The following is a 56,171-nucleotide window of genomic DNA, read 5'->3' as shown; positions in this document are numbered from 1 at the left end:
GCCGGCCAGGGAAATGACCACGCCCTGGGTCTGCGGGTCGATGGGCAGGTGCAGCGGGTTGGCCATCAGCCAGGCCAGGCCGGGGAAGGCCTCCAGCGGCCAGCCGAGGCCGCGCGCCACCAGCGGCAGCACCAGGGTGTAGGCCCAGAGCGCGGAGCCGGTGGCCAGCCCGGCGAACACGCCACGGCGGTTGGCCTGCTTCCAGTACAGGGCGCCGGCCATGGCCGGGCCGAGCTGGGCGATGGCGGCGAAGGCGATCTGGCCGATGGTGGCCAGGCTCGCGGTGGAGCCCAGCAGGCGGTAGCTGACGTAGCCCAGCAGGATGATCACCACGATGCTGATGCGGCGCACCGAGAGCATCCAGTGGCGGAACACCTCGAACGGCCGCTCGGCGTTCTGCCGGCGCAGCAGCCAGGGCAGCAGCATGTCGTTGGAGACCATGGTCGAGAGGGCCACGGCTTCGACGATCACCATGCCGGTGGCCGCCGAGGCACCGCCGATGAAGGCCATCAGGGCCAGGGCCGGGTGGGCCTCGGCCAGGGGCAGGCTGATGACGAAGGAGTCCGGCATCACGCCGGCGGGCAGCAGCATCATGCCGGCCAGGGCGATGGGCACGACGAACAGCGCGGCCAGGGCCAGGTACACCGGGAACACCCAGCGGGCGGTGCGCAGGTCGCGGGCGTCGATGTTCTCCACCACCGCCACGTGGAACTGCCGGGGCAGGCAGACGAAGGCGGTCATGGCCACGGCGGTCTGCACGATGAGGGTCGGCCATTCCACCGGGTGGTTCCAGAAGTTCTCCAGCTGCGGTGCGAGCAGGGCGCGGCGGGTCAGGTCGTCGAAGCCGTCGAAGAGCACGAAGCTGACGTAGGTGCCCACCGCGAGGAACGCCAGCAGTTTGATCAGCGATTCGAAGGAAATCGCCATCACCATGCCCCGGTGGTGCTCGGTGGCGTCCAGGTTGCGGGTGCCGAAGAGGATGGTGAACAGGGCCAGCACCAGGGACACGATCAGCGCCGTGTCCTGGGCGCGGGTGCCGGTGGAGTCCGCGCCGGAGCCCACCAGCAGGTTGACGCCGAGGACGATGCCCTTGAGCTGCAGGGCGATGTAGGGCAGCACGCTGACCAGGCAGATCAGCGCGACCACCACCGCCAGCGCCTGGGACTTGCCGTAGCGGGCGGCGATGAAGTCGGCGATGGAGGTGATGTTCTCCTGCTTGCTGATCAGCACCATCTTCTGCAGCACCCAGGGGGCGAACACCATCAGCAGGATGGGCCCCAGGTAGATGGGCAGGAAGGCCCAGATCTGCCCGGCGGCCTGGCCGACGGCGCCGAAGAAGGTCCAGCTGGTGCAGTACACCGCCAGCGACAGGCTGAACATCAGGGCACGCGCCCGGGGCGGCATCGGGGCGCTGCGGCGATCGCCGTAGAAGGCGATGCTGAACAGCACCGCCATGTAGAGGAGGGCGACCGCGGCGATCAGCCCGCTGGACAACGACATGCAGACTCCGGAGGAAAAAGGGCGGGCAGGGCCCGGGCACAGGCTGCAGTTTCGCACCAAAGGTCATTTCCGTCAGGCGGCTGCTACCAAGGTCGCAGGCGGACTTGAGCGCCTCTTGCCGGGCTGTTAGCTTGGCTTGCCGCGCCGGGCCTGGAGCCCGCCGCAGCCCTGCCAGGCAACCGCGTCCGGTTGTCGCGTAGAACGGGCAGGGGTTATTCGCCTGAGGAGGGCGCAGATGTTCAATCCGCAACCGGTCACCCTGCAGCGTGGCGCATTGCGCCTGGAGCCACTGGGGGAGACCGATGTCAGCGAGCTGGCGGCCCTGGCCGAAGCCAATCGCAACGAACTGGTCTACATGAGCGGCCCGCTGCGGCCGGACTGGTACCGCCAGGGCATCGCCCAGCAGCGCGAAGGCCAGGCCGTGGTGTTCGCCATCCGCCTGGGTGACCGCCTGGTGGGCACCAGCCGATTCGCCGAATTCATGCCGGCCCTGCCCGCCGTGGAGATCGGCTGGACCTGGCTGGCCGGCAGTGAGCACGGCACCGGCCTCAACGCCTCGATCAAGTACCTGATGCTGCGCCAAGCCTTCGAGGAGTGGCAGGTGGTGCGGGTGCAGCTGAAGACCGCCGGCAGCAACCTGCGCTCGCAACGGGCCATCGAGAAGCTCGGCGCGGTGCGTGAGGGTGTGCTGCGCAACCACCGTCGCCTGGCCGACGGGCGCCTGGACGACAGCGTCATGTTCAGCATCACCGACCACGAGTGGCCGGCGGTGAAGCAGGCCCTGGAAGCTGCATTCGTCCAATGAGCGCGGGCGGTGAGCGCACGCACTTCTGGCAGGCCAGTGCGCTGAGCGGGGTCGAGCTCCTGCATGCGCGCTACATCCAGCATCGCTTCTCGCCCCACGTGCACGAAGGCTACGTCTTCACCATCCTCGAATCCGGCGCCCAGCGCTTCCGCCACCGCGGCAGCGACCACCTGGCCGCCGTCGGCAGCATGGTGCTGATCAACCCGGACGAGCTGCACACCGGCTCCAAGGCCCACGAGGAAGGCTGGCGCTACCGGGGGTTCTACCCCGACCTGCACCGGGTGACCGATGTGCTGGACGAACTGGAGATCGCCACCGGTGGCCTGCCCACCTTCGCCGACAGCGTGCTGCATGACCCCGAGGTGACCCGCCGCTTCCTCGACCTGCACTGCCTGCTGGAGCGCAATGCCTCCGCCCTGGAGCAGCAGGTTGCCTGGCGCGAGGCGATCCTGCTGCTGTTCAGCCGCCACGCGCGCATCGGTGCGCCACGGCCGGCGGGGCAGGAGCCCCAGGCCGTGGCGCTGGCCCGCGAGGTGCTGGCGGCGCGCCTGGCCTCGCCGCCATCCCTGGAGGAACTGGCGGCCCTGGTGGGGCTTTCGCCGTTCCACTTCGCCCGGGTCTTCCAGCGCGCCACCGGGATGCCGCCCCACGCGTGGCTCAAGCAGCGTCGCCTGGAGCAGGCGCGGGCCATGCTGCGCAGCGGTTGCGCGCCGTTGTCGGTGGCGATGCAGCTGGGCTTTGCCGACCAGAGCCACCTGACCCGTCAGTTCAAGCAGACCTATGGTGTAGGTCCCGGCGAATACCGGACCGCCAGCGCAAGATCGTTCAAGACCGACTGAGCGCCGGCTGGCAGAGTACGGGGACAAGGAGAATCCCATGTCCCGCTCAACAGAATTCCTCCGCGGCGTTCGCGACATCGTGCCGATGCTCATCGGCGCCATGCCCTTCGGCATCATCTACGGCACCCTGGCCGCCGGGGCCGGCCTCGATGCCTGGCAGACCCTCGGCATGTCCCTGCTGGTGTTCGCCGGCTCGGCCCAGTTCATCGCCATCACCCTGCTGGGCGGTGGTGCCGGGGTGGCGGTGGTGCTGCTCACCACCCTGGTGGTGAACCTTCGCCACGCCCTCTACAGCGCCACCCTGCAACCCTTCGTGCGGCACCTGCCGCGGCGCTGGCGCCTGCCCCTGGCCTTCTGGCTCACCGACGAGGCGTTCGCCGTGGTGCAGCACCGTTATGCGGAGGAGGACGACTCGCCGCTCAAGCACTGGTACTTCCTCGGGGCTGCGCTGGCGATGTACCTGAGCTGGGTGTCCTACACCCTGGTGGGGGTGGTGTTCGGCCAGGCGGTGCCCAATCTCGCGGCCTGGGGGCTGGACTTCGCCATGCTGGCGACCTTCATCGGCATCGTCGTGCCCATGCTGCGCAACCGTCCGCAGGTGGCGGCGGCGCTGGTGGCCGGTGCGGTGGCGGTAGCGTGCCAGGGCCTGCCCTACAAGCTCGGGCTGATGGCGGCGGCGCTGGCTGGCATCGTGGTGGGCGTGGTGCTGGAGCGTCGTGATCGCCTGGACCTGCTGGGGGAGACCCTGTGATGGAAACCTGGTTGCTGATCCTCGGCATGGCCGCGATCACCTTCGCCATTCGCTACAGCCTGTTCGCCTGGCCGGACCTGCGCTTCCCGCCGGTGGTGCGCCAGGGGCTGCACTACGTGCCCACGGCGGTGCTCACCGCCATCGTGGTGCCGGGCATGCTGATGCCTGACGGCGAGCACCTGGCCGTGGCGCTGGACAACGCCTACCTGCTGGGCGGGTTGGGCTGCATCCTCATTGCCGCGCTGACCCGGCACCTGCTGGCGACCATCCTCGGCGGGTTGCTGCTGTTCTTTGCACTGCGGGCGTACCTGGGGCAGTTGCCGATCTAGGCTATAAATCCGCGCCGTTTCAAACATCCTCGCGGCAGATGTGGCTTTCCGACCGGGTCCTGATGTCCAATCAGCGACGTGCGATTCCCTGCGGGGCGCATTCTCGCCAACCATCAGGTACCAAGGACGATGAGCCAACATTCGCAATTCGCTCTGCTGGGCACGCGGCGTTTCCTGCCGTTCTTCGTGACCCAGCTGCTCGGGGCCTTCAACGACAACATCTTCAAGCAATCGCTGATCCTGGCGATCCTCTACAAGCTGGCGATCTCCGGCGACAAGGGGATCTACGTCAACCTCTGTGCGCTGTTGTTCATCCTGCCGTTCTTCCTGTTTTCCGCCCTGGGTGGCCAGTTCGGCGAGAAGTACGCCAAGGACGCCCTGATCCGCGCCATCAAGCTGGCGGAGATCGCCATCATGGCGGTCGGTGCGCTGGGCTTCTTCTTCGACAACCTCTGGCTGCTGCTGGCGGCGCTGTTCGCCATGGGCACTCACTCGGCGCTGTTCGGCCCGGTCAAGTACTCGATCCTGCCCCAGGCCCTGCGCGAGCAGGAGCTGGTGGGGGGCAACGCGCTGGTGGAGATGGGTACCTTCCTGGCGATCCTCGCCGGCACCATCGGCGCGGGCGTCATGATGTCCGCGTCGCACTACGAGCCGATCGTGGCCGGCGCCATCCTGCTTACCGCCTGCCTGGGCTACCTGGCCAGCCGGGGCATTCCCCGGGCGGCGGCGGCCATGCCGGAGCTGAAGCTGGAGTGGAACATCTTCGTGCAGTCCTGGCGCATCCTGCGGCTGGGCCTGGAGCAGCGGCCGTCGGTGTCGCGCTCGCTGGTGGGCAACTCCTGGTTCTGGTTCCTCGGCGCCATCTACCTGACGCAGATCCCGGCCTACTCGAAGGACCTGCTGTACGGCGACGAGAGCGTGGTGACGCTGATCCTCACGGTGTTCTCGGTGGGCATCGCCATGGGGTCGATGCTTTGCGAGCGCCTCTCCGGCGGCAAGGTGGAGATCGGCCTGGTGCCCTTCGGCTCCATCGGCCTGACGGTGTTCGGCATCCTCCTGTGGTGGCACTCCGGCGGCTTCCCCCAGGGCGCCCAGCCCCATGACTGGCTGGCCGTGCTGAGCGAGCCGCAGGCGTGGATGATCCTGGCGGACATCTTCGGCATCGGCCTGTTCGGCGGCTTCTACATCGTGCCGCTGTATGCGCTGATCCAGTCGCGCACCGCGGAGAACGAGCGGGCGCGGGTGATCGCGGCCAACAACATCCTCAACGCCTTGTTCATGGTGGTTTCGGCCATCGCCTCGATCCTGTTCCTGAGCGTCGCCAAGCTGTCGATCCCGCAGCTGTTCCTGGTGGTGTCGCTGATGAACATCGCGGTGAACAGCTACATCTTCAAGATCGTCCCCGAGTTCAGCATGCGCTTTCTGGTGTGGCTGCTCGGCCACTCCATGTACCGCGTGCACCATCGCGGCCTGGAGTCGATCCCGGAGGAGGGCGCGGCGCTGCTGGTGTGCAACCACGTGTCCTTCGTCGATGCGCTGCTGATCGGTGGCGCGGTGCGCCGGCCGGTGCGCTTCGTCATGTACTACAAGATCTACAACCTGCCGGTGCTCAACTTCATCTTCCGCACGGCCGGCACCGTGCCGATCGCCGGCCGCAGCGAGGACCTGCTGGTCTACGACCGCGCCTTCAAGAAGATCGACGAGTACCTGAAGGCGGGCGAGGTGGTGTGTATCTTCCCCGAGGGCAAGCTGACCGGCGATGGCGAGATGAACGAGTTCAAGAGCGGCGTGGAGCGCATCCTCGAACAGAACCCGGTGCCGGTGATCCCGATGGCGCTGCAGGGCCTGTGGGGCAGCTTCTTCAGCCGCGACCCGAACAAAGGCCTGTTCAAGCGCTTCTGGTCCCACATCAACCTGGTGGCTGGCCCGGCGCTGGCGCCGGAGACGGTGGACCGCCTCAGCCTGCAGGCGTCGGTGGCGGCGCTGCGTGGTGAGGTGCGCTGAGCGATCCGGAACGAAAAAGCCCGCCGGAAGGCGGGCTTTTTCATGGGCGCGATTCAGGTGCTCATCTTGAGCCCGATCAGCCCGCAGATGATCAGCGCGACGCTGCCCAGGCGCATCAGCGCGACCGACTCGCCGAACAGGATGACGCCGGCGATGACGGTGCCGACGGCGCCGATGCCGGTCCAGATCGCGTAGGCGGTACCCAGGGGCAGCTGCTTCATGGCCAGACCCAGGAGGCCGAGGCTGATGGCCATGGCCAGCACGGTGAGGGCGGTGGGCAGCGGGCGGGTGAAGCCTTCGGTGTATTTCAGGCCGACGGCCCAACCCACTTCGAACAGGCCGGCGAAGAACAGGATGATCCAGGACATGGTGACCTCCAGAGGGGGACGGAATGTGGGGGCCGTCCCCGGGTGGTCACTGCAGCAACGCACTGAAGGCGTGGCTGGAAGTGGCAGGGCCGTCCCTGCGTTTGCGCAGTATTTTGCACATCCCGCCCGTGCGGACAAGTCCGTACGGGCAGGCGGTTGTCAGTCAATGGTGTGCGGAACGGTCGGAATCGGGTTCGCTCATGCGTCGGAAGATCGCAGCGAGCAGTGAGCCGGACAGGTTGTGCCAAACGCTGAACAGCGCGCTCGGCACGGCGGCCAGGGGCGAGAAATGGGCGTTGGCCAGGGCGGCGCCGAGCCCGGAGTTCTGCATGCCGACCTCGATGGAGAGGGTCTTGCGCTGGGCCAGCGGCAGGCCGAAGACGCGGCCAGCGAGGTAGCCCAACGCCAGGCCGAAGCCGTTGTGCAGCACCACCACCGCCATGATGAGCAGGCCGGATTCGGCGATCTTGGCCTGGCTGGCGGCAACGACGCCGGCCACGATGGCGACGATGCACAGCACCGACACCAGTGGCAGCACCTGTTCGGCCACCTGCACCCGCGCACCCAGCAGGCGTTGCACGATGAAGCCGAGGGCGATGGGCACCAGCACCACCTGCAGGATGGACATGAACAGGGCGCTGAACTGCACCGGCAGCCAGGCCGAGGCCAGCAGCCAGATCAGCGCGGGCGTGACCAGCGGCGCCAGCAGGGTGGTGACGGCGGTGATGGCGACGGACAGGGCCACGTCCCCGCGGGAGAACCAGGTCATCACGTTCGAGGCGGTGCCGCCGGGGCAGCAGCCGACCAGGATGACGCCGACGGCGATTTCCGGTGGCAGCTGCAGCAACCGGCAGAGCAGCCAGGCCAGGCCCGGCATGATGATGAACTGGGCGAGCACGCCGATCAGCACCCACAGCGGCCGCCGCGCGACTTCGCGGAAATCCGCTGCCTTCAGTGTCAGGCCCATGCCGAACATCACCAGCCCCAGCAACGGCACGATCCATTGGGTGATCGGCAGGAAGGGTGCCGGGACGCAGAACGCCAGCACGGCGAACAGCAGGATCCAGAGGGCGAAGGTGTTGCCGACGAAGCGGCTCAAGGCAGCGAGGGCACGCATGGTCATTCCTTGTCGTTATCGTGAAAGCGCCGGCTCTGGGCCGGCGCTTCGGGGAGGGTCAGATGCCCTGGGGTATCTCTTCGCCGCCGAGTGCGTCGAGCAGCTGGGGCAGGAACTCCACCAGCGTCAGCATCATCAGGGTGAAGCTGGCGTCCAGCTGGGCGAGGGCGTCTTCGCCGCCGTCCTGCTCGGCCTTCTCCTGCAGCAGGTCTTCGAAGCGCAGGCGCTTGATCACCAGCTTGTCGTCGAGGATGAAGGAGAGCTTGTCCTGCCAGGCCAGGGACAGCTGGGTGACCAGCTTGCCGGAGGAGAGGTGCAGCTGGATCTCGTCGCTGGTCAGGTCCTGGCGCTTGCAGCGCACCACGCCGCCGTCTTCGTCGGTGTCACGCAGCTCGCATTCGTCGAGGACGTAGAAGTCCTTGGCGGCTTCCTGGGTCTTGACCCACTCGGTGAGAGTGGCGGTGGGGGCGATCTTCACCGAGGCCGGGCGCACCGGCAGCGAGCCGATGGCTTCGCGCAGGGTGGAGAGCAGGTCTTCGGCGCGCTTCGGGCTGGAGGCGTCCACCAGGATCAGGCCCTGGGCCGGGGCGATGGCGGCGAAGGTGGCCGACTTGCGGATGAAGGCGCGCGGCAGCAGGGTCTGGACGATCTCGTCCTTGAGCTGGTCGCGCTCCTTCTTGTAGACCTTGCGCATCTGCTGGGTCTCGATCTCGTCGACCTTCTCCTTCAGTGCATCGCGTACCACGCTGCCGGGCAGGATGCGTTCCTCCTTGCGCGCTGCCACCAGCATGAAGCCTTCGCTCACGTGGACCAGCGGCGCGTCCGCACCTTTGCCGAAGGGCGCCACGAAGCCGTAGGTGGTCAGTTCCTGGCTGGCGCAGGGGCGCGCGGGCTTGGTGGCCAGGGCGGCCTCCAGAGCGTCGGCGTCGAAGGGCACATCCTGGGTGAGGCGGTAGACGAGCAGGTTGCGGAACCACATAAGAGGAACTCTCCGGAAACAAAGGCCGCATTATTCTCGTCCCGGGCCTGCAGGCCAACCCTGCGCTAAGCCTTTGGAACGGCTGAAAAAATTTTTTGAAAAAGGGCTTGCCAGAGTTCGAATGCATCCCTAGAATGCGCACCACTTCGAGAGTGAAGGGTGATTAGCTCAGCCGGGAGAGCATCTGCCTTACAAGCAGAGGGTCGGCGGTTCGATCCCGTCATCACCCACCAATCTCGGGGTAACGCGCAGCGGTAGTTCAGTCGGTTAGAATACCGGCCTGTCACGCCGGGGGTCGCGGGTTCGAGTCCCGTCCGCTGCGCCATATACAAAGCCCTCAGGTAGCGATACCTGAGGGCTTTTTCGTTCGTCCCGGTTTTTTTCGGTGCGGTTCCGGCCCAGGTGATTGGTGGTGAAAAGCCGCAAAATCCTCGCCCTGGCGCTGAACTTATTCCCCTGTTTTCGATCCTAAGTGCCCATAGCCACTGATCGCAGCGGCCTGCTAAGCTCGCCGCTTCTTCGAACATGCCCTCACGGCGTACAGATAAGGAATCAGCATGAAACAAACTCGGTTGGCGGCAGCGGTGGCCCTGGTGGGCCTGGTGCTCGCAGGCTGCGACTCCCAGACCAGCAGCGTCGAGCTGAAGACCCCGGCCCAGAAGGCGTCCTATGGCATCGGCCTGAACATGGGCAAGAGCCTCGCCCAGGAAGGCATGGACGACCTGGATTCCAAAGCCGTCGCCCTGGGTATCGAAGACGCCATCGGCAAGAAGGACCAGCGCCTGAAGGATGAAGAGCTGGTCGAAGCCTTCGCCTTCCTGCAGAAGCGTGCCGAAGAGCGCATGACCAAGCTGAACGAAGAGTCCGCCAAGGCGGGCAAGAAGTTCCTGGAAGAGAACGGCAAGCGCAAGGAAGTCACCACCACCGCTTCCGGCCTGCAGTACGAAGTGATCAAGAAGGCTGACGGCGCCCAGCCCAAGCCCACCGACGTGGTCACTGTCCACTACGAAGGCAAGCTGACCGACGGCACCGTGTTTGACAGCTCCATCCAGCGTGGCAGCCCGATCGACCTGCCGGTGAGCGGCGTGATCCCCGGTTGGGTGGAAGGCCTGCAACTGATGCACGTCGGCGAGAAGTACAAGCTGTACATCCCGTCCGAGCTGGCTTATGGCGCGCAGAGCCCGAGCCCGGCGATCCCGGCCAACTCGGTCCTGGTCTTCGACCTGGAACTGATCGGCATCAAGGATCAGGCCGCTGACCAGGGTGCTGCTCCGCAGCAGTAATGCCCGGTCGACCAGACGCCCCGCCTAGCGGGGCGTTTTCGTTTGTGCCTTTCTTTCGATAGGCGCTCCTGACCGTAACGGGACTGCGGGTTACCAAACGAACCCCGGCTCGACCGGCAGGTCTGAAAGGGGGTGGAGGCACGCCACCCTGTTACGGTTATGCACATGGTCGTGCAGTCACGGATTTGTCACTGCGACGGGCTGCCGCAGCGACTGGACAAAAAATCAACTGGTTGATTTAGCTGGCTTTTTCGGCGTGGCGAAAAAATCGCCGATCTGAGCGGAGGCCTCGTGGCGCGGGGCTTTCATGGCGTAATCAATACGCTGTCAACAAGGTTATCCACAGGATCTGTGAGTAACCGCCGAAGAGCCCGTCCCATGCGGTTCGGAGAGACGAGACGATGAAGGCACCCTGGAATTTCGAGCGTTACCTGCCCCTGGCCGGCCGATTCCTGGCCCGCGGACGTCTACCGGCCTTACTGTTGGCCGTCACCCGAAAGAGTGCCCGCCAAGGTGGTCGTCTGGGTGGTGCACGGGAGGACCTGAAGCTGCTGATGGCGCTCTGCGTGGCACGGGTTCGCGGGCAGTATCGGGATCTGAGCCCCAAGGCGCTGCTGTCGGTGGTGGCCGGGCTGGTCTACTTCCTGACGCCGGTGGATGCGATCCCCGATTGGGTGCTGGGGGCGGGCCTGATCGACGACCTCGCGGTGCTGGCCTGGGTCATGCGCACCTGGGGCCAGGAGCTGGAGGCATTCCGCCGCTGGCGCGATGCCCAGGCACCGGAGGTGGTGGCGCGTCTGGAGCAACTCCCCGCACCGCAGGAACTGTCGGAGGAATTCAGCTGATTCCGTGGGTCTGCCTACCCGGTCATGCTCCGTTCATGTAGGACCCCGTAGGCCGATTCGCCCTGTTAAGATGGCCGCCTGCAAGGAAGGTGCTGAGACGTCGGCACTGCTGTCCACGGGAGTTGCAATGAACGTGCAAGTGATCATGCGTGACGGCGAAGCGGAATACGCCGTATTGCCTTGGGCCGATTACCAGGCGCTGCTGCAGGCCGCTGGACAGGCCGCACCCGCTTCGGCCCCCGCCGATACCCATTCCCTGCGCGAGCTGCGGGCACTGCGCGAGGCGCGTGGCCAGAGCATCGAGCAATTGGCGCGTGCGGTGGGCATCAGCCCGGTCTACCTGGGGTTGATCGAGGAGGGCGAGCGCGAGCCTGATGCCGCCATCCAGCGGTCCCTGGCCGTGACCCTGGGGATCGCCGGCTGGGAGGTGCAATGAGCGTACGCATCAGTCGCCAGCACTGGCAGTCGCTGTTGAATGAGCTGGATGATGCGCGGCGCCAGCGGCATCTCCTGACCTACCGGGCCTTGGTGGAGCGCCTGCAACTGCCGAGCCCGGCAATGCAGACCCTCACCGCAGCCCTGGAACACCTGGCTGCGCTGGATGCCCGGGCCGAGCGGCCGTTGCGCAGCTCCCTGGTGATCAGCCAGGGCGCCAGTCGCCTGCCGCGTACCGGCTTCTTCGAATTCGTGGTGCGACTGGGGCGTTTCTCCGGTCCTCCGGACGGCGTGGCCGCTGCCTCCTGGCATGCTGCCGAGGTGGTTCGCGTCTTCGAATTCGACTACCCCGAGGAGCCCTGATGGCCATCTGGAAGCTGCGGGCCTGGCTGGGTTATGCGGTGGCCCGCTGGCTGCTGCGCTTCCCGTCGCTGGTGCGCAACCCGCGTGCCTGGAACTGGATGCAGGGGCAGTACGCCCGGCAGGCCAACCTCGGGAATGTCGCGGCCCAGCGCTTCTACGGCCACCTGCTGTTGCACCGCGGCCAGGGCTTCGGCGCGCGGGAGGAGGGCATTCGCTTGTTGCGCCTGGCAGGCCAGGCCGGGGACGGCAAGTCGGCTTACCAACTGGGCGTACTGGCATTGGCCGGTGATGCCCGGCAGGCACCGGATGCGGCCCAGGCCGCCCATTGGTGGAGCCTGGCGGAGCAGGCCGGTCACCCGCTTGCGGCACGCAAGCTGGCGGACCTGTACCGCGAGGGCGGGCCGGGGCTGGCGGCGGATGTCGAGGCCGCCGAACGCCTGGATCGTCGCGCCGCCCAGCTCGGGCTCTGAGTCGAACCTAGACCGCGTCGAGGATATGCAGGCTGTATCCGGGCACAGCCTTGGCGTGGCGCTTGGCTTCCGAGGCGAGGCCGGCCAGTTGCCCGGCATCCAGCTGGCTGCAGGCCTCGGGCGTCAGGTTCACCACGCCGATGGAGAGTGACAGCAGGGGGAACTCCTCACGCTGGCCGCTGCGGTTGTGGGCGATGAAGCAGCCCGCTTGCAGGTGGTCGGCCCGGTAGAAGCGCCGGCACTGCCCCTGGAAGTCCTCCAGCAGGAAGTTGAGCTTGCTGCGCCAGTCATCAGAGCCCAGCACCAGCATGAAGTCATCCCCGCCGATGTGCCCGACGAAATCCCGCGCCGGGTCGACGCGCTCGTTCAGGCATTGCGCCAGGCACAGCAGCACTTCGTCGCCCTTGGCGTAGCCGTAGAGGTCGTTGAAGGGCTTGAAGCTGTCGATGTCCACGTAGCAGACCCGTGCGGCACGCCCCTGCTGAAGCAGGCGACTCAGACACTGCTGGATGGGCACGTTGCCCGGTAGCAGGGTCAGCGGGTTGGCGTGGCGGGCCTGCTGGATCTTCATCTCGGTGATCAGCTTGAGCACGTCGATCACCCGCCCCAGGCCAAGGTAGCGCCCCTCGGAAATGATCACGAAGTCTTCCTCGATCCGCTGCCGCGCCCGGCTGGTGAGCAGGCGGCTGACCTGCTGCAGGGACTGGCCGATCTCCACGGCGAGGAAGTCATCGCTCATCAGCCGGCTGATGGGCTTGCGGGCGAACAGGTCGGTGGCGAAGGGCTTGAGCAGCGCATCGGAGAGCAGGTGGCGGTGGACGATGCCGATGGGCTGCTGCTGATCGTCCAGCACGGCCACCGAGTTCAGGTTGGCTTGCACGCGGAAGGCCTCCAGCACTTCGCTGATGGGCGTGTTGCGGTGCATCGCCGGTTGCTCGTTGAGCAGGGGCTTGAGGTCGGCGCTGTCCTCGCCCAGTTGGCTCTGGGCGCGGTCCAGCAGCGGCAGGTAGGCGCGGGCCTCTCGCGGCGGGTTCTCCTGGGGCCGGCAGAGCAGGTAACCCTGCACCAGGTCCAGGCCCATCTCGGCCAGCACGGCCAGTTCCTCGCTGAGCTCGATGCCCTCGGCGATGACCTGGGCGCGGGAGGCCTTGGCCATCTTCAGGATGGAGCCGACGAACTCGCGCTTCACCGCGTCCTGGTGGATGCCGTCGATGAAGTGGCGGTCGATCTTCACGTAATCGGGGCGCAGCTCCGACCACAGGCGCAGGCTGGAATAGCCCGCACCCAGGTCGTCCAGGGCGATGGAGAAGCCCATGGCGCGGTAGTGGTGCAGGGCGGTGTCGAGCAGGGCGAAGTCATCGGTGGGGGCATGCTCGGTGAGTTCGATGACCACCTCGCTCGGCGGGATGCCGAAAGCCTGCAGCATCTGCAGGGTGCGGCCTGGCTGGTGGGCCGGGTCCAGCAGGGATTCGGGGGAGACGTTGAGGAACAGCTTGCCGTCGAGCTTCAGCTCATGGAAGCGGGTGCAGGCGCGCTTGCGGCAGGCCATCTCCAGTTCGCTCAACCGTCCGGCGTGACGGGCCATGGCGAACAGGGTGACGGGGGAGTGTAGCGGGCTGTTGGAGGGGCCGCGGGTCAGGGCCTCGTAGCCGAGGATGCGCCGCTCGGAAAGGGAGAAGATCGGTTGGAACAGGCTGTTCAGGTCGCCGTGAGCGAGGATCTGGCCCAAGGCGCTCAACTGCTCGGTGACTGTCATGAGGGGCTCTCGTACAGGAGGCGCTAAAAGCAAGGGGCCGCATAAGCGGCCCCTGCATTTCACGACAGTTTCGTGACGATCTGATGACGCTCAGTGCTTGGCTACCGTGGTGTTCAGGCCCAGGTAATCCAGCAGGATCTGTCCGGTCTCGGTCAGGTAGGCGTCGTCTTCCGGCTTGGTCTTGTCGTCCTCCGGCAGGGCGTCCTCGTCTTCCCTTTTCAGCTCCTTGAGCAGGTCTTCGCCCTTGGCCTTGCGGCGGGCGTTTTCCATGGCCAGCTGCTTGTTCTCGATATCGGTCTGCTGGGCGCGGCGCTTGGCTTCGTTGAGGCTGACGACGGTTTCCTTCATCAGCTTCTGGGCCAGTGCCAGGCGTTCGCGGCTGTAGACGAAGTCCGGGTTGTGGGCGGTACGCGCGTCGTGGCGGGCCTTCAGCTCAGCCAGGAAGGGCCGGAAGGGGTCGACCTCCGGCTTTATCGCCGGGCGGATGCTGTCCCAGGGCATGGCCTCGGGCAGGGCGCTCTCGCCGATTTCCTTGGTGTCCACCACCGAGGGGTACTCGATGTCGGGAATCACGCCCTGGTGCTGGGTGCTCTGGCCGGAGACGCGGTAGAACTTGGCCAGGGTCAGCTTCAGTTCGCCGTGGTTCAGCGGCTGGATGGTCTGCACGGTGCCCTTGCCGAAGGTCTGGCCGCCGATGATGAGCGCACGGTGGTAGTCCTGCATGGCGCCGGCGAAGATCTCCGAGGCCGAGGCGGACAGTCGGTTCACCAGCACGGCCATCGGGCCCTTGTAGAACACGCCGCTGTTCTCGTCGGCCAGCACGTCAACGCGGCCGTCGCTGTTGCGTACCAGCACGGTGGGGCCCTGGTCGATGAACAGGCCGGTCAGTTCGGTGGCTTCCTGCAGGGAACCGCCGCCGTTGTTGCGCAGGTCGATGACCACGCCGTCGACGTTTTCCTTCTGCAGCTCACCCAGCAGCTTCTTCACGTCGCGGGTGGTGCTCTTGTACTCGGGGTCGCCGGCGCGGAAGGCCTTGAAGTCCAGGTAGAACGCCGGAACCTCGATCACGCCGAGCTTGAACGGATGGCCGTCGTGCTCGAGCTTGAGCACCGATTTCTTCGCGGCCTGCTCCTCCAGCTTCACCGACTCGCGGGTGATGGAGACGATCTTGCTGGTCTGGTCGTTCGGGGCGTTGCTGGCAGGCACCACTTCCAGGCGGACCACCGAACCCTTCGGTCCGCGGATCAGCTTGACCACTTCGTCCAGGCGCCAGCCGATCACATCGACCATCTCGCCGTTGCCCTGGGCAACACCGACGATCTTGTCGGCCGGGGCGATCTGCTTGCTCTTCTCGGCGGGGCCGGCCGGAACCAGGCGCACCACCTTCACATGCTCGCTGTCGCTCTGCAGGACGGCACCGATGCCTTCCAGCGACAGGCTCATGTTGATGTCGAAGTTCTCGGCGTTGTCCGGAGAGAGGTACTGGGTGTGGGGGTCGTAGGTCTGGGCGAAGGCGTTGATGTAGGCCTGGAAGATGTCTTCGCCACGGGTCTGCTCAAGGCGCGAAAGCTGGTTCTTGTAGCGCTTGATCAGCAGCTCCTGGATGGCCTTGGGCTCCTTGTTGGCGAGCTTCAGGCGCAGGACCTCGTCCTTCACGCGCTTGCGCCACAGGTCGTCCAGCGCGGCGCTGTCCTTGGCCCAGGTGGCTTTCTCGCGGTCTGTCTCAAGGGTCTCGTCGACGGTGAAGTCGATCTTGTCGACACCTTTGCCGAGCATCGCCAGGGCGAAGTCCAGGCGCTCCTTCAGGCGGTCGAGGTGGCGCTTGTAGATGGTGAAGCCGGGCTGCAGGTCACCCTTCTTCAGGAAGTCGTCGAACTGCGTCTTCCAGGCGTTGAATTCGGCAATGTCGCCCGCAGTGAAGTACATCTTCGCGGGGTCGAGCATCTTGAGGTAGCCCTCGTAGATCTTCACCGAGCGTTCGTCGTTGAGCGGGGGCTTGTTGTAGTGGTGGCGCTTGAGCAGCTCGACCACGTTGAGGCTGGCGATCACCTGCTCGCGGTCCGGCTGGAGGGAGTCCCAGCTGTCGCTTGCCGAGGTGGTGGAGGCATGCAGCGGGAGCGCGCTGATGCTGAAAACGAACGCAAGGGCGGAGCAGATCAGAGAACGCTTCATGCTGATTCGACGTCGGGGCAGGTGATAACGCATATTAGGCCGTATTTGAGGGCGCCGGGTTCCTTCGGCGCAAAGCAAAAGCCCGGCGGTCAGCGCCGGGCGGGTCCGGGGTCACTATGGAGGCAGCGTGAAAGCATTGCAAGGCATTGAAGGCCGCGTGGAGTGGGCAGAGCGCACGGTTCCGAGCTGTGATGTGGGCCAGGTCCGAATCCGTGTCGCGGCGGCGGGTTTGAACCGTGCCGACCTGCTCCAGGCAGCGGGTCATTACCCCCCACCGCCGGGGGCCAGTGACGTGATCGGGCTGGAGTGTTCCGGGGTGATCACCGAGGTCGGTCCCGGGTGCGCCTGGGAGGTTGGCGACCGGGTCTGTGCACTGCTCGCGGGCGGTGGTATGGCCGAGGAGGTGGTGGTGGATGCCCGCCACGCGCTGCCGGTGCCGGAGGGGCTGTCCCTGGCCGAGGCGGCCGCTGTGCCCGAGGTGTATGCCACCGCCTGGCTCAATCTGTTCCAGCTCGCCGCGCTCGGCCCGGGTGAGAAGGTGCTGCTGCACGCGGGCGCCAGCGGCGTCGGCTCGGCGGCCATCCAGTTGTGCAAGGCGTTCGGCAACCCGGTTTGGGTCAGCGTGGGTTCGGCTGAACGATTGGCTTATTGTGTGAGCCTGGGTGCCCAGGGCGGTGCGTTGCGGGGTGATGGCCTGCAGGGCCTCAAGGATTTCGGTCCGTTCGACGTGATCCTCGATCCGGTCGGCGGCAACTACGCCGCGCTGAACCTCGACCTGCTGGCCCGCGACGGCCGCTGGGTCAACATCGGCCTCATGGGCGGCCGCAAGGCCGAGCTGGACATGGCCCAGGTGCTGGGCAAGCGCATCCAGCTCATCGGCTCCACCCTGCGCAACCGCGACGACGCCTTCAAGGCCGACCTGCTGCGCGATCTGCACCAGCAGGTCTGGCCGCTGTTCACCGAGGGGCGTGTGAAGCCGCAGCTGGAAAAGGCCTTCGCGGCGGCCGACGTCCAGCTCGCATTCGACACGCTCGCCGGCAACCAGGTGGCCGGCAAGCTGGTGGTCATACTGGACGAGAGCCTGTCGTGATGGTCTGATCGTCGGCCGTTCATCGGCGAATTCTCGGCGCAGACGGCTTCGCCAACGCCTGCTGAATCGCTGCAGGCCCCGTAGTCACTGGCCTGCAGCATTGATTTAGTAAACCAATGATGGCGATGCTCTCAATCAATAAGCTCTTTACCGAGTAACCGCCTAGTATTCGTCGGGTAGATTTTTCAACCCACCCTTCACCCATGGAAAAGAGGTCTAACTGGATGTCTCTGATCAATACCTCCGTACAACCCTTCAAGGTCAACGCTTTCCACAATGGCAAGTTCATTGAGGTCACCGAAGAGTCCCTCAAGGGCAAGTGGTCGGTCCTGATCTTCATGCCGGCAGCCTTCACCTTCAACTGCCCGACCGAGATCGAAGACGCCGCCAACAACTACGCCGAGTTCCAGAAGGCCGGTGCCGAGGTCTACATCGTGACCACCGACACCCACTTCTCCCACAAGGTGTGGCACGAAACCTCCCCGGCGGTCGGCAAGGCTCAGTTCCCGCTGATCGGCGACCCGACCCACCAGCTGACCAACGCCTTCGGCGTGCACATTCCGGAAGAAGGCCTGGCCCTGCGCGGCACCTTCGTGATCAACCCGGAAGGCGTCATCAAGACCGTCGAGATCCACTCCAACGAGATCGCCCGTGACGTGTCCGAGACCCTGCGCAAGCTGAAAGCTGCCCAGTACACCGCTGCCCACCCGGGCGAAGTGTGCCCGGCCAAGTGGAAGGAAGGCGCCGCTACCCTGGCCCCGTCCCTGGACCTGGTCGGCAAGATCTAAGTCACGCAGTACCCTTCCCCCGGTGGCCGGCCGACCGGCTGGCCACCCTGCACAAAGCCCGAATCCGAGCGAGCAGGGCGGACGCGTCAGCGTCCGCCGCGGGGACCCCTTACGCCCGAAATACCCAAGGAGTCAGTCATGTTGGACGCCAATCTTAAAACCCAGTTGAAGGCCTACCTGGAAAAGGTCACCCAGCCGTTCGAGATCGTCGCGTCCCTCGATGACAGCGACAAATCCCGCGAGCTGCGTGAACTCCTGCAGGAAATCGTCGGCCTGACCGACAAGATCACCCTGCGCGAAGACGGCAACGACGCCCGCAAGCCCTCCTTCGCCCTGGAGCGCCCGGGTGCCGACATCAGCCTGCGCTTCGCCGGCATCCCCATGGGCCACGAGTTCACCTCCCTGGTCCTGGCCCTGCTCCAGGTCGGCGGCCACCCGTCCAAGCTGGACGCCGCCGTGATTGAGCAGATCAAGAACCTCGAAGGCGAATTCAACTTCGAAACCTACTTCTCGCTGTCCTGCCAGAACTGCCCCGATGTGGTGCAGGCGCTGAACCTGATGGCCGTGCTCAACCCCAACATCCGCAACGTCTCCATCGACGGCGCGCTGTTCCAGGACGAGGTCGAGCAGCGCCAGGTCATGTCCGTGCCCAGCATCTACCTGAACGGTGAGCTGTTCGCCCAGGGCCGCATGGGCGCGGAAGAGATTCTCGCCAAGATCGATACCGGCGCCGCCGCCCGCGACGCCGAGAAGCTCAGCGCCAAGGAGGCCTTCGACGTGCTGGTGGTGGGCGGTGGCCCGGCCGGTGCCTCGGCCGCCATCTATGCCGCCCGCAAGGGCATCCGCACCGGCGTTGCCGCCGAGCGCTTCGGCGGCCAGGTGCTGGACACCATGGCCATCGAGAACTTCATCTCCGTCCCGGAGACCGAAGGCCCGAAACTGGCCCGCGCGCTGGAAGAGCACGTCAAGCACTACGACGTCGACATCATGAACCTGCAGCGTGCCAGCGCCCTGATCCCGGCCAAGGCCGAAGGTGGTCTGCACGAGGTGAAGTTCGAGAGCGGTGCCAGCCTCAAGGCCAAGACCGTGATCCTCGCCACCGGCGCCCGCTGGCGTGAAATGAACGTCCCCGGCGAGCAGGAATACCGCGGCCGTGGCGTCGCCTACTGCCCGCACTGCGACGGCCCGCTGTTCAAGGGCAAGCGCGTTGCGGTGATCGGCGGGGGCAACTCCGGTGTCGAGGCGGCCATCGACCTGGCCGGCATCGTCGCCCACGTCACCCTGATCGAGTTCGACAGCAAGCTGCGCGCCGACGCCGTGCTGCAGAAGAAGCTGCACAGCCTGCCCAACGTCGAAGTGATCACCAGTGCGCTGACCAGCGAAGTGAAGGGCGACGGCCAGAAGGTCACCGGTCTGACCTACAAGGACCGCACCAACGACGAGTTCAAGACCCTGGAGCTGGAAGGCATCTTCGTGCAGATCGGCCTGCTACCCAACAGCGACTGGCTGAAAGGCACCGTCGAGCTCAGCCCCCGTGGCGAGATCATCGTCGACGCCCGTGGCGAGACCTCGCTGCCCGGCATCTTCGCCGCCGGCGACGTCACCACCGTGCCGTACAAGCAGATCGTCATCGCGGTCGGCGAGGGAGCCAAGGCCTCACTCAGCGCCTTCGATCACCTGATCCGCAACTGATCGGTCGACGCTCCACCCCAAAAGGCAGCCCTCGGGCTGCCTTTTTGGTTAGTGCGAGTCGTCCATGCCGATGTCGGACGTGCTCCTTGGGATGATCCATGGGCTGCGATTATGCTCGGTGCTCTTTTTGCCGACACCACCGCACCCACCGTATCCAGGCCAATCGACAGGGAGTCCCCGTGAGCCTTCACATCCGCCCGGCCGTGCGCAGCGACGCCAGCCAGATCCTCACCTTCATCCTCGAACTGGCCCGCTGTGAAAAGGCCGAGCACCAGGTGGTCGCCACCGTCCCGGACATCGAGCAGAGCCTGTTCGCCAGCGACTCGCCGGCCCAGGCGTTGATCTGCGAGGTGGAGGGGCAGCCCATCGGCTTCGCCGTCTACTACTTCGGCTATTCCACCTGGCTGGGCCGCAAGAGCCTGTACCTGGAAGACCTCTACGTCTCCCCCGAGCGCCGTGGCCTGGGCGCCGGCAAGGCGTTGCTCGCGTACCTGGCTCGGGTGGCCTGCGAGAGCGGCTGCCGCCGCATGGAATGGATGGTGATGGAGTGGAACGAGCCCGCGCTGGCCTTCTATCGCCGCCTGGGCGCGAGCCCTCTGGAGGACCTGGTGCGCTATCGCCTCGCCGACGACGCACTCCAGGCCCTGGCCGAAACCCGCCCGGCCTGAAGCAGCCGCGCGGAGCCTCAGGCCGGGGTGCCGACGCCGAAGACCCGGGCCAGGTGCGCCTGGTAGCGGGCCACGTCGCCGTCGATGTCCGGGCGCTTCATCACATCCACCGCGAGGAAGGTCGGCAGCGGCTGCATGCCGAGGAACTGGTTGGCCTTGTGGAAGGGGAAGTACACCGCGTCCACGCCCTTGGCTTCGAAGAAGTCGGTGGGGTCGTCGAAGGCCTGCCGGGGCGCATTCCAGGTGGCGGAGATCATGTAGCGCTTGCCGTGCAGCAGGCCGCCGCTGCCGTACTTCTGCGAGGCGTCCGAGCGGGTACGGCCATCGTTGGCGTAGAGGCTGCCATGGCCGGCGGTGAACACCTCGTCGATGTAGCGCTTCACCGTCCAGGGCGCGCCCATCCACCAACCCGGCATCTGCCAGACGATCACGTCGGCCCAGAGGAATTTCTGCACTTCCTCGGCGATGTCGTAGCCGCCGTCGATGAAGGTGGCCTGCACCTCGAGTCCGGCGCGGTCGAGGAAGGCGAGGGCCGCCTCGTGCAGGGTCTGGTTGTAGCGGCCGTCGGAGTGGGCGAACTGCTTGCCGCCGTTGAGCAGGAGGATCTTTTTCATGGCCAGGGCCTCATGGGAGCGAAGAATGGCCGGCAGCGTAGCGGGCGATAGGTGCGGGAAACACCGTCTCCCGTTCAAATCGCCTTTGCGTGAAAGTCATGAATCGGTCGCTGACCCGTGCGCTAGGCTGGCCCTCCCTTTCGACCCCCGACGGAGTGTCCATGACCGCGCCCTATGCCTTCATCCTTCATGCCCAGTTGCGCCCGGAGAAAGCCGATGACTTCGAGGCGCTGTTCCGCGCCTATGTCGAACCCAGCCGCGCCGAGGCCGGCTGCCTGGAGTACCACATGCTGCGGGATGCCCAGGACCCGACGCTGTTCATCTTCTTCGAGGTCTGGCGCTCGCGGGCGGATCTGGAGTTTCACGCCGCCTTGCCCCACATGCAGGCGTTCCATGCCCGGCGCATGGAGTACCTGGTGCGGGATTTCGAGATCCGCGAGGTGGTGGTGCTCAGCGAGGGGGAGAGGAGGGCGCGTTGAGGGGCGTGCGGGGCTTCCGGTGTTCTGGGAGTTCGCTGGGACTTGGACGCCGCAGAGCTCCCGGACTGAAGTCCGGGCTACGTCCGGGCTACATCCGGCTACGTCGGGCTGAAGCCTGGGCTACGGCCAGGAACAAGGCGGGGCGGTCAGGCTTCCTGGGCGCGGTAGGCACCGGGGGTGAGCCCCGTCCATTTCTTGAAGGCGCGGTGGAAGGCCGAGGGTTCGGAGAAGCCGAGCTGCTCGGCCAGGTCCTGGATGGACAGCTCGTCCCGCCCCAGGTGGTAGATCGCCAGGTCCCGGCGCAGGTGGTCCTTCAGTTCCTGGAAGCTGGAGCCTTCTTCCCGCAGGTGGCGGCGCAGGGTCTGCGGGCTCATGTGCAACTGCTGGGCGACCCGCTCCAGGTCCGGCCAGGTGCGGCAGTCGCGCCCCAGCAGGCGGCGGATCTGGCTGGTCAGGCTGTCGCCGCCATCCGGGCGGGCCAGCAGGTCGGCGGGGGAGTGTTCGAGGAAGTGCTTCAGCGTGCGCTCGTCCTGCAGCAGCGGCATGGCCAGGTAGCGCGCGTTGAACAGCAGGCTGGTGCCCATCGCGCCGAAGCGGCGAGCGGTGGGGAAGAGCAGCTCGTACTCGGCCACGTGCTCCGGCTCGGCATAGGCGAAGGTGGCTTCCTCCAGGCGGATGCGCTGGCCGATCAGCCAACTGCCCAGGCGGTGCCAGATCACCAGCAAGCTCTCCACCAGGAAGTGGTCCGGGTCCCAGAGCATGCTGTCGTCCACGCTCAGGCGCACGCACTCGCCCTCGCGCTCCAGGCGGATCATCGGGGCTTCCGGGAACAGCCCGTAGAACAGCGCGCCGCGCACCAGGGCCTTTTCCAGGGACCGGCAATGGATGATGGCGTGGCACATCATGGCGAAGGTGCCGCGCTTGCTGCGCTGCCGGCCGAAGCCCATGTACTCGTCGTCCAGCGCCTCCCACAGCAACTGCATTAGCCGGCTGAACTGCTCGGGCGCGACCCGTGCGCGGGGCTCCTCCAGGAGGGCCGGGTGGATCCCGGCCTGCCTGAGGAGGGCACTGCAGTCCAGGCCATGACGTGCCGGACCACGCAGGGCGGCACGGACGAAATGGCTGGCAATGGTGCGCTCGCGCATGGGGCGAATTCCCGGTCTGGAGGTGGCCGATGGTAGGGCGCTGCCGGAACGCGCCACAAGGGGCGCGGTGGCGGAAATCCCCCCGGCAGGACGGCGGAAACCCGCCTGAAACAACCGGATCTTGAGTTGCGCGGTTGGTCGTGGGCTTAGTGCCACAAGGCTTGTGGGACTTTCTTGAAGTTGGCACAAGGGCTGCAAAAGGCAGCTGCCGTCCAATGGTTTGGGCCGCAGAACAAGAAAGCCTCCCGGCAAGGGAGGAGCCAGATACCCGGTGCTGCGGGTCCGTTACGGACCTGGTCCCCAGCGCCCGAGAGGAACTGCCATGACCCGTCAACCCCTCTACAAAAGCCTCTATGTCCAGGTGCTGGTGGCCATCGCCATCGGTATCCTCATCGGGCACTTCTACCCGCAGACCGGCGTAGCCCTGAAACCCCTGGGCGACAGCTTCGTCAAGCTGATCAAGATGGCCATCGCCCCGATCATCTTCTGCACCGTGGTGACCGGCATCGCCGGCATGCAGAGCATGAAGGCCGTGGGCAAGACCGGTGGCTACGCGCTGCTGTACTTCGAAGTCGTGTCCACCCTGGCCCTGATCATCGGCCTGGTGGTGGTCAACGTCGCTCAGCCCGGCGCCGGCATGCATGTCGACCCGACCACCCTGGACACCAAGGGCATCGCGGCCTACGCGGCGGCGGGCGAGAAGCAGTCCACCATCGACTTCCTGATGAACGTGATTCCGGGAACCGTGGTCGGCGCCTTCGCCAATGGCGACATCCTCCAGGTGCTGTTCTTCTCCGTGCTGTTCGGCTACGCCCTGCACCGCCTGGGTGACTACGGTCGCCCTGTGTTCGAGTTCATCGAGCGCATCTCCCAGGTGATGTTCAACATCATCAACGTGATCATGAAGGTCGCGCCCATCGGTGCCTTCGGTGCCATGGCCTTCACCATCGGCGCCTACGGTGTGGGCTCGCTGGTGCAGCTCGGCCAACTGATGGCCTGCTTCTACATCACCTGCCTGCTGTTCGTGCTCATCGTCCTGGGCGGCATCGCCCGTGCCCATGGCTTCAGCATCCTCAAGTTCATCAAGTACATCCGCGAAGAACTGCTGATCGTGCTGGGCACCTCCTCCTCCGAGTCCGCCCTGCCGCGCATGATCGACAAGCTGCAGAAACTGGGCGCCGACAAGTCCGTCGTTGGCCTGGTGATCCCCACCGGCTACTCCTTCAACCTCGACGGCACCTCCATCTACCTGACCATGGCCGCCGTGTTCATCGCCCAGGCCACCGACACCCCGATGGACATCACCCACCAGATCACCCTGCTGCTGGTGCTGTTGATCGCTTCCAAGGGCGCCGCCGGCGTCACCGGCAGTGGCTTCATCGTCCTCGCCGCCACCCTCTCCGCCGTCGGCCACCTGCCGGTCGCCGGCCTGGCGCTGATCCTCGGCATCGACCGCTTCATGTCCGAAGCCCGCGCCCTGACCAACCTGGTCGGCAACGGCGTCGCCACCCTGGTGGTGGCCAAGTGGTGCAAGCAGCTGGACACCGACACCCTGAACCGCGAGCTGGCCGGCAACGGTTCGACGGCTGTGGACGTTGCCAGTGCGGGTGACGCCCAGCGCGCCTGATAGCGTTTCAACGGTTTCTCCTCCCTCCCCACGGGGAGGAGCCTTTCCAGGCCCGTCTCAGGACGGGCTTTTTTATGCCCGGAAGCCCGCACCGCCCCCAAGAGCGCATCGGTCAATCCACCCTGAGCGCTTGCGTCATTGAGCGGCCATTCGGCCGACGCCTACCCTGCGGGACGATTCCAACAGGGGGGACCCCGCATGCAACGCCAGCACTTCGAGACCGAGCACAACCTGTTCCGCGACGCCTTCAGTGCCTTCCTGCAGAAGGAAGTGGTGCCGCACCAGGACGAATGGGAAGCTGCCGGGGTGGTGGACCGCAGCGTGTGGAAGAAGGCAGGGGAAATGGGGTTCCTGCTGCCTTGGGCGGACGAGACGTACGGCGGGGCGGGGCTCAAGGACTTCCGCTACGAACAGATCATGTGTGAGGAACTGGCGGCCATCAACGAGCCCGGTTTCATGATCCCGCTGCACTCCGCCCTGTGTGGCCCGTACATCGCCGAGTACGGCAGCGAGGAGCAGAAGGCCCGCCTGCTGCCGGGGATCATTCGCGGCGAGATCATCCTCGCCGTGGCGATGACCGAGCCGTCCGCCGGCTCCGACCTGGCCGGCATGCGCACCACCGCCGTGGACAAGGGCGACCACTACGAGCTGAACGGCTCCAAGGTGTTCATCTCCAACGGCCTGCTGGCCGACGTGGTGATAGTCGCCGCCAAGACCGATCCGGCGAACAAGCACGCCATGGGCCTGTTCTTGGTGGAGCGGGGCATGGAGGGTTTCGAGCGCGGGCGCAACCTGAAGAAGCTGGGCATGAAGAGCCAGGACACTGCCGAGCTGTTCTTCAACAACGTCAAGGTGCCCAAGGCCAACCTGCTGGGCGATGCCAAGGGCGGCTTCTTCTACCTGATGAACATGCTCGCCCAGGAGCGCCTGACCAACGCCTGCGGCGCGGTGGCTGGTGCCGAAGCGGCGCTGCAGACCACCCTCGACTACGTGAAGGAGCGCAAGGCCTTCGATCGGCCCGTGTCCCACTTCCAGAACACCCGCTTCAAACTGGCCGAGATGCGCACCCAGATCGACGTCGCCCAGGTGTTCACCGACCGCTGCGTGATGGACCACAACCAGAAGAAGCTCACCCCCGAGGTTGCCGCCGAGGCCAAGCTGTTCACCACCGAACTGTTGTGCAAGGTGGTGGATGAAGGCGTGCAGCTGCACGGCGGCTGGGGCTACATGTGGGAGTACCCGATCTGCAAGATGTACGCGAACGCGCGCATCCAGCGCATCTTCGCCGGCACCTCGGAAATCATGAAGGAGATCATCAGCCGCGGGATGAAGCTCTGAGCCCTGTCCCGGCTGCCACCGCCATGCCTGACGGCCAGGAGGCCACTGCCATGAATGCCACTGCTTCCCCGGGCGCCATCGACGCCTGGGCCCAACCCGCCAACGGCCGCGCCCGGCAGCTGCTGCCGGAGGTGGTGCGGCTGTTCGAGAAGTCCGGCTCCGCGCACCTGCTGGACCAGCCCCTGACCCCGGCGCAAACCGTGGCGGCCATGGACGAGGCCGGGGTGGAGAAGCTGATGCTGGCAGCCTGGTGCCGGCCGGAAGGGTGGGTGTTCGACAACAACCTGGTGGCCGAGTACACCCGTGCCTTCCCCGACCGCTTCGTCGGGGTCGCCACCGTGGACCTGGCGCGCCCCATGGCGGCCCTGCGCGAGCTGGAGCGGGCGGTGCAGGAGCTGGGCTGCAAGGCGCTGCGCATCGTGCCCTGGCTGTGGAAGCTGCCGCCCAACCACCGGCTCTACTACCCGCTGTACGCCAAGTGCATCGAGCTGGACATTCCCTTCTGCACCCAGGTTGGCCACACCGGGCCGCTGATGCCGTCGGAGACCGGACGGCCGGTGCCCTACCTGGACGAGGTGGCGCTGGACTTCCCCGAGCTGCGCATCGTCGCCGGGCACATCGGCCATCCCTGGACGGAGGAGATGATCGGGCTGGCCTGGAAGCACGACAACGTCTTCATCGACACCTCCGCCTACCTGCCGCGCTACTACCCCCAGGCGCTGCTGCACTACATGGCCAGCTACGGGCGGGACAAGGTGCTGTTCGGCAGCAACTTCCCGCAGCTGTCGTTGCAGCAGTGCATGGAGCAGGTCCGTGCCCTGGGGCTCAGGCCGGAGGTGGAAGCCGCCTTCCTGCAGGGCAATGCCCGGCGGGTGTTCCGCCTCTGAATCGCGCGGCCGGGAGGGCCGCCTGGCACCAGCCTCCACCACAACGACAAGCACAAGGGGGACGGGATGACTGACGCACTGCCACTGCAACAACTGGCCCACTGGGTCACCACCACGCCGGACCGGGTCTGGCTGCGCCAGCCGGTGGCGCGCCACTGGCACACGCTCACCTGGCGCCAGGCCGACGACCAGGCCCGGCGCCTGGCCAGCGCCTTGCGCGCCCTGGGCTGCGAACCGGGGGACCGCGTCGCGCTCCTGGCGAAGAATTGCGCCGAGTGGGTGCTGAGCGACCTGGCGATCATGCTAGCCGGGCTGGTCAGCGTGCCGCTCTACCCGCTGCAATCGGCCGAAAGCATCGACTACGTGCTGCGCCATGCCGGCTGCAAGGTGATCATCCTCGGCAAGCTGGACGACCCCGAGCGCCTGGCGCCGGGCCTGCCCGAGACGCTGGCGCGCATCGCCATGCCCTATCCGACCCTGCCGGCCGAGCACGCCTGGGACGACCTGCTGCGCCGCCATCCGCCCCTGGAGGACGCCCACTGGCAGCAGCCCGACGACCTGCTGAGCATCCTCTACACCTCCGGCACCACCGGCCAGCCCAAGGGGGTGATGCACAGGGCCCGGGCCTTTGCCTTCGCTTCCAGCCGCTCGGTACGGGAAATGGGCCTGGGGCCGGAGGAGCAGTTCGTTTCCTACCTGCCCTTGTCCCACGCGGCCGAACGCTTCCTGGTGGAGAGCAACAGCCTGTACAGCGGGGGCAGCATCGCCTTCGTCGAATCCCTGGAGACCTTCGCCGAGGACCTGCGGATCATCCGCCCCACGGTGTTCTTCTCGGTGCCGCGCCTGTGGACGCGCTTCCAGCAGGGTGTGCTGGAGAAGCTGCCCCAGGCGAAGCTGGAGCGCCTGCTGCGCCTCCCCCTGCTGGGCGGCCTGGTGGCCCGGCGCATCCGCCGAGCCCTCGGGCTGGACCGTGCGCGGGTGCTGGTGAGTGGCGCCGCACCGATCCCGGTGGCGCTGCTGAGCTGGTACCAGCGCCTGGGCATGACCATTTGCGAGGGCTACGGCATGACCGAGAACTTCGCCTACGGCAACTTCAACCGGCCCGGGCAGGTGCGCTTCGGCACGGTCGGCCGGGTCATGCCCGACAACGAGCTGCGCATCGCCGAGGACGGCGAGGTGCTCTATCGCAGCCCCAGCCTGATGACCGGCTATTACCGGGAACCGGAGAAAACTGCCGAGACCCTGCGTGATGGCTGGCTGCACACCGGCGACAAGGGCCAGGTGGACGAGGAAGGCTACCTGCGCATCACTGGGCGGGTGAAGGACATCTTCAAGACCAGCAAGGGCAAGTACGTGGCCCCGGCGCCCATCGAGGGTGAACTCGCCAAGAGCCACTGGGTGGAGCAGGTGTGCCTGATGGGCAGCGGCCTGGACCAGCCCCTGGCGCTGCTGGAGCTGAGCCCGGCAGCCCGTGCCGAGGCCCGGGAGCAGCTGGAGCGCGACCTGCTCTCGGTGCTGGAGCGGGTGAACGCTACGCTGTTGCCCCATGAGCGCATCCGCCACCTGGTGCTGGTGCGCGAACCCTAGACGGTGGACAACGGCTGCATGACACCCACCATGAAGATCCGCCGCAACGTACTGGAAGACCGCTTCGCCGCGCTGGCCGCCGGGCTCGACCCGCAGCGGCCGTTGCATTGGGAATGAACCGAACCTGGGAGTCGCCATGAAAGGCCCGCTCGCGTCACTGAAGATCCTCGATTTCTCCACCCTGCTGCCGGGGCCCTTTGCCTCGCTGCTGCTGGCCGACATGGGCGCCGAGGTGCTGCGCGTCGAGTCCCCCACCCGCATGGACCTGGTGCGGGTGCTGCCACCCCATGACGGCGGGCAGTCCACCAGCCACGCCTACCTGAACCGCAACAAGCGCAGCATCGCGCTGGACCTGAAGCGGCCCGAGGCGCTGGCGGTGATCCATCGCCTGGTGGCCGAGTACGACATCCTGCTGGAGCAGTTCCGCCCCGGTGTGATGGAGCGGCTGGGTTTGGGTTACGAGGCGCTGAAGGCGATCAACCCGCGGCTGATCTACGTCTCCATCACCGGCTACGGGCAGACCGGCCCCTACCGTGACCGCGCCGGGCACGACATCAACTACCTGGCCCTGGCCGGGGTGGCCAGCTACACCGGCCGCCGCGACAGCGGCCCGTTGCCGCTGGGGGTGCAACTGGCGGACATCGGTGGTGGCTCGCTGCATGGTGCCCTGGGGTTGCTGGCGGCGGTGATCCACCGGCAGGCGACGGGGGAGGGGCAGCACGTGGACGTGAGCATGACCGACTGCGCCTTCAGCCTGAACGGCATGGCCGGCGCGGGCTACCTGGGGGCCGGGGTCGAGCCGGACATGGAGAACCAGGCGCTCAACGGCGGCAGCTTCTATGACTACTACCGCACCCGTGACGGCCGCTGGTTCTCCGTTGGCAGCCTGGAGCCGCAGTTCATGGAGGTGTTCTGCGCGGCCATCGGCCGGCCCGAGCTGGCGGCCCGTGGCCTGTCACCCCGCCCCGAGGACCAGCAGGCGCTCAAGCGTGCGATTGAAATTGAGTTCGAGAAGCGCGACTTCAGCGAGTGGCAACAGGTGTTCGCCGGCCTGGATGCCTGCGTGGAACCCATGCTGCCCCTCTCCGAAGCGGTGGAGCATCCGCAGATCCGCGCCCGTGAGCTGGTGGTGGAGGTTCCGCGCGAGGGGCAGCCCGCCCAGCGCCAGATGGCCTGCCCCATCCGTTTCTCGGCGGGGCTGCCGGCACCGCGCCACACGGGCGTGGCGCTGGGCGCGCACACCCGGGAGGTGCTGGCGGGACTGGGGTACACCGAGGAGCAGATCGAGGCGCTGAAGGCGGCCGGCGTCACCGGGCCGGCGAAGCGCTGAGGCGCTGGCCGGTGAGGGGCGTCACTTCGCGCCGGGGAGGGCGGGGGGCTTGTCCAGGAGGGTGCGCAGGTACTGCACCACGTCGGCTGCACCGGCCAGGCGCAGCCCTTCACCCAGGGCAGTGGCCTCGGGGTTGTCCTTGGGCAGCAGCAGGAACTCGGGGGCCTTGCCCTTGCGGTTCTTCAGCAGGCTGAGGCGGGCGTAGGGGATGCCCTCGCTCATCAGCAGAGCCATGAACTCGGCGTGGCTCCAGGCCTCCACCGGCATCGACAACACGTGGTAGCGGCTGTCCAACAGGTCCAGCCCGGCGGGGAGCAGGCGGTAGGTCACCAGGTCGGCCGGCAGCGTCACCTCCATCTGCCGGCGTCGAGCGTATACGACAGCCGCAGCGAAGGCCTCGGGGTGATGGCTGCCGTGCCAGAAGACCCGGTCGCCGTACCAGCTGGCCTGGTACAGGGCCAGCCGTTCACCGGCCAGGAAGCGCGGCAGCGGCTGGCTGATGGCCTTGACGAAATCCTTGTAGCTGATGATCCGCACGTTCTTGCAAGCTGGCGTGGCGGCGTACAGCTCGAAGCTGGGGCAGGGCGGTTCCGGTTCGTCTTGCCCGTGGATCCCTTCCACCAGGCGCAGGTCGAAGTCGGACAGGTCGCGCCGTTCTTCCTCCACCAGATGCACCAGCACGGCGTGGGCCTGGGCCTTGTCTTCCTGCACCGGGCCGGAGAGTGCGTTGCGCGGCAGGTCCACCAGGCGTTGCAGCGGCGGACCGTTCTGCCACCAGATGTCCGGCTGCAGGGGGGAGAGCGGGGCGAAGGGCAGTTGCAGGCGGCTGGCCTGTTCCAGTACCTGGCGGGAGGCACGGCCCACCAGGCCCAGGCGTTGAGCCAGGGCTGCCAAGCGGGACGACAGGGTGTTCGTTGGGGACTGCGGCGAACTCATGGCCAGACAAGGACTCCCGGATCACGAAGGGGAGTTTGGCAGAGGTCGCGGATGGCTGCACGGCTTTGACGGTAACGGCAGTGATACGCTGGCGCGGTACGCCGCACAGTGCCGGCAGGTTGGATCATTTCGACGAACAACGAGGAGGCCTCCATGCCCAGCCTGGTGCTGGATATCTCACTGACCGCGGACCAGTTCCTCGCGGTCTATCAGGGCCACGCCAATCGGGTGATGGTGCGTAGCCGGGACGGGCGCAAGGTTAGCTTACCTGCGCATCATCTGCGGCCTTTTCTGACCCACGAAGGCATCCGCGGTTCCTTCGAGCTGGTGTTCGACCCGGCCAGCGGCACCCTGGAGTCGTTGCGTCGCCTCGCCTGAGTCGGGTCCGACGGCTATAATCGCCGGCCCATCCCGCCGATCGAAAACCCGCCCATGTACACCCTGGCCCGCGAGCTGCTGTTCAAACTGTCCCCGGAAACCTCCCACGAGCTGTCCATCGACCTGATCGGGGCCGGCGGACGCCTGGGCCTGAACCGCCTGCTGACCAAGGCACCGGCCAGCCTGCCGGTGAAGGTGATGGGGCTGGAGTTCCCCAACCCCGTGGGCCTGGCTGCCGGCCTGGACAAGAACGGCGACGCCATCGACGGCTTCGCCCAGCTGGGCTTCGGCTTCGTCGAGATCGGCACCGTCACCCCCCGGCCGCAGCCGGGCAACCCCAAGCCGCGCCTGTTCCGCCTGCCCCAGGCCGAGGCGGTGATCAACCGCATGGGCTTCAACAACCACGGCGTCGACCACCTGCTGGCACGCGTGCGTGCGGCCAGGTTCGACGGCGTGCTGGGCATCAACATCGGCAAGAACTTCGACACCCCGGTCGAGCGCGCCGTCGACGACTACCTGATCTGCCTGGACAAGGTCTACGCCCACGCCAGCTACGTGACGGTCAACGTCAGCTCGCCCAACACCCCCGGCCTGCGCAGCCTGCAGTTCGGTGACTCGCTCAAGCAGCTGCTCGAAGCCCTGCGCCAGCGCCAGGAAGACCTCGCCGTGCAGCACGGCCGCCGCGTGCCGCTGGCGATCAAGATCGCCCCGGACATGAGCGACGAGGAAACCGCCCTGGTGGCCAGCGCGCTGGTGGAGTCGGGCATGGATGCGGTGATCGCCACCAACACCACCCTGGGCCGCGAAGGCGTCGAGGGCCTGGAGCATGGTGACGAAGCCGGCGGCCTGTCGGGCGCGCCGGTGCGGGAGAAGAGCACCCAAACCGTGAAGGTGCTGGCGGCGGAACTGGGCGGGCGCCTGCCGATCATCGCCGTGGGCGGGATCACCGAGGGCCGTCACGCCGCCGAGAAGATCGCCGCCGGCGCAAGCCTGGTGCAGATCTACTCGGGCTTCATCTACAAGGGGCCGGCGCTCATCCGTGAATCGGTGGACGCCATCGCCGCGCTGCCGGGATTCGGCAAGGGGCGCTGAAATGAAAAGGGCTCCCGCTTGGGAGCCCCCTGGGCTTGCGCCCGCCGCCCGGATGGGGCGTGCTTGGTGAAATCGGTCAGGTCCGAGGTATCAGCCTACGGCGTGGAGTTGATTGAGTCGGTGAATGCCGGCCGTGCCGGTAAAGCCATCCCAGTGGTCGCCGCGGCCCTCCCGCCAGCCGTTGATCCAGGCTTGGCGAGTGGTGGGATGGGTGAAAGGACAAAGGTCGCGGGATTTGCCATGAATGCCGTGCTGATAACCGCGCAGGAATGCTCGTTCCATCGGATCACGCTTAAGTCTTCTCATAGGGTGTAGCCCTCATTTGTTGACTGTTATGTCCCATGGCCCGGGTGCCGGGCCCGGCAGGTCTGGCCTGCCTTCGGGGAGGCGCTGCCGGCGTGGCGCTCCCCTCGTCCGCTGCCGTTGCGGTAGCGGATTAAGCTGTGTTCTAACCCTTGCTCCGGGGCATTGGAATGATCGTTTTGTCATAAGGACGTAACGAACATGGGCTCCGGACCATAAGCCGGAGGGGCTGTTTTTCGCCCCTCGGCGCCCTGTGCCCCCTGTGGCGCGGCCTTGCGCGAAGTTGATGTCGAGGTGCCATGAAGGCCTCGCGCTTGAGAATGAGAATTCTCCAATCCGACGAAGGGACGTTCTGCGACCTTCAGTCACATAATTCTTTGAGGTGTGGAGACATTTCCGCGCCGTTGATCAGCCGAAAGGCATTGGAACTAGCATGTCGGACCGTTACGAACTCTTCCTCACCTGCCCGAAAAGCCTGGAAGGGCTGTTGCTGGAGGAAGCCAGCCAGCTCGGCCTGGAGGAGCCCCGCGAGCAGGTCGCTGCTATTCGTGGCCAAGGCAGCCTGGAAACGGCCTATCGGCTGTGCCTCTGGTCGCGCCTGGCAAACCGCGTGCTGCTGGTGCTCGCGCGCTTCCCGGTGAGCAATGCCGACGACCTCTACGAGGGCGTCAAGGCCGTGGACTGGCATGACCACCTGGCCGCCGACGGCAGCCTGGCGGTGGAGTTCAGCGGCCACGGCGCTGGCATCGACAACACCCACTTCGGTGCCCTCAAGGTGAAGGACGCCGTGGTCGACCGCCTGCGCACCAGCACCGGCCAGCGCCCCTCGGTGGACAAGCAGAACCCCGACGTGCGCCTGCACCTGCGCCTGGAGAAGGGCGAGGCGATCCTCTCCCTCGACCTCGCCGGTCACAGCCTGCACCAGCGCGGCTACCGCCTGCAGCAGGGCGCGGCGCCGCTGAAGGAGAACCTCGCCTCGGCGATCCTGATCCGCGCCGGCTGGCCGCGCATCGCTGCCGAGGGCGGCGCCTTGGCCGACCCCATGTGCGGTGTCGGCACCTTCCTGGTGGAGGCGGCGATGATGGCCGCCGACGTCGCCCCCAACCTCAAGCGCGAGCGCTGGGGCTTCTCCAACTGGCTCGGCCACGTACCGGCGATCTGGCGCAAGCTGCACGACGAGGCCCAGGCCCGTGCCGACGCCGGCCTGGCCCGCCCGCCGCTGTGGATCCGTGGCTACGAGGCCGACCCCCGGCTGATCCAGCCGGCCCGCAACAACATCGAGCGTGCCGGGCTGGGCGCCTGGGTGAAGATCTACCAGGGCGAACTGGCCACCTTCGAACCGCGCCCGGACCAGAACCAGAAGGGCCTGGTCATCAGCAACCCGCCCTACGGCGAACGCCTCGGTGACGAAGCCAGCCTGCTCTACCTCTACCAGAACCTCGGCGAGCGCCTGCGCCAGGCCTGCATGGGCTGGGAAGCCGCGGTATTCACCGGCGCGCCCGAGCTGGGCAAGCGCATGGGCATCCGCAGCCACAAGCAGTACGCCTTCTGGAACGGCGCGCTGCCCTGCAAGCTGCTGCTGATCAAGGTGCTGCCCGAGCAGTTCGTCACCGGCTCGCGCCGCCAGGATTCCACCGCCGAGGCAGAGCCGGGCGTGGCCCCGGCCGCAGAGCCGGCACGCCTGTCCGAGGGCGGGCAGATGTTCGCCAACCGCCTGCAGAAGAACCTCAAGCAGCTGGGCAAGTGGGCGCGCAAGGAAGGCATCCAGTGCTACCGCCTGTATGACGCCGACATGCCCGAGTACGCCCTGGCCGTCGACCTCTATGGTGACTGGGTGCACGTGCAGGAATACGCCCCGCCGCGCTCCATTGACCCGGAGAAGGCCCAGGCCCGCCTGCTGGACGCCCTTGCGGCGATTCCCCAGGCCCTGCAGATCGACCCGTCCCGCGTGGTGGTCAAGCGCCGCGAACGGCAGACCGGCACCCGCCAGTACGAGCGCCAGGGCGCCGAAGGGCGCTTCATGGAGGTGAACGAAGGTGGCGTGAAGCTGCTGGTCAACCTCACCGACTACCTGGACACCGGCCTGTTCCTCGACCACCGTCCCATGCGCCTGCGCATCCAGCGCGAGGCCGCGGGCAAGCGCTTCCTCAACCTGTTCTGCTACACCGCCACCGCCACCGTGCATGCCGCCAAGGGCGGTGCCCGCAGCACCACCAGCGTCGACCTCTCCAAGACCTACCTGGACTGGGCGCGGCGCAACCTCTCGCTGAACGGCTTCTCCGACAAGCAACGGCTGCAGCAGGGCGACGTGATGGCCTGGCTGGAGGAGGATCGCGGCGAGTACGACCTGATCTTCATCGACCCGCCGACCTTCTCCAACTCCAAGCGCATGGAAGGGGTGTTCGACGTCCAGCGCGACCATGTGCACCTGCTCGACCTGGCCATGGCCCGCCTGGCGCCTGGCGGGGTGCTCTACTTCTCCAACAACTTCCGCAAGTTCCAGCTGGATGAAGCCCTGGGCGCCCGTTACCAGGTCAGCGAGATCAGCGCCGAAACCATCGACCCGGACTTCGCCCGCAACGGCAAGATCCACCGAGCCTGGCGCCTGACCGCCCGTTGAGCACCGTCCGTCCCCGCCCGTAAGGGCGGGGCGGAACTTTTCCCGACGGCGCTAGGCAAAATGCCAGCATCCCGCTAGGTTTGTGATCACAGGGACGTCTTTTCCATCACGAACCGAGGCTCGAGCATGGCTACGCCTGCCCAGTCAATCACGTCCCTTTCCTTTCCGGCAGGCAACCGCGGTCTGCTCCTGCTCATCTGCGCACTGGTGATCGGTATCGGCCTGGGGTTCACCATCCTGCTTGGTCGAGCCGTGCACGACTCCGAGGAGCACCAGCTGCGGGAGCGCTTCGCCCAGGTCGCCAACGAGCGCATCAGCCGGGTCGAGGAGCGCCTCAACGGGCAGCTCAAGGAGCTGGATGCGCTGCAGCGTTTCGTCGCCAACTCGCCCCGCCTCGACCTGCAGCGCTACCGGCGCTTCGTCGAGCCGATGCTGCTGGACACGCTGGCGTACTACTGGGTACCGCGGGTGGACGCCGGCCAGCGTGACCGCTACGAGAGCACGGCGCGCCACGAGGGGCTGGCGGATTTCCGCATCCATGACCTGGAAGGGGCCAGCCCCGCCCGCGACTACTACCTGCCGCTCTTCTATGGAGCGGCCCGCCGCGACAGTGCGCTGCCCATCGGCCTGGACATGCGCGCCTTGCCCGAGCGCCAGGCCTTGTTGAACAAGGCCGAGGCGGAGCGGCAGGTGACGGTGTCCGGCCTGGTCCGGGTCTATGGCATGCCGGACAACATCCACGAAGGCGTCCTGCTTGCGGCCCCGGTGCTGGGCAGGGCCGAGGAGCCGCTGCCCGGCTTCGTCGTCGCCATCGTCAGCCTGCGCCAGGAGCTGGAAGACGGCCTGCCGAGCGAGATGCTCGCCAACCTGCCCACGCGGCTCGACGACGTCACCGATCCGGCGCGCCCGCAGCGCCTCTACCAGAGCCCTTCCGTCGCCGACGACAGCGAGCTGGTGCTGGAGCGTACCCTGGCTTTCGGCGACCGGACCTACCGCCTGGAGGTCCGCCCCAGTCCGGCATTCCTCGCTGACAACCGCACCACCTCCTGGCACCTGGTGCTGGGAACCGGCATCGCCCTCAGCCTGATGCTGGGCGGCTACGTCCTGCTGCTCATCAGCCAGCGCCAGCGGGCCCTGCGCCTGGTGGCCGAGCGCACCGCCGAGCTGCGCCAGCGCGAACTGCAGCTCAAGCTCAGCGAGGAGCGCTGGAGCTTCGCCCTGGACGGCGCCGGCCACGGCGTCTGGGACTGGGAGCCGGACAGCGGGCGGATGTTCTTCTCTCCGGCCTGGAAGACCATGCTCGGCTACCTGCCCGGCGAGCTGGAGGACAGCCTAGACACCGCGCTCGGGCTGCGTCACCCCGATGACCTGCAGGGCTCGCGGGAGGCGCTGCGGCGCTACCTGAACGGCGAGGTCGACGTCTACCGCAGCGAGCACCGCATGCGTCGCAAGGACGGCAGCTGGGCCTGGGTGCTGGAGCGCGGCCAGGTGGTGGAGATCAATGACGATGGCTCGCCGCTGCGGCTGATCGGCACCCAGACCGACATCAGCGAGAGCAAGGCGGTGGAGCTGCAACTGGCCCTGGCCAACGGCAACCTGCGCAGCCTGCTGGACGCGGCGACCGAGGTGTCGATCATCGCCACCGACCTGGAGGGCTACATCCTCCAGTACAACGCTGGTGCCGAGCGCATGTTCGGCTACAGCGCCGAGGAGATGCTCGGCACCCGTCCCCGCACCCTGCATCTGGAAAGCGAGGTGCGCGAACGCTGCGCGGCCTTGGCCCAGCGCCTCGGCCGCCCGGTGTCCGACTTCCACCGCTATGTGGTGGAGGTGACCGCCGGGCGCTGCTACGACGAACACGAGTGGACCTACGTGCGCAAGGACGGCAGCCAACTGATCGGCAACCTGATCCTCACCGAGGTGCGCAACGAGGCGGGCGAGTTGATCGGCTTCCTCGGCATTTCCACCGACATCACCGAGCGCAAGCGCGTGCAGCAGGCCCTGGAGGAGCGCGACCGCCTGCTGGAGAAGCTCAGCGCGCGGGTACCGGGGGCGATCTACCAGTACCAGCTGATGCCCGACGGCTCCAGCCGTTTCCCTTATGTCAGCGCCGGCATCCACGACCTGGTGGAGATGAACGCGCCCGAGGTCCGGCAGGATGGCGAGCGGGTGTTCCAGCGTGTGCACCCGGAAGACCTCGAACGGGTGCAGGGCAGCATCCTCGCCTCCGCCCAGACCCTGGAAACCTGGCGCGAGGACTTCCGCGTGCTCCTGCCGCAGAAGGGCGTGCGCTGGCTGCGCGGCGAATCGGTGCCCGAGCGCATGCCCGACGGCAGCGTGCTCTGGCATGGCTACATCTCCGACATCACCGGCCACAAGCTGGTGGAGCAGGAGCTGCGCACCCTGTCCATCACCGACGCGCTCACCGGCGTCTACAACCGCCGGCACTTCCAGGAGCGCCTGGAGGTGGAGATCGCCCGCGCCCAGCGCAGCGAAGGGCCGCTGTCGGTGCTGATGTTCGACATCGACCACTTCAAGCAGGTCAACGACCGCTTCGGCCACGAAGCCGGCGACCGGGTGCTCAAGGCCATCTGCCAGCGGGTCGGCGAGCGGCTGCGGCGCATCGACGTGTTCTGCCGCCTGGGGGGCGAGGAATTCATCGTCATCTGCCCCAACACCGGCGAGTCCCAGGTCCAGGTCCTGGCCGATGCGCTGTGGAACACGCTGTCGAAGGAGGCGTTGCCGGAGGTGGGTGTGGTCACTGCCAGCTTCGGGCTGGCCTGCTGGCGGGAGGGGGAGCTGGCCGACGACCTGCTGCGGCGGGTCGACGAGGCGGTCTACGCCGCCAAGCAGGCCGGACGCAACCGCGTCTGCGTCGCGGCCTGAATGCGGCTCCGGGCGGGGCCGCCATTCAACTTCAGCGGGCGCCGCCCTTGGACTGGTGCAGGTCCAGCAGCACCTGATCGAGGATCGACGAGGCACCCCAGGGGCGCGGGTCGTTGAGGATCGCCACCACGGCCCAGGTGTTGCCCGCGCCGTCGCGGCTGAAGCCGGCAATGGCCCGTACGGTATTCAGCGTCCCGGTCTTGATGTGGGCTTCGCCGGCCATGGGGGTGCGACGCAGGCGCTTGCGCATGGTGCCGTCCATCGCCACCAGCGGCAGCGAGGCGATGTACTCGGCGGCGTAGGGGCTCTGCCAGGCCGCATGGAGGATGGTGGCCATCTCCCGCGCGCTGACCCGCTCGTTGCGCGACAGGCCCGAGCCGTTCTCCATCACCAGGTGCGGGGCGGTGATGCCCTTCTGTGCCAGCCACTTGCGGATGACCCGTTGCGCCGCCTTGGCGTCGTCACCATCGGCGTCGGTGCGGAACTGCGCGCCGATGCTGAGGAACAGCTGCTGGGCCATGGTGTTGTTGCTGTACTTGTTGATGTCCCGAATGATCTCCACCAGGTCCGGGGAGAAGGCGCGGGCCAGCAGCTTGGCGTCCTTGGGCACGTCGGCCTGGCGGTCCTTGCCGAGGATCGAGCCGCCCAGCTCCTTCCAGATGGCGCGCACGGCACCGGCGGCGTAGGCCGGGTGGTCGAGGATCGACAGGTAGGTCTGGGCGCTGCAGCCTTCCGGCAACTGGCCGGTGGCGATCACCGTGGTGCCGTCGAACTGGGTCACCGGGTTGTAGCGCACGTCGGGGAAGGCGGGGCAGGGCGCGGCCTTGGTCACCTTGATCTGGTTGTCCAGGCGGATGCTCTCGATGGGCGGCTCGGCCGCCAGGCTCACGCGGCCCCCATCGGCACGGGCGACGAAGCGCAGGGCCTTGAGGTTGACCAGCAGCGAATCCGGACCCACCAGGAAGGGCTTGTTGTCGTCGCCGCCGTCGTCGTTGAACGCCGGCAGCTGCGGGTGGACGAAGCGGCTGCGGTCCAGCACCAGGTCACCGGTGACCTTCAGCACGCCGTTGGCGCGCAGGTCGCGCATCATCAGCCACAGCTTCTCCATGTTCAGCTTCGGGTCGCCACCGCCCTTGAGGTAGAGGTTGCCGTTGAGCACCCCGTCCTTGAGCGTGCCGTCGGTGTAGAACTCGGTCTTCCACTGGTAGGTAGGGCCCAGCAGCTCCAGGGCGGCGTAGGTGGTGATCAGCTTCATGGTGGAGGCCGGGTTCACCGACACGTCCGCATTGAAGATGGTCTGGGCGCCCGGGCCGGTCAGCGGCAGGGTCACCAGCGACAGGGAGGAGGGGGCGATCTTGTTCTTCTTCAGGGCCTGCTGGACCTTCGGCGTGAGGGTCGCATTGACCTGGACGGCCTGGGCCGGCAGGGCGAGGGGCAGGAGCAGGCCGGCGAAGGCGAGTGGGCGAAGGGTCTTGAACAGGGACATCAACGACGATCCTCCAGGCGGAGGCGGACAACGGGGTCATGCATGGCTGGGTGTTCCCGCGGTGGTTTGGGGAAAATGCGCGCATTATGCCGCAAGCGACCGCCGGGCGCAGGGCCCCATGCGGCACGGGCCAAGCGGCGCCGAACCTGCTAGAGTGCGCGCCTTGAAAACCTCTGAGGACTGCCTGATGGCCAAGAACCGCTCCCGTCGCCTGCGTAAGAAGCTCTGTGTGGATGAATTCCAGGAGCTGGGCTGCGAACTCAGCCTGACCTACAAGGAAGGCCTGGACCTCAACGCGCTGCAGGACTTCCTGGATGCCTTCATCGTCGAAGCCATCGATGGCAACGGCCTGGGCTACGTCGGTGGCGAAGACTACGGCTTCGTCTGCCTGGCCAAGCGTGGCTCGGTCAACGAAGAGCAGCGCACCGCCCTGGAAGCCTGGCTCAAGGGCCGCAGCGAACTGGCCGAGTTCAACCTCAGCCCGCTGGTCGACGTGTGGTACCCCGAGAACGCGATCAACGCCCAGTAAGCAGTTGACGTGACTCGGAAAAAAGGCGCCCCAGGGCGCCTTTTTTCATGCTCGCAGGAAGGCCGCAGTGGCTATGACGGGTTCTCCGTCACCCCCGCCCGCTGCAGCAGCTGTGCCTCGTCCACCGCATCCACCTGCTCGGGCCGCAGGAAGCGTTCGGCATAGTCCCGGTACACGCCGCTGCGGATGAACAGCCCGAACAGCTCGGTGTCGATGTGCGCGCCCTTGCACATGCCGGCCATGATCCCCAGCGCCTCTGAGAGGGTCTTGCCCTTCTTGTAGGGGCGGTCCACGGCGGTCAGCGCCTCGAAGATGTCGGCGATGGCCATCATCCGCGCCGGCAGGCTCATCTGCTCGCGGGCCAGGCGCTTGGGATAGCCGGTGCCGTCCATCTTCTCGTGGTGCCCGCCAGCGATCTCCGCCACGTTCTTCAGGTGCGGCGGGAAGGGCAGGCGGCTGAGCATCAGGATGGTCTGCACGATGTGGTGGTTGATGATGTAGCGCTCCTCCGCCGTCAGCGTCCCGCGTGCGATGGCGAGGTTGTGCAGTTCGCCCCGGTTGAACTTGTGTTCCGGCACGTCGAGGCGGAATCCCCACGGATTGTCCGCCGCCATGCGCTCGCCCTCGGGGCGCTCCAGCAGGTGCTCGGGACGGTCCGCCAGCAGCGGCTCCTCCGCCGGCAGGGGGCGTGGCGGCGTGCGGGCCTGGCGCTGGGCCTCTTCCCAGGACACGCCCAGGCGGTCGTCCAGGGTGCGCAGCCAGGTGCGCCCGGCAATGGCGTGCAGCCGCTGCTGGTCCGCCTCGGCCATGAACTCCCCGCCCAGGTTGCAGCGGGCGATGAAGGCAAATTCGTCATCCAGGGTGGCCAGCAACGCGTCCCGCTGCGCCGCCAGCACAGCCTCATCGGCTCCTTCTGTACGGGCCCGCCAGTAGGTGATCCAGGCATCGCGCTTGAGCACCTCGAAGCGCATCCGCACTTCATGGATGCGGTCGTAGAGGGTTTCCAGCTTGGTGGCCTTGTCCACCACGTATTCGGGGGTGGTCACCTTGCCGCAGTCGTGCAGCCAGGCGGCGATATGCAGGGCCTCCCAGTCCTCGTCGCTGGGGTTGTAGTCGCGGAAGGGGCCGTCGTCGCTCTCGGCGGCCGCACGGGCCAGGGCCAGGGTGATCTCCGGGACCCGTTGGCAGTGGCCGCCGGTGTAGGGGCTCTTGGCGTCGATGGCGCCGGCGATCAGCTGGATGAACGCATCCAGCAGCTGCTTCTGCCGTTCCAGCAGGCGCTGGCTTTCGATGCACAGCGCCGCCACGCCGGACAGGGCCTCGACGAAGGCGATGCGTTCCGGCCACAGCATGGCGGGGTTGGCCTCGCCGCCGGTGTCGCGCTGCAGCAGCACCAGCAAGCCGATGGTGTCGCCCTGGCGGTTGTGCAGGCCGGTGCCCATCAGGTGGGCGCGCGGCGTGCCCAGGGCGTTCAGCAGCGGCCCCAGTTCGCCAGCCTGGTCGTAGCCGAGCGACTGGGCGAGGGTCGCGCCGCCGTTGGCGGGCTGGCGGATCCAGGCGGGGAGGGCGGGGTCGTTCATGTCCCGTGCGGCCAGGCCGAGCTCCGAGGGCTGCCGCTGCTGGCCGTCGAGGAACAGGGCCTGGGGTTCGAGCCGCCCCTGTTCGGCGTCCAGCAGGTAGAGGATGCCGCCGGCGGATTCGCTGATCTCCACGGTCTCGTCGAGGACCCGGCTCAGCAACGCATCGAAGCGCTTTTCCGCCGAGAGGGTGGCAGTGATGTCGAGGAAGCTGCCCAGGGTGACCTTCATCTTCTCCATCGCCACGGCCAACTGGTCCACCTCCAGCACCGGGGAGCGGCCGAGCGCGGGCACATCGAAGTCGAAGCGACGGATGGCCTCGGCTTCCACCACCAGCGCCCGCAGGGGCTTCACCAGGATGCGTGAGAGCAGCCAGCCGACCGGGATGCACAGGATGAGGATGACCAGGGTGAGCACACCGCCCTGCCAGCGGATGCGGTAGGCATCGGCCAGCAGCTCGTCCTCGGGGGCCAGCAGGGCCAGGTAGAGCCCCTTGGGGCCGCCGGCCTGCAGGTGCTGGCGGGAAACCACCCATTGCCGTCCCGCCAGTTTCAGGGTGGTGCGCAGGTCGTCTTGCTCGCTGCGGTCGAGCAGCGCGGCGATGGCCGGGTCCAGGTCGCGGGCCATGGTCAGGCGCGGCTTGTCGTCGATGCGGGTGATCAGGCGCGTGCTGTCGGGGTAGGCCACTGCCTCGCCACTGGGCGCGAACAGCACTACCTGGGTGCCGGGGGTGACCCGGTGCGCCGCCAGGGTGGCGGAGAGGTCGGCCAGGGTCAGGTCGGCGCCGATCACCGAATCCTCGCCCGCCGGCAGGGCCAGGGTGGTGCCCACCGCGCCGCTGGAGAAGAACACATAGGGCGCGGTGGCGATGTGGCCACCCTGCTCCAGGGCGGTGTTGAACCAGGGGCGGCTGCGTGGATCGTAGCGCTCGTTGAGGTCCTGCCGACGGCTGATCACCGTCAGGTTGTCGTCGAGGAAGATCGACTCGGACTGCGCGCGGGACAGGTTGTTGCGCTCGATGCTCCAGACCTGGAAGGCCGCGCCAGGCGGGGCATCGAAGCGCTTCTTCAGGGCTTCGGTGCGCAGCGGGCGGACCATGAGGAAGTCACCGTCGTCGTACCCCTGGTAGAGGGCGGCCAGCTTGGGGTGGTCGCGCAGGGCCTGGACGAAGGGCCTGAGCAGGCGTTCCTGGCGCTGCCAGGCGGGGTCCTGTGCGCTGCCTGGCGTCAGGGCCATCAGGTTGAGCAGGGTGTCGATGGGGCGGTAGGTGCCCTCCAGGTCCGCCTCCACCTGCTGGCTGATTTTCCCGAACAGCGCGTCGCTGCTGGACAGGATGATCTGCGTGGCCTGCCGGTAGTTGAAGACCCCGAGGATCACCCCGGAGATCAGCAGGAGCAGCGTGAACAGCAGGCTGATGTGGACATGCAACGGAAATCGACGTTCGAGCGACCTTGGCATTGCCGAAGCTCCTGATCCCTGTTTGGGGCGCGCTTGCAGCATAGATGAGGCCTGGGCAAGGCGCCGGGGCCGTCGCGGAATAGACCGCTCTGCCTGGGCAGTGACGGCTGCCGGGGGATATGGCCGAACGGGGAAGCACAGGCGGAGTGATCGCGCATCTGCTTCCAGTGGTAGCGAGAGCTGGGAATGAGAGGGGAAAAGACGGGTTTGGGCCCTGATGCTGCGGTTAGAAGGTAGGACTAATCCTAAGGTTCTGACAGCTACGTCCTTAATCCCTGCGATCCACCCCATCGACGCTCGACAGGCCTCCCCTCATCTCTATCTTGGCGAAACCCGTACACCCTCAAGGGAGATAAAAAGGTGAGCAAATTGGTAGACCTGGATGAGTTCCTGCGCATGGGCAGCGAAGCACCGAGCAAGGTGCTGATCGTCGACGACCACCCCGTGATCCGACTGGCCGTGCGCCTGCTGCTCAACCGCGAGGGGTATGAAGTGATCGCCGAGACCGACAACGGCGTCGATGCCATCGCCCTGGCCCGCGAACACGTGCCGGACCTCATCATCCTCGACATCGGCATCCCCAAGCTCGGTGGCCTCGACGTCATCGCCCGCCTCAGTTCGCTGGAGCTGCCGCTGCGCATCCTCGTGCTGACCGGGCAGAACCCCAGCCACTACGCCGCCCGCTGCATGCAGGCCGGCGCTGCCGGTTTCGTCTGCAAGGAAGGCGACCTGGGCGAACTGGCTTCTTCCGTGCGCGCGGTGCTCTCGGGCTACAGCTACTTCCCCAGCGACGTGATCCGTTCCGGCAAGCGCCAGGTCGGTGTCCCCGACGAGCAGGAGCTGATCAGCCGCCTCTCCGACCGCGAGCTGGTGGTGCTCAAGTACCTGGCCAATGGCTACAGCAACAAGCGCATCGCCGACGAGATGTTCATCAGCAACAAGACCGTCAGTACCTACAAGTCCCGCCTGCTGCTCAAGCTCAACGCCCGCTCGCTGATCGAGTTGGTGGAGTTCGCCAATCGCAACGCGCTCGTCTGAGCGCATCACAACCCCGTAGGCGTCGGGATCGGCGACGCTGCGGGGGTCAGTCGCGCAGGGGCTCGGTGACGGGCTCCGCCAGCGGGGCCGGTCCAGCCGCCCCAAGCGTTTCCTCTCCCTCCACGTCTGCCTCTGCCGGTGCCTGTGGCGTCCAGCGCAGCCGTGCGCGGTGCGCGCCGTAGGCCACCAGCAGCGCCAGGGCGGCACCCAGGAGGCTGTTGTAGAGGCGCACCTCCGGCAGGTGCCAGTCGTGGGCCAGGCTCTCGGCCAGCAGCACGAAGCACAGCGTGGTCTGCGCCACGAACAGGCCGTAGTGCTGGGCGATGAAGGCACGGCTGAGCACGATCAGCGGCAGCATCGCCGCCACCAGCCAACCCGGGCTTTCCAGCCAGTGACCGAACAGGATCAGCGCCAGCGCCGCCGCCAGGCTGCCGAGGCTGCGCTGGATGGCCCGCACCAGGCTGCCGTCCAGCTCCATCTGCAACGTCGTCACCACCGTCAGCGTCAGCCAGTAGCCTCGCGGCAGGCCGCTGAGGTTGGCCGCCAGGCCCGCCAGGGCCACCGCCAGGGTGCAGGCCAGGGCGTGGATCCACCACAGCCGCTGCGGCAGGCGCCCGGCGTGCCGGCCGAACACCTTGATGAACCCGCCCAGGCGCGGCAGCACCGGCCACAGGCGCAGGCCGTGGGCGCCCCGCAGGAAGAACGCCAGCAGCATCACCCACAGCCCGCCGATGGCGAACAGCGCCCCCACCGCCAGGCCGTTGTGCAGGTTGCCGCTGCCGGCCTGGCCCTGGCCGAGGCACAGGCACACCGCCAGCCCGACCCCCAGCTTGCCCAGCTCCGTGCCGTAGCGCTGCAGCACCGCCAGCAGGAAGCCCCACAGGGCGAAGGTGCCGAGGCTGGCCAGGGGATGGCTGGCGGCCCAGAAGCCGATGCCTGCGCTGAGGGCGCCGAGCAGCGTGAGCAGCAGCATGCGCAGCATGCCGAAGCGGTGCATCGGGTTGGCCAGCGCCGCCTGGAAGGCCCCGGTGGCGGCCCAGAGGAAGCCCGTGTGCGCGGTGAACAGGCCGAGCAGCAGCGGCAGGCCGCAGCCCAGGCCGGCAATGGCCGCCGGGCCCCAGGCCGGAGGGCCGGCGTGCCAGTGGAAGCTCTGCCTGATCGCCTGACGCACGGAGGCTCCCTAGACCGGGCTCGAACGGCCGGTCATCTCCCGGGCCATCTCGGTGGCGTAGCTGTCGGTCATGCCGGAGATGAAATCCAGCACCCGCAGGAAGGAGCGGTACAGCGGCCAGCCCGGATTGGGCGCGTTGTTGCCCAGCAGGTCGAGGATGCGCCGGTTCTTGAACGACGGCGTGCGCCCGCCGTGCTGCTCCAGCGCTGCGCCGCAGAAAGCGTTGAGGAGGATTTCCAGGGTGGTGTAGGCGCCGATCTCGTGCAGCGTCTTGCGCTTGTCCTGGAAGATGCGTTCGCGGGCGATGGCCTTGGCGCGCAGCACGCAACGCTTGGCCGGGCCGTCCATGTGCTCCACCAGGTCGCCGTGCAGGGTGCCGGCGAGCAGGGCGTCCTGCTGTTCGACGAAGGCCCGCGCGGCGGCGTTGGTCAGGTGCTCGATGGCCTTGCCACGCAGGATCGCCAGCTTGCGCCGGCGCGAGTCGTGGGGGCCCAACTGGCGGTAGGTTTCCGGCAGGTCGTCGCCCACCAGGCCCAGCAGCACGGCCTCCACCTCGGCGTAGTCCAGCAGCTCCATCTCCAGGCCGTCTTCCAGGTCGATGAGGGCGTAGCAGATGTCGTCGGCCGCCTCCATCAGGTAGACCAGCGGGTGGCGCGCCCAGCGCTGCGGTTCCAGCTGCGGCATGCCGAGCTTCTGGGTGATCTGCTCCATCAGCGGCAGTTCGCTCTGGTAGCAGCCGAACTTGTGCTTCTTGTAGCCCAGCGCCTCGGCGTGCTGCGAGGTCCAGGGGTACTTGAGGTACGCGCCGAGGGTGGCGTAGGTCAGGCGCGTGCCGCCGTCGAACTGGTGGTACTCCAGCTGGGTGAGCACGCGAAAGCCCTGGGCATTGCCCTCGAAACTGAGGAAGTCGGCGCGCTCGACGTCGCTCATCGCATCCAGCCAGCCGCGCCCGGCCGCCTGCTGGAACCAGTGGCGGATGGCGTCCTCGCCGGAGTGGCCGAACGGCGGGTTGCCGATGTCGTGGGCCAGGCAGGCGGACTGCACGATCACCCCCAGGTCCGAGGGTTCGCACCAATCCGGCAGCGCCTCGCGCAGCACCTCGCCCACGCGCATGCCCAGGGAGCGGCCGACGCAGCCCACCTCCAGGGAATGGGTCAGGCGGGTGTGGATGTGGTCGTTGCTGGAGACCGGGTGCACCTGGGTCTTGCGGCCCAGGCGGCGGAAGGCGCCGGAGAAGATGATGCGGTCGTGATCCTTGTGGAACGGGCTGCGGCCCAGCTCCTCGGTGCTGTGCACCGGCTTGCCGAGCCGTTCCCGGGTAAGCAGTGTCTGCCAGTCCAATGCCTGTCCTCGCCTTCAGTGGCTCAATGGGAGGCTAGCTTCCCGGTTAAGCCCGGGCGAGGCAAGTGGACCTTGGGACGGCCGCGGGAGTTCCGCGCCTGGCTCAGAGCCCGGCGGCGTCGATGTCCACCAGCAGCAGGCGGCGGCCGTTGTCGATGAACTGGCCAGCGGTCAGGCAGTACTGGTTGGTGGTGGCGTCGCGGTAGGTGGTGGAGAGCGTCAGGCGACGCTCCTCCCAGCCCTCGGCCAGCAACTGGTAGAAGTACGGCCGCCAGGACCAGTTATGGCCCTGGTAGCGGGCGTCCTCCCGCCACACGCCCTGGTGCCATTCCAGGTTGGGGGTCAGCTGGGTGCCGGTGCGGTCGCACTGGTAGATGCGCAGCAGCCAGGGGAACTCGGCGGGGTTCGGCAGCGCCTGGTGGCTGCCGCCGGCCTCGGCCCAGGTCTTCAGCTGGTTCATCAGGCGGTTCAGCTGCTGGCGCATGTCCATCAACTGCGAGCGCTCGGCCAGCTTGCGTTTCACGTAGCGATCGCGCAGCTCGGCGAAGCGCGCGACGAAGGCATCCGCCGGGAAGAACGCCAGGTGCGGCGCGGCGAACAGGTAGCCCTGCACGTAGCGGGCGCCGCACTCCAGGGCGAAGTCCAGCTCGGCCTCGGTCTCCACGCCCTCGGCGATGATCCAGCAGCCGGTCTTCTCCGCCATCTGCGCCAGCGCCTTCACTACCTCGCCGCTCGGCCCGCCCCGGGCAGCGGCCTGGAACAGTTGCATGTCCAGCTTGAGGATGTCCGGCTGCAACGCCAGCACCCGGTCGAGCTGCGAATAGCCCGCGCCGAAATCATCGATGGCGATGCGTGCACCGGCCTCGCGGTAGCGCGCCACCACGTCCGGCAGGCGCTGGCTGGCGCCGCCCAGTTCGGTGATCTCGAAGACGATGCGCTCGGGGCTCACCCCGTTGCGCTGCAGCTGCTTGAGGCTGGGCAGGGCCTGGCCGGGGCGCAGCCGGCTGATCCAGCGGGGCGAGATGTTGAGGCTGAGGAACCAGTCGGCCGGTGCTTCGTGCAGGCGGCGCAGGGCGTCCTCGCGGATCTCCCGGTCCAGCCGGCGCAGGGCGGCGGGCGGGATGCGCGGGTCGACGAACAGCGGGCCCACCGAACGCAGGGTAGCGTCCTCCAGGCGCAGCCGCCCCAGGGCCTCGACCCCCGCGATCCGGCCGGTGGCGGTATCGATGAAGGGCTGGAAAGAGGCGAGTGGTTGCCCCTCGATCACGGGCGGCTCCTTGTTGTAATGACCCCAGGGTCCGCGCAAGCCAGCGCGGGAACGACGGGCGATGCCCGGACCGTTCCATTAGCAAGAACGTGGCCAGTTTGTCCGACGATCAGGGGCGGGGCGGGCGGTCCACGGCCTGGCTGTGTTGCTTCCACAGGGCGCCCAGCAGCGGTAGCAGGGTGCCACCCAGCCGGACCCAGCGCGCCAGCGAGCCGCCGCGGGCCGCGAAGAAACCCAGCGCGGCGATGCCGGCAATGCCCCAGAGTGGTGCGTGCCCCTGGCCCAGGGGATGTTGCAGGCCTTGCGCCAGGCCCTTCACCCGGCGCAGGGGCCGGGTGATCACCTGGGCTTCGTGGCGGATCTCCTGGCGGTGCATCTCCAGGCGCAGGCGGACCAGCGCCTTGCGCAGTTCACGGCGGGAGGAGGGCAGGGGCGGCTGGGTCATGGCAGCAGGCGCTCGCGGTCAAGGGCCAGCTCTTCGAGGGTGCCGGCGAAGGGGGAGGCTTCGTCGTCCACGGCCTGCTTCAGGCGCCAGGCGCAGTAGACGGTGAGCAGCCCGTAGAACAGGCAGAGCCCACCGATGGCCTGCAGGCGCCAGGCGTCCCAGCACAGCACCAGGACCAGCGCCGACAGGCTCATCAGCAGCAGCAGGGCGAAGACCAGCGCCAGCCCGGCGAACAGCAGCAGGCGCAGGCTGTTGGCCTTCTGCTCCTGCAGCTCGATGCCGAACAGCTCCACATGGCTGTGCAGCAGCCCCAGCACGGCCGCACCGAGGCGGCGCGGCGACGGGCCGGGCTCGCCGGCCTCGGGGTTGGGCGCGTCCGCCTGCATGTCAGCGACGGTTGGCCAGCAGGCCGAGCAGGAAGCCGACCCCGGCGGCGAGGCCGATGGTCTGCCACGGGTGCTCCTGCACGTAGCCCTCGGTGGCGGCGACGGCGGCCTTGCCCTTGTCCACCAGGCGTTCTTCCGCGAGGTTCAGGGTTTCCCGGGCGCGCTTGAGGGAATCGTGGATCTGCAGGCGGAGGTCCTCGGCCTGCTCGCCGGCCAGGCTCGCGGTGTGCTGCAGCAGTTTCTCGGTGTCGCCGACGAGGGCCTGGAATTCGGCGATCAGGTCATCCTGGGCGCGGGAGGCGTTGTTGCGGGGCATGGCGGTTCTCCTTGAAAGGCTCAGGGGTTCTGAGTCCTGCCTGGCGCAAAGGGTTCAGGGGAAATTTGCCCGGCCGTCCGCCAACACCCGCCGTGCCTTGGTATGCGGCTTGCTTTGCCCTGGTGCGCCCGGCTGGAAAACGCCCCGTTATCGAGCGGCAAGGCGGCCTGCCAAGGTGCATGCTTGATTGTTCAAGCGACTGATAAATAAAGAAAAAGTCATGAGTCAGCTGATGCTTCACACTGCCTTTCGCCCCGTTGCGGGGCATCGCCAGGGAGCGGTCCCCGGTGGGGTGGCATCAGTCTGGTGCGCTGTGATGGTGCTGTGACCTTTCTTGGTGCCCTTTCACTGCCGGAGAGCCCTCTCTCGATGGAAAACCTCAACAGCGCCGTGCAAACCCTGATCCACGGCTCCAATACCCTGTTCATCCTGATGGGTGCGGTCATGGTCCTGGCCATGCACGCCGGCTTCGCCTTCCTCGAAGTCGGCACCGTGCGGCAGAAGAACCAGGTCAACGCCCTGTCGAAGATCCTCTCGGACTTCGCCGTCTCCACCCTGGCCTACTTCTTCATCGGCTACTGGGTGGCCTACGGGGTCAACTTCCTGCAGCCGGCCGCCGTCCTGGCGGAGGACCACGGCTACGCGCTGGTGAAGTTCTTCTTCCTGCTGACCTTCGCCGCCGCCATCCCCGCGATCATCTCCGGCGGCATCGCCGAGCGTGCCAAGTTCGGCCCGCAGCTGTGCGCCACCGCGCTGATCGTCGCCTTCGTCTACCCCTTCTTCGAAGGGCTGATCTGGAACGGCAACTTCGGCCTGCAGGACTGGCTGAAAGCCAGTTTCGGCGCCAGCTTCCATGACTTCGCCGGCTCGGTGGTGGTGCATGCCGTGGGCGGCTGGCTGGCCTTCGGCGCGGTGGTGCTGCTGGGCCGCCGCGATGGCCGCTACCGTGATGGCCGGCTGATCGCCTTCGCCCCGTCGAACATCCCGTTCCTGGCCCTCGGCTCGTGGATCCTCATCGTCGGCTGGTTCGGCTTCAACGTCATGAGCGCCCAGACCTTGCAGGGCGTCAGCGGCCTGGTGGCGGTCAACTCGCTGATGGCCATGGTGGGCGGCACGGCGGCCTCGCTGCTGGTGGGCCGCAACGACCCCGGCTTCCTGCACAACGGGCCGCTGGCCGGCCTGGTGGCGGTGTGCGCCGGCTCCGACCTGATGCACCCGGTGGGCGCCCTGGCCACCGGCGCCATCGCCGGTGGGTTGTTCGTCTGGGCCTTCACCGCCACCCAGGTGAAATGGAAGATCGACGACGTCCTCGGCGTCTGGCCACTGCACGGCCTGTGCGGCGCCTGGGGCGGCATTGCCTGCGGCCTCTTCGGCCAGCAGGCCCTGGGCGGCCTCGGCGGCGTCAGCCTCGCCAGCCAGTTCATCGGCACCGCGCTGGGCCTGGTGGTGGCGCTGGTGGGGGGCTTCGCCGTGTATGGCCTGCTGAAGAAGACCCTGGGCATCCGCCTCAGCCAGGAGCAGGAGTATTACGGCGCCGACCTGTCGATCCACCGCATCGGCGCGACCAGCCAGGATTGACCCCGGCAGCGGGCACGGAGAGGCGCACCTGTGCGCCTCTTTTCGTTTGCGGGGCGCTCCGCCCGTAGCCTGGGCTTCAGCCCAGGGGGCGGTGCAGGCCATTCCCGGACTGAAGTCCGGGCTACAGGGGCGCTCAGGTGGCGCAGGGGGATCGCACTCCACCGTTCCACTCCCGCCGCCGTATCGGGCGCCTCGGATTGATGCGGTTCGCACAGCTCACCGCATCCTAGGGCTGCTCGGTTCGTAGGATGGGCTGAGCTGTGCGAAGCCCATCGTTGCGGGCTGTGTGCTTAACCGATCCACCGAATTGCTGGTGTATCCGGACATAAAAAAGGGGCCATCCCTGGCCCCTTGCAGAAACGCGTGTGGGCTGCCGGTTACTTCTCCCAATCCTGGGGGCAGGCGGTGCAGCCTTCCATGTTCACGCCCTGGAACGAGGCGTAGTGCTGGCGGGTGCCGCTGAGGTCGGCGTTCTCCAGGTTGGCGTCGGCGAGCTTGGCCTCCTGCAGGTTGGCGTCGTTGAGGCGGGCGCCCTTGAGGTCGGCGCGGCTGAGGAAGGTCATCTCCAGGTCGGCCGCCTGCAGGTTCACGTCGTGCAGCTTGGCGCCGGAGAGGCGGGCGAATTCCAGGTAGGCACCGGTCAGGTCGGCCCCCTTGAACTGCGCGCCCTGGCCGAACAGGCCCCAGCCCTGGACGGCCATCAGGTGCGCATCGCTGAGGTCGGCCAGGCGCAGGTTGGTCTGCTGCAGGCTGGCGCGGGTGAGGTTGGCGCCCACCAGCCGGGCCTTCTCCAGGTTGGCCAGGTCGAGGTTGGCGTGGCGCAGGTTGGCACCGGCCAGGTTGGCCCCGGACAGGTCGATGCGGCGCAGGTCCAGGTTGCTCAGGTCGGCGTTGGCCAGGTTGGCCCCCGGGCAGTGGGCGCCGGGTTCCAGGCGGCAACCGTCGATCACGCGCACGGCGTCGGCATCGCTGTCGTCGGTGGCGGGCTGGGTGGGTTCGGGCTGGGCCCAGGCGAGGCCGAAGACCAGCATGAGCAGGGGAAGGAACATGGGCAGGTAGTTCATGGCAGCTCCCGGAACGAGAACCGGCGCACCCGAGGGCGCGCCGGTGAGGATGGTCAGCGGCTGGCGGTCTTGTTGTCCCAGCTGGGCAGCTTGAACACCCAGAAGGAACCGCCCTGGGCGACCGGCTTGGTCAGCTCGGCCATGTCGCCGCCCCACAGGGGTACGGCACCGCCGTAGCCGACGGTCACGCCGATGTACTGCTCGCCATCCTGTTCCCAGGTGATGGGCGGGGAGACGATCCCGCTGCCGGTCTGGAATTTCCACAGCTCCTTGCCGGTCTTCGCATCGAAGGCCTTGAGGAAGCCGTCACCGGTGCCGGTGAACACCAGGTTGCCCTTGGTGGCCAGCACGCCGGCCCACAGCGGCAGGTGCTCGTTGTGCTCCCACACCACCTTGCCGGTGGTCGGGTCCATGGCGCGCAGGCTGCCGACGTGGTCGTCGTACATGCGCTTGATGCGGAAGCCCATGCCCAGGTAGGCGGAGCCCTTCTTGTAGTTCACCTCCTCGGTCCAGTAGTCCTCCTTCCAGTTGTTGGCCGGCACGTAGAACAGGCCGGTGTCCTGGCTGTAGGCCATCGGGTTCCAGTTCTTGCCGCCGAGGAAGGGCGGGGAGACTTCCACCGGCTTGCCGTGCTTCTGGCCCGGCTCAGGCAGCGGCGGACGCTGGCCTTCGTTCTCCACCGGGCGGCCGGTCTTCAGGTCGATGTGGCTGGCCCAGGTGATGTTGTCGACGAAGGGGAAGGCGTTCTGCAGCTTGCCGTTGGTGCGGTCCACCACATAGAAGAAGCCGTTGCGGTCGGCGTGGGCGGTGGCCTTCACGGTCTTGCCGTCCTTGCCCTTGTAGTCGAACAGCACCAGCTCGTTGTTGCCGGAGAAGTCCCAGGCGTCGTTCGGGGTGTGCTGGTAGAACCACTTCACCTCGCCGGTGCTCGGGTCCACGCCCACCTGGCCGGAGGTGTAGAGGCTGTCGTAGTCATGGGGGTTGCCGCCCTTGGCGGTGCGTGCCCAGGTGTTCCAGGGGCCGGGGTTGCCGGCGCCGACGATGATGGTGTTGGTCTCGGCGTCGAAGCTGGCGCTCTGCCAGGGGGCGCCGCCGCCGTGGCTCCAGGCTTCCACCTTGCCGGTGGGGGAGTCCTTGTCGTCCGGCCAGGAGGGGGCCTTCACATCGCCGGTGGGGGTGCTGTCCTTGCCGTTCAGACGGCCCATGTGGCCCTCGACGAAGGGGCGCATCCAGACTTCCTCGCCGGTGTCCGGGTCGCGGGCGAACAGCTGGCCGACCACGCCGAATTCGTCACCGGAGCTGCCGTGGATCAGCAGCACCTTGCCGGTCTTCTGGTCCTTGATGAGGGTCGGCGCGCCGGTCATGGTGTAGCCCGCCGTGTGGTCGCCGAACTTCTTGTTCCACACCACCTTGCCGGTGTCCTTGTTCAGCGCCACCAGGCGGCCGTCCAGGGTGCCGAAGAAGATCTTGTCGCCGAAGATGGCGGCGCCCCGGTTGACCACGTCGCAGCACGGGCGGATGTCGGCCGGCAGGCGGTGGTTGTAGACCCACAGGCGCTTGCCGGTCTTGGCGTCCAGCGCGAACACGCGGGAATAGGAAGCGGTGACGTAGATCACCCCGTCACTGACGATGGCCTGGGACTCCTGGCCGCGCTGCTTCTCGTCACCGAAGGAGAAGGACCAGGCCGGCACCAGCTTGAACACGTTCTTGTCGTTCACCTGGGCCAGGGGGCTCCAGCGCTGGGCATTGGTGCCCATGCCGTACTGCAGCACGTCCTTGACCGAGACATGGTCGTTGGCGATGTCTTCCCAGGTGACGTTCTTGGCGAAGGCAGCGCTGGTGGCAGCCAGGCCGCCGGCGAGGAGCAGACCCTTGACGGCGAGGGCCAGCGGGGAGTGGGGGAGCGATCTTGTTGTCATCTTTGTGGTTCCCGTGGTCGTTGAGGACCAGTGCGCCACCTGGCGTCCTGGCGTATCGCATAGTGGAAGCGACCCCCTTGCCGGGATACGGAAAAACTCCCGCGATGGCCGGGAAAAATTCCCAGTCCGGACATGACTTGGACTTGCTGCCAAAGCCTCCCCCGGCACCTCCCCGGGGCCTGCTACCAAGGGAGTAGGGCGCGCCCACCAAAGCAGCATTCGGGGCCCCTGGGGGCCTCCTTACCATCCTCGGCACCACGCTCCAGGCGAGCGTTGCCTTGCCCAGCATCTCGATGAGGATGGAAGTCATGCACAACAACAAGAACACCCTGCGCGGTCTGCTGCTGCTCGCCGGCATGGGCCTTTCCGGCCTGGCCCTGGCCCACGGCGACGTGGTGCCCCAGGCGGTGAACACCGAAGGCCTCGAGCCCCTGGGCAAGGAATGGCGCGAAACCAACCCCTACCGCGCCCCCTACGAGAAGAACGCCCTGGCGGTGGAGATCGGCGCCTCGGCCTACAACCAGAACTGCGCCCGCTGCCACGGCCTGGAAGCCAAGTCCGGCGGCATCGCCCCCGACCTGCGCTACCTGGAGACCGATGCCAGCGGTGACGAGTGGTTCAAGGAGCGGGTGATCAACGGCGCCGTTCGCGATGGGGCCGTGTACATGCCGAAGATGGCCGACTTCCTCAGCCAGGAAGCGCTCTGGGCCATCCGCTCCTACCTGGAAAGCGTCCACGTGGACGAGTGAGCCATGCGCCGCTGGCTGCCACTGGCCCTGGGGGTGTGCCTGAACGTCCAGGCCGCTCCCGATCCGGGCCCGGACCCGGTGCCCTCGGTGATGTGGGCCTACCACCACCAGCGCATCCTCGAAGGCGCCCCCTTCGTCTTCGACTCGCGCGTGGTGCTGCAGGCCCCGCCCTTCGCCGAGGACGCCCGGCAGGTGCCGATCCAGGTCGACGCCCGGGGGCTGCCCGGCCCGGTACGGCGGCTGGTGGCCTGGGCCGAGCTCAATCCCATCCCGCGGATCTTCGATTTTCGCCCCGGCGAGCGGGTGCTGCCGGTGGTGGCCGTGCGCATCCGTGTCGAGCAAGCTACCGCCGTGCGGGTTGCCGCGCTCACCGATGACGGTGTCTGGCATGTCGGCTCCGCCTGGGTCGACGCCGCCGGCGGTGGCTGCACCGCGCCCAGCGTGGTGCGCGCCCAACCGGGCTGGGAGCAGCGCCTCGGGCACATCCAGGGCGCCCGCTTCGCCCACGACGGCACAAGCCGCCTGCGCCTGCGCATCGACCACCCCATGGACAACGGCCTGGTCGGCGGCGTGCCCGAGTTCTTCCTCAACCAGGCCGAACTGCGCAGCCCCACGGGCGAGGTCCTCGCCAGCCTGGAACTGTTCCCCGCCGTCGCCGAGAACCCCACCCTCAGCCTGGAGACCCGCACCCCGGAGCCGACCCACCTGTGGCTGAGGGACAACAACGGCAACGAGTTCGAGGCCGACTTCTGAACCGTGCGCTCAAGGAGATAGACGTGCGCCATCACGAGCCCCATCCCCGCGAACCACGGCCCGTGGCCACCCGCCCGGCGATGGGCCTGCTGGTGCTGGTGTTCCTGATCCTGCTGCCGCTGCTGTCCCGTGCCGAGCCGGAATACCCCCTGGAACCCCGGCGCATCGCCGACGACACCTGGCTGCTGGAAGGCAGCACCGAGAACTTCAGCAGCGCCAACGGCGGCAACGTGGTCAATAGCGCCTTCATCGTCACCGATGCCGGCGTGGTGGTGATCGACACCGGCCCCTCGCGGCGCTACGGCGAAAGCCTGCGCCGCGCCATCGCCCGGGTTACCGAGCGCCCGGTGGTGCTGGTGTTCAACACCCACCACCATCCTGACCACGTGCTGGGCAACCAGGCCTTCGCCGATGTGCCCATCGCCGCACTGCCCGGCACCACCGAACTGCTGCGCCAGCAGGGCGACGCCATGGCCGAGAACATGTACCGCCTGGTGGGCGACTGGATGCGCGGCACCGAAGTGCGCCTGCCGGACCAGGTCGTGCAGGTGGGCACCCGCACCGTTGGCGGCCACCCGCTGCGCCTGCTGGCCCTGCGCGGCCACACCGGGGCCGACCTGGCCATCCTCGACGAGCGCACCGGCGTGCTGTTCGCCGGCGACCTGGTGTTCTACCAGCGTGCCCTCACCACCCCCAACAGCCCGGGGCTGGAGGTCTGGCTCGACGACCTGCGCCAGCTCCAGGCGCTGCCCTGGAAGCACCTGGTGCCCGGCCACGGGCCGGTCACCGAGGACGCCGCCGCCTTCGATCAGATGCGCGACTACCTGGGCTGGCTCGACGGCCTGCTGCGCGAGGGTGCCGCCCAGGGCGCGGACATGAACGAGCTGATCCGCGCGCCGATTCCCGAGCGCTTCGCCGCCGTCAGCCTCAGTCGCTTCGAACTGGTGCGCAGCGTCAGCCACCTCTACCCCCGCTACGAACAGGCCGTGCTGCAAGGCGCTACTACCAAATGAGGAGGCCACCGCACCCATGGGCGCATACCGATGGGGGCAGCGTGGCCACTAGCATCCACTCACCCCCTGGCCCGTATCGGCGCCAGGCCCCGTCAGGAGAGCCCATCGCATGCGTTACGCACAACCCGGCACCCCCGGCGCCGTCGTTTCCTTCAAGGACCGCTACGGCAACTACATCGGCGGCGAATTCGTGCCCCCGGTCAAAGGCCAGTACTTCACCAACACCTCCCCGGTGAACGGCCAGCCCATCGCCGAATTCCCCCGCTCCACCGCCGAAGACATCGACAAGGCCCTCGACGCCGCCCACGCCGCCGCCGATGCCTGGGGCCGCACCTCCGTGCAGGACCGCTCCAACGTCCTGCTGAAGATCGCCGACCGCATCGAACAGAACCTCGAAGTCCTCGCCGTCACCGAAACCTGGGACAACGGCAAGGCCGTGCGCGAAACCCTCAACGCCGACATCCCGCTCGCCGCCGACCACTTCCGCTACTTCGCCGGCTGCATCCGCGCCCAGGAAGGCGGCGCCGCCGAAATCAACGACGGCACCGTCGCCTACCACATCCACGAACCCCTCGGCGTGGTCGGCCAGATCATCCCCTGGAACT

General features: G+C 67.3%; 50 protein-coding genes, 2 tRNA genes and 1 pseudogene (1 of these 53 running past the window's edge). 33 read left to right on the top strand and 20 right to left on the bottom strand.

Features of this window, described 5'->3' with window-relative positions:
- Positions 1–1,500 carry the beginning of a hybrid sensor histidine kinase/response regulator gene (locus SZ55_RS12665; protein WP_044406195.1) on the bottom strand. The gene continues 1,977 nt to the left of window position 1, outside the view, so the window shows 1,500 of its 3,477 coding nt (coding positions 1–1,500); its start codon is at positions 1,498–1,500; its stop codon lies beyond the left edge, outside the window.
- A gap of 235 nt (positions 1,501–1,735) precedes the next feature.
- On the opposite strand from SZ55_RS12665, the gene SZ55_RS12660 reads away from it, so the two are divergent.
- The 5 genes from SZ55_RS12660 (at position 1,736) to SZ55_RS12640 (ending at position 6,228) form a co-directional block, all read left to right on the top strand.
- The gene (locus tag SZ55_RS12660; protein WP_044406192.1) at positions 1,736–2,305 is read left to right on the top strand and encodes a GNAT family N-acetyltransferase; all 570 of its coding nucleotides are present in this window, start codon (positions 1,736–1,738) and stop codon (positions 2,303–2,305) included.
- Entirely contained in the window at positions 2,302–3,144 is an 843-nt protein-coding gene (locus SZ55_RS12655) for a helix-turn-helix transcriptional regulator (RefSeq protein ID WP_044406189.1), read from the top strand. Before SZ55_RS12660 ends, SZ55_RS12655 begins: the two co-directional genes overlap by 4 nt.
- A gap of 37 nt (positions 3,145–3,181) precedes the next feature.
- On the top strand, positions 3,182–3,895 hold the full coding sequence (locus SZ55_RS12650) for an AzlC family ABC transporter permease (RefSeq protein ID WP_044406186.1): 714 nt from the start codon (positions 3,182–3,184) through the stop codon (positions 3,893–3,895).
- Entirely contained in the window at positions 3,895–4,224 is a 330-nt protein-coding gene (locus SZ55_RS12645; protein WP_044406183.1) for an AzlD domain-containing protein, read from the top strand. Before SZ55_RS12650 ends, SZ55_RS12645 begins: the two co-directional genes overlap by 1 nt.
- Before the next feature lie 129 nt (positions 4,225–4,353).
- Complete coding sequence (locus SZ55_RS12640) at positions 4,354–6,228, top strand: MFS transporter (protein WP_044406180.1); 1,875 nt, start codon at positions 4,354–4,356, stop codon at positions 6,226–6,228.
- Between the two features lie 53 nt (positions 6,229–6,281).
- Here SZ55_RS12640 and sugE read toward each other — a convergent pair whose 3' ends face one another.
- The 3 genes from sugE to rdgC all read right to left on the bottom strand — a co-directional run bounded on the left by sugE (position 6,282) and on the right by rdgC (position 8,692).
- Positions 6,282–6,596 carry a quaternary ammonium compound efflux SMR transporter SugE gene (sugE, locus tag SZ55_RS12635; protein ID WP_044406178.1) on the bottom strand — a complete coding sequence of 105 codons (315 nt, stop codon included), beginning with the start codon at positions 6,594–6,596 and terminating at the stop codon, positions 6,282–6,284.
- 163 nt (positions 6,597–6,759) lie between these two features.
- A complete protein-coding gene (locus tag SZ55_RS12630; protein ID WP_044406176.1) occupies positions 6,760–7,713 on the bottom strand; it encodes a bile acid:sodium symporter family protein in 954 nt (317 codons plus the stop codon).
- Positions 7,714–7,771: 58 nt separating this feature from the next.
- Positions 7,772–8,692 (bottom strand): recombination-associated protein RdgC, encoded by a 921-nt coding sequence (gene rdgC, locus SZ55_RS12625; RefSeq protein ID WP_044406173.1) that lies wholly within the window; start codon positions 8,690–8,692, stop codon positions 7,772–7,774.
- Between the two features lie 157 nt (positions 8,693–8,849).
- Here rdgC and SZ55_RS12620 point away from each other — a divergent pair.
- From SZ55_RS12620 to SZ55_RS12590, 7 genes are all read left to right on the top strand, one after another.
- Positions 8,850–8,925: transfer RNA gene (locus SZ55_RS12620), tRNA-Val, on the top strand.
- Positions 8,926–8,940: 15 nt separating this feature from the next.
- Positions 8,941–9,017: transfer RNA gene (locus tag SZ55_RS12615), tRNA-Asp, on the top strand.
- A 232-nt stretch (positions 9,018–9,249) separates the two neighbouring features.
- Entirely contained in the window at positions 9,250–9,975 is a 726-nt protein-coding gene (locus SZ55_RS12610) for an FKBP-type peptidyl-prolyl cis-trans isomerase (RefSeq protein ID WP_044406170.1), read from the top strand.
- Between the two features lie 401 nt (positions 9,976–10,376).
- A complete protein-coding gene (locus SZ55_RS12605) occupies positions 10,377–10,820 on the top strand; it encodes a YkvA family protein (protein ID WP_044406167.1) in 444 nt (147 codons plus the stop codon).
- 127 nt (positions 10,821–10,947) lie between these two features.
- Complete coding sequence (locus SZ55_RS12600) at positions 10,948–11,256, top strand: helix-turn-helix domain-containing protein (protein WP_044406165.1); 309 nt, start codon at positions 10,948–10,950, stop codon at positions 11,254–11,256.
- A complete protein-coding gene (locus tag SZ55_RS12595; RefSeq protein ID WP_044406163.1) occupies positions 11,253–11,618 on the top strand; it encodes a hypothetical protein in 366 nt (121 codons plus the stop codon). The genes SZ55_RS12600 and SZ55_RS12595 overlap by 4 nt, the downstream gene beginning before the upstream one ends.
- On the top strand, positions 11,618–12,088 hold the full coding sequence (locus SZ55_RS12590) for a sel1 repeat family protein (protein WP_044406160.1): 471 nt from the start codon (positions 11,618–11,620) through the stop codon (positions 12,086–12,088). The genes SZ55_RS12595 and SZ55_RS12590 overlap by 1 nt, the downstream gene beginning before the upstream one ends.
- A gap of 7 nt (positions 12,089–12,095) precedes the next feature.
- On the opposite strand, the gene SZ55_RS12585 is transcribed toward SZ55_RS12590, so the two are convergent.
- Complete coding sequence (locus tag SZ55_RS12585; protein ID WP_044406157.1) at positions 12,096–13,844, bottom strand: bifunctional diguanylate cyclase/phosphodiesterase; 1,749 nt, start codon at positions 13,842–13,844, stop codon at positions 12,096–12,098.
- Between the two features lie 90 nt (positions 13,845–13,934).
- Entirely contained in the window at positions 13,935–16,016 is a 2,082-nt protein-coding gene (locus tag SZ55_RS12580) for a carboxy terminal-processing peptidase (protein WP_152644476.1), read from the bottom strand.
- 127 nt (positions 16,017–16,143) lie between these two features.
- Between SZ55_RS12580 and SZ55_RS12575 the strand changes: the two genes are divergently transcribed.
- From SZ55_RS12575 to SZ55_RS12560, 4 genes are all read left to right on the top strand, one after another.
- Positions 16,144–17,106 carry an NAD(P)H-quinone oxidoreductase gene (locus SZ55_RS12575; protein WP_044406151.1) on the top strand — a complete coding sequence of 321 codons (963 nt, stop codon included), beginning with the start codon at positions 16,144–16,146 and terminating at the stop codon, positions 17,104–17,106.
- Positions 17,107–17,330: 224 nt separating this feature from the next.
- A complete protein-coding gene (gene ahpC / locus SZ55_RS12570; RefSeq protein ID WP_044406148.1) occupies positions 17,331–17,894 on the top strand; it encodes an alkyl hydroperoxide reductase subunit C in 564 nt (187 codons plus the stop codon).
- Positions 17,895–18,032: 138 nt separating this feature from the next.
- Positions 18,033–19,586 (top strand): alkyl hydroperoxide reductase subunit F, encoded by a 1,554-nt coding sequence (gene ahpF / locus SZ55_RS12565; RefSeq protein WP_044406145.1) that lies wholly within the window; start codon positions 18,033–18,035, stop codon positions 19,584–19,586.
- A gap of 179 nt (positions 19,587–19,765) precedes the next feature.
- A complete protein-coding gene (locus SZ55_RS12560) occupies positions 19,766–20,254 on the top strand; it encodes a GNAT family N-acetyltransferase (RefSeq protein ID WP_044406142.1) in 489 nt (162 codons plus the stop codon).
- A 17-nt stretch (positions 20,255–20,271) separates the two neighbouring features.
- Here the strand turns inward: SZ55_RS12560 and SZ55_RS12555 are convergent, their stop codons facing one another.
- Positions 20,272–20,868, bottom strand: a complete 597-nt coding sequence (locus tag SZ55_RS12555; RefSeq protein WP_044406139.1) for an NAD(P)H-dependent oxidoreductase — start codon at positions 20,866–20,868, stop codon at positions 20,272–20,274.
- A 161-nt stretch (positions 20,869–21,029) separates the two neighbouring features.
- On the opposite strand from SZ55_RS12555, the gene SZ55_RS12550 reads away from it, so the two are divergent.
- Positions 21,030–21,347: a putative quinol monooxygenase gene (locus SZ55_RS12550; protein WP_044406135.1), complete on the top strand. Its 318-nt coding sequence runs from the start codon at positions 21,030–21,032 to the stop codon at positions 21,345–21,347.
- Between the two features lie 146 nt (positions 21,348–21,493).
- On the opposite strand, the gene SZ55_RS12545 is transcribed toward SZ55_RS12550, so the two are convergent.
- The gene (locus SZ55_RS12545; protein ID WP_044406132.1) at positions 21,494–22,492 is read right to left on the bottom strand and encodes an AraC family transcriptional regulator; all 999 of its coding nucleotides are present in this window, start codon (positions 22,490–22,492) and stop codon (positions 21,494–21,496) included.
- A gap of 322 nt (positions 22,493–22,814) precedes the next feature.
- Here SZ55_RS12545 and SZ55_RS12540 point away from each other — a divergent pair, with 322 nt between their 5' ends.
- The 5 genes and pseudogenes from SZ55_RS12540 to SZ55_RS12520 all read left to right on the top strand — a co-directional run bounded on the left by SZ55_RS12540 (position 22,815) and on the right by SZ55_RS12520 (position 29,261).
- On the top strand, positions 22,815–24,119 hold the full coding sequence (locus tag SZ55_RS12540; protein ID WP_044406129.1) for a dicarboxylate/amino acid:cation symporter: 1,305 nt from the start codon (positions 22,815–22,817) through the stop codon (positions 24,117–24,119).
- A 198-nt stretch (positions 24,120–24,317) separates the two neighbouring features.
- Positions 24,318–25,457 (top strand): acyl-CoA dehydrogenase family protein, encoded by a 1,140-nt coding sequence (locus SZ55_RS12535; protein ID WP_044406126.1) that lies wholly within the window; start codon positions 24,318–24,320, stop codon positions 25,455–25,457.
- Positions 25,458–25,507: 50 nt separating this feature from the next.
- Positions 25,508–26,344: an amidohydrolase family protein gene (locus SZ55_RS12530; protein ID WP_052807589.1), complete on the top strand. Its 837-nt coding sequence runs from the start codon at positions 25,508–25,510 to the stop codon at positions 26,342–26,344.
- A gap of 66 nt (positions 26,345–26,410) precedes the next feature.
- A pseudogene (locus SZ55_RS12525) lies at positions 26,411–28,048 on the top strand (AMP-binding protein).
- 19 nt (positions 28,049–28,067) lie between these two features.
- Entirely contained in the window at positions 28,068–29,261 is a 1,194-nt protein-coding gene (locus SZ55_RS12520; protein WP_044406123.1) for a CaiB/BaiF CoA transferase family protein, read from the top strand.
- A gap of 21 nt (positions 29,262–29,282) precedes the next feature.
- On the opposite strand, the gene SZ55_RS12515 is transcribed toward SZ55_RS12520, so the two are convergent.
- Entirely contained in the window at positions 29,283–30,197 is a 915-nt protein-coding gene (locus SZ55_RS12515) for a DUF6685 family protein (RefSeq protein ID WP_044406120.1), read from the bottom strand.
- Positions 30,198–30,350: 153 nt separating this feature from the next.
- Between SZ55_RS12515 and SZ55_RS28025 the strand changes: the two genes are divergently transcribed.
- Both SZ55_RS28025 and SZ55_RS12505 read left to right on the top strand, forming a co-directional pair.
- On the top strand, positions 30,351–30,575 hold the full coding sequence (locus SZ55_RS28025; protein ID WP_044406117.1) for a DUF2835 domain-containing protein: 225 nt from the start codon (positions 30,351–30,353) through the stop codon (positions 30,573–30,575).
- 54 nt (positions 30,576–30,629) lie between these two features.
- Positions 30,630–31,667 carry a quinone-dependent dihydroorotate dehydrogenase gene (locus SZ55_RS12505; RefSeq protein WP_044406115.1) on the top strand — a complete coding sequence of 346 codons (1,038 nt, stop codon included), beginning with the start codon at positions 30,630–30,632 and terminating at the stop codon, positions 31,665–31,667.
- A gap of 90 nt (positions 31,668–31,757) precedes the next feature.
- On the opposite strand, the gene rmf is transcribed toward SZ55_RS12505, so the two are convergent.
- Positions 31,758–31,973 (bottom strand): ribosome modulation factor, encoded by a 216-nt coding sequence (rmf, locus tag SZ55_RS27415; RefSeq protein WP_074968920.1) that lies wholly within the window; start codon positions 31,971–31,973, stop codon positions 31,758–31,760.
- Positions 31,974–32,403: 430 nt separating this feature from the next.
- On the opposite strand from rmf, the gene rlmKL reads away from it, so the two are divergent.
- A complete protein-coding gene (rlmKL, locus tag SZ55_RS12500; protein ID WP_044406113.1) occupies positions 32,404–34,590 on the top strand; it encodes a bifunctional 23S rRNA (guanine(2069)-N(7))-methyltransferase RlmK/23S rRNA (guanine(2445)-N(2))-methyltransferase RlmL in 2,187 nt (728 codons plus the stop codon).
- Between the two features lie 126 nt (positions 34,591–34,716).
- Positions 34,717–37,476, top strand: coding sequence for a diguanylate cyclase (locus SZ55_RS12495; RefSeq protein ID WP_044406110.1), 2,760 nt, complete (start codon positions 34,717–34,719; stop codon positions 37,474–37,476).
- Between the two features lie 31 nt (positions 37,477–37,507).
- Here the strand turns inward: SZ55_RS12495 and dacB are convergent, their stop codons facing one another.
- Positions 37,508–38,956: a D-alanyl-D-alanine carboxypeptidase/D-alanyl-D-alanine endopeptidase gene (dacB, locus tag SZ55_RS12490; protein WP_044406212.1), complete on the bottom strand. Its 1,449-nt coding sequence runs from the start codon at positions 38,954–38,956 to the stop codon at positions 37,508–37,510.
- Between the two features lie 193 nt (positions 38,957–39,149).
- Here dacB and SZ55_RS12485 point away from each other — a divergent pair, with 193 nt between their 5' ends.
- Positions 39,150–39,491: a YggL family protein gene (locus SZ55_RS12485; protein ID WP_044406107.1), complete on the top strand. Its 342-nt coding sequence runs from the start codon at positions 39,150–39,152 to the stop codon at positions 39,489–39,491.
- Positions 39,492–39,562: 71 nt separating this feature from the next.
- On the opposite strand, the gene SZ55_RS12480 is transcribed toward SZ55_RS12485, so the two are convergent.
- Positions 39,563–42,526, bottom strand: a complete 2,964-nt coding sequence (locus SZ55_RS12480; protein WP_044406104.1) for an HD domain-containing phosphohydrolase — start codon at positions 42,524–42,526, stop codon at positions 39,563–39,565.
- Between the two features lie 396 nt (positions 42,527–42,922).
- Here SZ55_RS12480 and SZ55_RS12475 point away from each other — a divergent pair, with 396 nt between their 5' ends.
- Positions 42,923–43,564 (top strand): response regulator transcription factor, encoded by a 642-nt coding sequence (locus tag SZ55_RS12475; RefSeq protein ID WP_044406209.1) that lies wholly within the window; start codon positions 42,923–42,925, stop codon positions 43,562–43,564.
- Between the two features lie 46 nt (positions 43,565–43,610).
- Here the strand turns inward: SZ55_RS12475 and SZ55_RS12470 are convergent, their stop codons facing one another.
- From SZ55_RS12470 to SZ55_RS12445, 6 genes are all read right to left on the bottom strand, one after another.
- Positions 43,611–44,735 carry an FUSC family protein gene (locus SZ55_RS12470; protein ID WP_044406102.1) on the bottom strand — a complete coding sequence of 375 codons (1,125 nt, stop codon included), beginning with the start codon at positions 44,733–44,735 and terminating at the stop codon, positions 43,611–43,613.
- 9 nt (positions 44,736–44,744) lie between these two features.
- Complete coding sequence (locus tag SZ55_RS12465; RefSeq protein ID WP_044406099.1) at positions 44,745–46,076, bottom strand: deoxyguanosinetriphosphate triphosphohydrolase; 1,332 nt, start codon at positions 46,074–46,076, stop codon at positions 44,745–44,747.
- 103 nt (positions 46,077–46,179) lie between these two features.
- On the bottom strand, positions 46,180–47,343 hold the full coding sequence (locus SZ55_RS12460) for an EAL domain-containing protein (RefSeq protein WP_044406095.1): 1,164 nt from the start codon (positions 47,341–47,343) through the stop codon (positions 46,180–46,182).
- Positions 47,344–47,452: 109 nt separating this feature from the next.
- On the bottom strand, positions 47,453–47,788 hold the full coding sequence (locus SZ55_RS28410) for a hypothetical protein (protein ID WP_044406092.1): 336 nt from the start codon (positions 47,786–47,788) through the stop codon (positions 47,453–47,455).
- Positions 47,785–48,174 (bottom strand): phage holin family protein, encoded by a 390-nt coding sequence (locus tag SZ55_RS12450; RefSeq protein ID WP_044406089.1) that lies wholly within the window; start codon positions 48,172–48,174, stop codon positions 47,785–47,787. Before SZ55_RS12450 ends, SZ55_RS28410 begins: the two co-directional genes overlap by 4 nt.
- 1 nt (position 48,175) lies before the next feature.
- Complete coding sequence (locus tag SZ55_RS12445) at positions 48,176–48,490, bottom strand: DUF883 family protein (protein WP_044406086.1); 315 nt, start codon at positions 48,488–48,490, stop codon at positions 48,176–48,178.
- A gap of 369 nt (positions 48,491–48,859) precedes the next feature.
- Between SZ55_RS12445 and SZ55_RS12440 the strand changes: the two genes are divergently transcribed.
- On the top strand, positions 48,860–50,068 hold the full coding sequence (locus SZ55_RS12440; RefSeq protein ID WP_044406083.1) for an ammonium transporter: 1,209 nt from the start codon (positions 48,860–48,862) through the stop codon (positions 50,066–50,068).
- Between the two features lie 377 nt (positions 50,069–50,445).
- Here SZ55_RS12440 and SZ55_RS12435 read toward each other — a convergent pair whose 3' ends face one another.
- Positions 50,446–51,132, bottom strand: coding sequence for a pentapeptide repeat-containing protein (locus SZ55_RS12435; RefSeq protein WP_044406080.1), 687 nt, complete (start codon positions 51,130–51,132; stop codon positions 50,446–50,448).
- Positions 51,133–51,185: 53 nt separating this feature from the next.
- On the bottom strand, positions 51,186–53,051 hold the full coding sequence (exaA, locus tag SZ55_RS12430; protein WP_044406077.1) for a quinoprotein ethanol dehydrogenase: 1,866 nt from the start codon (positions 53,049–53,051) through the stop codon (positions 51,186–51,188).
- 308 nt (positions 53,052–53,359) lie between these two features.
- Here exaA and pedF point away from each other — a divergent pair, with 308 nt between their 5' ends.
- The 4 genes from pedF to SZ55_RS12410 all read left to right on the top strand — a co-directional run.
- Complete coding sequence (gene pedF / locus SZ55_RS12425; protein WP_044406073.1) at positions 53,360–53,800, top strand: cytochrome c-550 PedF; 441 nt, start codon at positions 53,360–53,362, stop codon at positions 53,798–53,800.
- 3 nt (positions 53,801–53,803) lie between these two features.
- Positions 53,804–54,553 (top strand): quinoprotein dehydrogenase-associated SoxYZ-like carrier, encoded by a 750-nt coding sequence (locus tag SZ55_RS12420; RefSeq protein WP_082078220.1) that lies wholly within the window; start codon positions 53,804–53,806, stop codon positions 54,551–54,553.
- Positions 54,554–54,633: 80 nt separating this feature from the next.
- Positions 54,634–55,566: a quinoprotein relay system zinc metallohydrolase 1 gene (locus SZ55_RS12415; protein ID WP_044406203.1), complete on the top strand. Its 933-nt coding sequence runs from the start codon at positions 54,634–54,636 to the stop codon at positions 55,564–55,566.
- 109 nt (positions 55,567–55,675) lie between these two features.
- On the top strand, positions 55,676–56,171 hold a 496-nt coding region (locus SZ55_RS12410; RefSeq protein ID WP_044406070.1), incomplete at its 3' end, for an aldehyde dehydrogenase family protein.

It is taken from the genome of Pseudomonas sp. FeS53a (assembly GCF_000931385.1).
Classification (GTDB): domain Bacteria; phylum Pseudomonadota; class Gammaproteobacteria; order Pseudomonadales; family Pseudomonadaceae; genus Metapseudomonas; species Metapseudomonas otitidis.
The sequence above is the reverse complement of the archived record's forward strand: the minus strand, read 5'-3'. Positions and strand labels throughout refer to the sequence as shown.

Coding starts and splice junctions, on each gene's coding strand:
- SZ55_RS12660 (WP_044406192.1), top strand. CDS start 1,736: ATGTTCAATCCGCAACCGGTCACCCTGCAGCGTGGCGCATTGCGCCTG.
- SZ55_RS12655 (WP_044406189.1), top strand. CDS start 2,302: ATGAGCGCGGGCGGTGAGCGCACGCACTTCTGGCAGGCCAGTGCGCTG.
- SZ55_RS12650 (WP_044406186.1), top strand. CDS start 3,182: ATGTCCCGCTCAACAGAATTCCTCCGCGGCGTTCGCGACATCGTGCCG.
- SZ55_RS12645 (WP_044406183.1), top strand. CDS start 3,895: ATGGAAACCTGGTTGCTGATCCTCGGCATGGCCGCGATCACCTTCGCC.
- SZ55_RS12640 (WP_044406180.1), top strand. CDS start 4,354: ATGAGCCAACATTCGCAATTCGCTCTGCTGGGCACGCGGCGTTTCCTG.
- sugE (WP_044406178.1), bottom strand. CDS start 6,596: ATGTCCTGGATCATCCTGTTCTTCGCCGGCCTGTTCGAAGTGGGTTGG.
- SZ55_RS12630 (WP_044406176.1), bottom strand. CDS start 7,713: ATGCGTGCCCTCGCTGCCTTGAGCCGCTTCGTCGGCAACACCTTCGCC.
- rdgC (WP_044406173.1), bottom strand. CDS start 8,692: ATGTGGTTCCGCAACCTGCTCGTCTACCGCCTCACCCAGGATGTGCCC.
- SZ55_RS12610 (WP_044406170.1), top strand. CDS start 9,250: ATGAAACAAACTCGGTTGGCGGCAGCGGTGGCCCTGGTGGGCCTGGTG.
- SZ55_RS12605 (WP_044406167.1), top strand. CDS start 10,377: ATGAAGGCACCCTGGAATTTCGAGCGTTACCTGCCCCTGGCCGGCCGA.
- SZ55_RS12600 (WP_044406165.1), top strand. CDS start 10,948: ATGAACGTGCAAGTGATCATGCGTGACGGCGAAGCGGAATACGCCGTA.
- SZ55_RS12595 (WP_044406163.1), top strand. CDS start 11,253: ATGAGCGTACGCATCAGTCGCCAGCACTGGCAGTCGCTGTTGAATGAG.
- SZ55_RS12590 (WP_044406160.1), top strand. CDS start 11,618: ATGGCCATCTGGAAGCTGCGGGCCTGGCTGGGTTATGCGGTGGCCCGC.
- SZ55_RS12585 (WP_044406157.1), bottom strand. CDS start 13,844: ATGACAGTCACCGAGCAGTTGAGCGCCTTGGGCCAGATCCTCGCTCAC.
- SZ55_RS12580 (WP_152644476.1), bottom strand. CDS start 16,016: ATGAAGCGTTCTCTGATCTGCTCCGCCCTTGCGTTCGTTTTCAGCATC.
- ahpC (WP_044406148.1), top strand. CDS start 17,331: ATGTCTCTGATCAATACCTCCGTACAACCCTTCAAGGTCAACGCTTTC.
- ahpF (WP_044406145.1), top strand. CDS start 18,033: ATGTTGGACGCCAATCTTAAAACCCAGTTGAAGGCCTACCTGGAAAAG.
- SZ55_RS12555 (WP_044406139.1), bottom strand. CDS start 20,868: ATGAAAAAGATCCTCCTGCTCAACGGCGGCAAGCAGTTCGCCCACTCC.
- SZ55_RS12550 (WP_044406135.1), top strand. CDS start 21,030: ATGACCGCGCCCTATGCCTTCATCCTTCATGCCCAGTTGCGCCCGGAG.
- SZ55_RS12545 (WP_044406132.1), bottom strand. CDS start 22,492: ATGCGCGAGCGCACCATTGCCAGCCATTTCGTCCGTGCCGCCCTGCGT.
- SZ55_RS12540 (WP_044406129.1), top strand. CDS start 22,815: ATGACCCGTCAACCCCTCTACAAAAGCCTCTATGTCCAGGTGCTGGTG.
- SZ55_RS12535 (WP_044406126.1), top strand. CDS start 24,318: ATGCAACGCCAGCACTTCGAGACCGAGCACAACCTGTTCCGCGACGCC.
- SZ55_RS12530 (WP_052807589.1), top strand. CDS start 25,508: ATGAATGCCACTGCTTCCCCGGGCGCCATCGACGCCTGGGCCCAACCC.
- SZ55_RS12520 (WP_044406123.1), top strand. CDS start 28,068: ATGAAAGGCCCGCTCGCGTCACTGAAGATCCTCGATTTCTCCACCCTG.
- SZ55_RS12515 (WP_044406120.1), bottom strand. CDS start 30,197: ATGAGTTCGCCGCAGTCCCCAACGAACACCCTGTCGTCCCGCTTGGCA.
- SZ55_RS28025 (WP_044406117.1), top strand. CDS start 30,351: ATGCCCAGCCTGGTGCTGGATATCTCACTGACCGCGGACCAGTTCCTC.
- SZ55_RS12505 (WP_044406115.1), top strand. CDS start 30,630: ATGTACACCCTGGCCCGCGAGCTGCTGTTCAAACTGTCCCCGGAAACC.
- rmf (WP_074968920.1), bottom strand. CDS start 31,973: ATGAGAAGACTTAAGCGTGATCCGATGGAACGAGCATTCCTGCGCGGT.
- rlmKL (WP_044406113.1), top strand. CDS start 32,404: ATGTCGGACCGTTACGAACTCTTCCTCACCTGCCCGAAAAGCCTGGAA.
- SZ55_RS12495 (WP_044406110.1), top strand. CDS start 34,717: ATGGCTACGCCTGCCCAGTCAATCACGTCCCTTTCCTTTCCGGCAGGC.
- SZ55_RS12485 (WP_044406107.1), top strand. CDS start 39,150: ATGGCCAAGAACCGCTCCCGTCGCCTGCGTAAGAAGCTCTGTGTGGAT.
- SZ55_RS12480 (WP_044406104.1), bottom strand. CDS start 42,526: ATGCCAAGGTCGCTCGAACGTCGATTTCCGTTGCATGTCCACATCAGC.
- SZ55_RS12475 (WP_044406209.1), top strand. CDS start 42,923: ATGGGCAGCGAAGCACCGAGCAAGGTGCTGATCGTCGACGACCACCCC.
- SZ55_RS28410 (WP_044406092.1), bottom strand. CDS start 47,788: ATGACCCAGCCGCCCCTGCCCTCCTCCCGCCGTGAACTGCGCAAGGCG.
- SZ55_RS12450 (WP_044406089.1), bottom strand. CDS start 48,174: ATGCAGGCGGACGCGCCCAACCCCGAGGCCGGCGAGCCCGGCCCGTCG.
- SZ55_RS12445 (WP_044406086.1), bottom strand. CDS start 48,490: ATGCCCCGCAACAACGCCTCCCGCGCCCAGGATGACCTGATCGCCGAA.
- SZ55_RS12440 (WP_044406083.1), top strand. CDS start 48,860: ATGGAAAACCTCAACAGCGCCGTGCAAACCCTGATCCACGGCTCCAAT.
- SZ55_RS12435 (WP_044406080.1), bottom strand. CDS start 51,132: ATGAACTACCTGCCCATGTTCCTTCCCCTGCTCATGCTGGTCTTCGGC.
- exaA (WP_044406077.1), bottom strand. CDS start 53,051: ATGACAACAAGATCGCTCCCCCACTCCCCGCTGGCCCTCGCCGTCAAG.
- pedF (WP_044406073.1), top strand. CDS start 53,360: ATGCACAACAACAAGAACACCCTGCGCGGTCTGCTGCTGCTCGCCGGC.
- SZ55_RS12420 (WP_082078220.1), top strand. CDS start 53,804: ATGCGCCGCTGGCTGCCACTGGCCCTGGGGGTGTGCCTGAACGTCCAG.
- SZ55_RS12415 (WP_044406203.1), top strand. CDS start 54,634: ATGGGCCTGCTGGTGCTGGTGTTCCTGATCCTGCTGCCGCTGCTGTCC.